Annotated in this window: 47 protein-coding genes and 2 pseudogenes (1 of these 49 running past the window's edge); 22 read left to right on the top strand and 27 right to left on the bottom strand. The window is 72.3% G+C overall.

The window, feature by feature from the left end; genetic code table 11:
* Positions 1-89, bottom strand: the beginning of a protein-coding gene (locus SSP29_RS26770) for an acetoacetate--CoA ligase (RefSeq protein WP_089103343.1). It extends 1888 nt beyond the left edge of the window; 89 of the gene's 1977 nt are visible here — the first part of the coding sequence; its start codon is at positions 87-89; its stop codon lies off the left edge, out of view.
* A 214-nt stretch (positions 90-303) separates the two neighbouring features.
* On the opposite strand from SSP29_RS26770, the gene SSP29_RS26765 reads away from it, so the two are divergent.
* On the top strand, positions 304-2664 hold the full coding sequence (locus tag SSP29_RS26765; RefSeq protein ID WP_089103342.1) for a glycoside hydrolase family 31 protein: 2361 nt from the start codon (positions 304-306) through the stop codon (positions 2662-2664).
* Between the two features lie 10 nt (positions 2665-2674).
* Here the strand turns inward: SSP29_RS26765 and SSP29_RS26760 are convergent, their stop codons facing one another.
* Positions 2675-3208: an NUDIX domain-containing protein gene (locus SSP29_RS26760; RefSeq protein WP_089103341.1), complete on the bottom strand. Its 534-nt coding sequence runs from the start codon at positions 3206-3208 to the stop codon at positions 2675-2677.
* 193 nt (positions 3209-3401) lie between these two features.
* Between SSP29_RS26760 and SSP29_RS26755 the strand changes: the two genes are divergently transcribed.
* From SSP29_RS26755 to glpK, 5 genes are all read left to right on the top strand, one after another.
* A complete protein-coding gene (locus tag SSP29_RS26755; RefSeq protein WP_089103340.1) occupies positions 3402-3848 on the top strand; it encodes a Zn-ribbon domain-containing OB-fold protein in 447 nt (148 codons plus the stop codon).
* Entirely contained in the window at positions 3845-5035 is a 1191-nt protein-coding gene (locus tag SSP29_RS26750) for a lipid-transfer protein (protein ID WP_089103339.1), read from the top strand. Before SSP29_RS26755 ends, SSP29_RS26750 begins: the two co-directional genes overlap by 4 nt.
* Positions 5036-5147: 112 nt before the next feature.
* Positions 5148-6788, top strand: coding sequence for a GGDEF domain-containing protein (locus SSP29_RS26745; protein ID WP_089103338.1), 1641 nt, complete (start codon positions 5148-5150; stop codon positions 6786-6788).
* A gap of 306 nt (positions 6789-7094) precedes the next feature.
* A complete protein-coding gene (locus tag SSP29_RS26740) occupies positions 7095-7832 on the top strand; it encodes an MIP/aquaporin family protein (protein WP_089103337.1) in 738 nt (245 codons plus the stop codon).
* Positions 7833-7922: 90 nt separating this feature from the next.
* A complete protein-coding gene (gene glpK, locus SSP29_RS26735; RefSeq protein ID WP_089103336.1) occupies positions 7923-9440 on the top strand; it encodes a glycerol kinase GlpK in 1518 nt (505 codons plus the stop codon).
* Between the two features lie 60 nt (positions 9441-9500).
* Here glpK and SSP29_RS26730 read toward each other — a convergent pair whose 3' ends face one another.
* From SSP29_RS26730 to SSP29_RS26710, 5 genes are read right to left on the bottom strand one after another with little or no spacing between them, the layout of a single operon-like run.
* Positions 9501-10106 (bottom strand): GTP-binding protein, encoded by a 606-nt coding sequence (locus SSP29_RS26730; protein WP_089103335.1) that lies wholly within the window; start codon positions 10104-10106, stop codon positions 9501-9503.
* The gene (locus tag SSP29_RS26725; protein WP_150134960.1) at positions 10087-13737 is read right to left on the bottom strand and encodes a hydantoinase B/oxoprolinase family protein; all 3651 of its coding nucleotides are present in this window, start codon (positions 13735-13737) and stop codon (positions 10087-10089) included. Before SSP29_RS26725 ends, SSP29_RS26730 begins: the two co-directional genes overlap by 20 nt.
* 24 nt (positions 13738-13761) lie before the next feature.
* Complete coding sequence (locus SSP29_RS26720) at positions 13762-14157, bottom strand: DUF742 domain-containing protein (protein WP_089103334.1); 396 nt, start codon at positions 14155-14157, stop codon at positions 13762-13764.
* Positions 14158-14166: 9 nt separating this feature from the next.
* The gene (locus SSP29_RS26715; RefSeq protein WP_089103333.1) at positions 14167-14601 is read right to left on the bottom strand and encodes a roadblock/LC7 domain-containing protein; all 435 of its coding nucleotides are present in this window, start codon (positions 14599-14601) and stop codon (positions 14167-14169) included.
* Entirely contained in the window at positions 14598-17447 is a 2850-nt protein-coding gene (locus SSP29_RS26710) for a sensor histidine kinase (protein ID WP_089103383.1), read from the bottom strand. Before SSP29_RS26710 ends, SSP29_RS26715 begins: the two co-directional genes overlap by 4 nt.
* A 432-nt stretch (positions 17448-17879) precedes the next feature.
* Between SSP29_RS26710 and SSP29_RS26705 the strand changes: the two genes are divergently transcribed.
* Positions 17880-18350 (top strand): hypothetical protein, encoded by a 471-nt coding sequence (locus tag SSP29_RS26705; protein ID WP_089103332.1) that lies wholly within the window; start codon positions 17880-17882, stop codon positions 18348-18350.
* 5 nt (positions 18351-18355) lie between these two features.
* Here SSP29_RS26705 and SSP29_RS26700 read toward each other — a convergent pair whose 3' ends face one another.
* The 4 genes from SSP29_RS26700 to SSP29_RS26685 form a co-directional block, all read right to left on the bottom strand.
* On the bottom strand, positions 18356-22957 hold the full coding sequence (locus SSP29_RS26700) for a hypothetical protein (protein WP_089103331.1): 4602 nt from the start codon (positions 22955-22957) through the stop codon (positions 18356-18358).
* 63 nt (positions 22958-23020) lie between these two features.
* On the bottom strand, positions 23021-23890 hold the full coding sequence (locus SSP29_RS26695; protein WP_089103330.1) for a hypothetical protein: 870 nt from the start codon (positions 23888-23890) through the stop codon (positions 23021-23023).
* 130 nt (positions 23891-24020) lie between these two features.
* Positions 24021-25550 carry a hypothetical protein gene (locus SSP29_RS26690; protein ID WP_089103329.1) on the bottom strand — a complete coding sequence of 510 codons (1530 nt, stop codon included), beginning with the start codon at positions 25548-25550 and terminating at the stop codon, positions 24021-24023.
* A gap of 176 nt (positions 25551-25726) precedes the next feature.
* Positions 25727-26425: a GntR family transcriptional regulator gene (locus tag SSP29_RS26685; protein ID WP_089103328.1), complete on the bottom strand. Its 699-nt coding sequence runs from the start codon at positions 26423-26425 to the stop codon at positions 25727-25729.
* Positions 26426-26597: 172 nt separating this feature from the next.
* On the opposite strand from SSP29_RS26685, the gene SSP29_RS26680 reads away from it, so the two are divergent.
* The 5 genes from SSP29_RS26680 (at position 26598) to SSP29_RS26660 (ending at position 31143) form a co-directional block, all read left to right on the top strand.
* Positions 26598-27917, top strand: coding sequence for an MFS transporter (locus tag SSP29_RS26680; protein ID WP_089103327.1), 1320 nt, complete (start codon positions 26598-26600; stop codon positions 27915-27917).
* 26 nt (positions 27918-27943) lie between these two features.
* Positions 27944-28762, top strand: coding sequence for a putative hydro-lyase (locus SSP29_RS26675; RefSeq protein WP_089103382.1), 819 nt, complete (start codon positions 27944-27946; stop codon positions 28760-28762).
* 19 nt (positions 28763-28781) lie between these two features.
* A complete protein-coding gene (locus tag SSP29_RS26670; RefSeq protein WP_089103326.1) occupies positions 28782-29540 on the top strand; it encodes a LamB/YcsF family protein in 759 nt (252 codons plus the stop codon).
* A 98-nt stretch (positions 29541-29638) separates the two neighbouring features.
* On the top strand, positions 29639-30256 hold the full coding sequence (locus SSP29_RS26665) for a 5-oxoprolinase subunit B family protein (protein ID WP_089103325.1): 618 nt from the start codon (positions 29639-29641) through the stop codon (positions 30254-30256).
* Positions 30253-31143 carry a 5-oxoprolinase subunit C family protein gene (locus SSP29_RS26660; protein WP_089103324.1) on the top strand — a complete coding sequence of 297 codons (891 nt, stop codon included), beginning with the start codon at positions 30253-30255 and terminating at the stop codon, positions 31141-31143. The genes SSP29_RS26665 and SSP29_RS26660 overlap by 4 nt, the downstream gene beginning before the upstream one ends.
* A gap of 31 nt (positions 31144-31174) precedes the next feature.
* On the opposite strand, the gene SSP29_RS26655 is transcribed toward SSP29_RS26660, so the two are convergent.
* From SSP29_RS26655 to SSP29_RS26645, 3 genes are read right to left on the bottom strand one after another with little or no spacing between them, the layout of a single operon-like run.
* Positions 31175-32026, bottom strand: a complete 852-nt coding sequence (locus SSP29_RS26655; RefSeq protein ID WP_089103323.1) for an SGNH/GDSL hydrolase family protein — start codon at positions 32024-32026, stop codon at positions 31175-31177.
* Positions 32023-33228, bottom strand: coding sequence for a glycosyltransferase (locus SSP29_RS26650; protein WP_089103322.1), 1206 nt, complete (start codon positions 33226-33228; stop codon positions 32023-32025). Before SSP29_RS26650 ends, SSP29_RS26655 begins: the two co-directional genes overlap by 4 nt.
* Positions 33225-34355: a glycosyltransferase family 4 protein gene (locus SSP29_RS26645; protein ID WP_089103321.1), complete on the bottom strand. Its 1131-nt coding sequence runs from the start codon at positions 34353-34355 to the stop codon at positions 33225-33227. Before SSP29_RS26645 ends, SSP29_RS26650 begins: the two co-directional genes overlap by 4 nt.
* Here SSP29_RS26645 and SSP29_RS58630 point away from each other — a divergent pair.
* Complete coding sequence (locus tag SSP29_RS58630) at positions 34257-34475, top strand: hypothetical protein (protein ID WP_167449995.1); 219 nt, start codon at positions 34257-34259, stop codon at positions 34473-34475. The genes SSP29_RS26645 and SSP29_RS58630 overlap by 99 nt on opposite strands.
* 108 nt (positions 34476-34583) lie before the next feature.
* Here the strand turns inward: SSP29_RS58630 and SSP29_RS26640 are convergent, their stop codons facing one another.
* The gene (locus SSP29_RS26640; protein WP_089103320.1) at positions 34584-36002 is read right to left on the bottom strand and encodes a HEAT repeat domain-containing protein; all 1419 of its coding nucleotides are present in this window, start codon (positions 36000-36002) and stop codon (positions 34584-34586) included.
* Between the two features lie 301 nt (positions 36003-36303).
* Complete coding sequence (locus SSP29_RS26635) at positions 36304-36696, bottom strand: ankyrin repeat domain-containing protein (protein ID WP_089103319.1); 393 nt, start codon at positions 36694-36696, stop codon at positions 36304-36306.
* 340 nt (positions 36697-37036) lie between these two features.
* Here SSP29_RS26635 and SSP29_RS26630 point away from each other — a divergent pair, with 340 nt between their 5' ends.
* Positions 37037-37231, top strand: coding sequence for a hypothetical protein (locus tag SSP29_RS26630; RefSeq protein WP_089103318.1), 195 nt, complete (start codon positions 37037-37039; stop codon positions 37229-37231).
* A 37-nt stretch (positions 37232-37268) separates the two neighbouring features.
* Complete coding sequence (locus tag SSP29_RS26625) at positions 37269-38825, top strand: hypothetical protein (protein WP_089103317.1); 1557 nt, start codon at positions 37269-37271, stop codon at positions 38823-38825.
* 191 nt (positions 38826-39016) lie between these two features.
* On the opposite strand, the gene SSP29_RS26620 is transcribed toward SSP29_RS26625, so the two are convergent.
* A complete protein-coding gene (locus tag SSP29_RS26620) occupies positions 39017-40519 on the bottom strand; it encodes an SCO1417 family PLP biosynthesis transcription factor (RefSeq protein ID WP_089103316.1) in 1503 nt (500 codons plus the stop codon).
* A 101-nt stretch (positions 40520-40620) separates the two neighbouring features.
* Between SSP29_RS26620 and yczE the strand changes: the two genes are divergently transcribed.
* The 4 genes from yczE to SSP29_RS26600 all read left to right on the top strand — a co-directional run bounded on the left by yczE (position 40621) and on the right by SSP29_RS26600 (position 44099).
* The gene (yczE, locus tag SSP29_RS56405; protein WP_089103315.1) at positions 40621-41274 is read left to right on the top strand and encodes a membrane protein YczE; all 654 of its coding nucleotides are present in this window, start codon (positions 40621-40623) and stop codon (positions 41272-41274) included.
* The gene (locus tag SSP29_RS56400) at positions 41271-42038 is read left to right on the top strand and encodes a glycerophosphodiester phosphodiesterase family protein (protein WP_089103314.1); all 768 of its coding nucleotides are present in this window, start codon (positions 41271-41273) and stop codon (positions 42036-42038) included. The genes yczE and SSP29_RS56400 overlap by 4 nt, the downstream gene beginning before the upstream one ends.
* Before the next feature lie 41 nt (positions 42039-42079).
* Entirely contained in the window at positions 42080-43435 is a 1356-nt protein-coding gene (locus SSP29_RS26605) for an MFS transporter (RefSeq protein ID WP_089103313.1), read from the top strand.
* 289 nt (positions 43436-43724) lie between these two features.
* A complete protein-coding gene (locus tag SSP29_RS26600; RefSeq protein ID WP_010046329.1) occupies positions 43725-44099 on the top strand; it encodes an RNA polymerase-binding protein RbpA in 375 nt (124 codons plus the stop codon).
* A 99-nt stretch (positions 44100-44198) separates the two neighbouring features.
* Here the strand turns inward: SSP29_RS26600 and fxsA are convergent, their stop codons facing one another.
* From fxsA to SSP29_RS26580, 4 genes are all read right to left on the bottom strand, one after another.
* The gene (fxsA, locus tag SSP29_RS26595; protein WP_089103312.1) at positions 44199-44762 is read right to left on the bottom strand and encodes an FxsA family membrane protein; all 564 of its coding nucleotides are present in this window, start codon (positions 44760-44762) and stop codon (positions 44199-44201) included.
* A gap of 78 nt (positions 44763-44840) precedes the next feature.
* The gene (locus SSP29_RS26590; protein ID WP_089103311.1) at positions 44841-45635 is read right to left on the bottom strand and encodes a polyprenol monophosphomannose synthase; all 795 of its coding nucleotides are present in this window, start codon (positions 45633-45635) and stop codon (positions 44841-44843) included.
* Positions 45636-46265: 630 nt separating this feature from the next.
* A complete protein-coding gene (locus SSP29_RS26585; RefSeq protein ID WP_089103310.1) occupies positions 46266-47873 on the bottom strand; it encodes an amidohydrolase in 1608 nt (535 codons plus the stop codon).
* A gap of 126 nt (positions 47874-47999) precedes the next feature.
* Positions 48000-48440, bottom strand: coding sequence for an Lrp/AsnC family transcriptional regulator (locus SSP29_RS26580; protein WP_066997022.1), 441 nt, complete (start codon positions 48438-48440; stop codon positions 48000-48002).
* Positions 48441-48707: 267 nt separating this feature from the next.
* On the opposite strand from SSP29_RS26580, the gene SSP29_RS26575 reads away from it, so the two are divergent.
* Complete coding sequence (locus SSP29_RS26575; protein ID WP_089103309.1) at positions 48708-49166, top strand: hypothetical protein; 459 nt, start codon at positions 48708-48710, stop codon at positions 49164-49166.
* Position 49167: 1 nt separating this feature from the next.
* Here the strand turns inward: SSP29_RS26575 and SSP29_RS56395 are convergent.
* Positions 49168-49929: pseudogene (locus SSP29_RS56395) on the bottom strand (phosphotransferase family protein); the annotation flags it as partial.
* 243 nt (positions 49930-50172) lie between these two features.
* Positions 50173-51291, bottom strand: a pseudogene (locus tag SSP29_RS56390) (RNA-guided endonuclease InsQ/TnpB family protein); the annotation flags it as partial.
* 284 nt (positions 51292-51575) lie between these two features.
* Between SSP29_RS56390 and SSP29_RS26560 the strand changes: the two are divergent.
* Positions 51576-51827 carry a hypothetical protein gene (locus tag SSP29_RS26560; protein WP_089103308.1) on the top strand — a complete coding sequence of 84 codons (252 nt, stop codon included), beginning with the start codon at positions 51576-51578 and terminating at the stop codon, positions 51825-51827.
* Here SSP29_RS26560 and SSP29_RS26555 read toward each other — a convergent pair.
* Positions 51790-52962, bottom strand: a complete 1173-nt coding sequence (locus SSP29_RS26555; protein ID WP_089103307.1) for an acyl-CoA dehydrogenase family protein — start codon at positions 52960-52962, stop codon at positions 51790-51792. The two genes, SSP29_RS26560 and SSP29_RS26555, sit on opposite strands and share 38 nt — an antisense overlap.
* Before the next feature lie 330 nt (positions 52963-53292).
* Between SSP29_RS26555 and SSP29_RS26550 the strand changes: the two genes are divergently transcribed.
* Positions 53293-54525 (top strand): glycoside hydrolase family 18 protein, encoded by a 1233-nt coding sequence (locus tag SSP29_RS26550; RefSeq protein WP_089103306.1) that lies wholly within the window; start codon positions 53293-53295, stop codon positions 54523-54525.
* 56 nt (positions 54526-54581) lie between these two features.
* On the opposite strand, the gene SSP29_RS26545 is transcribed toward SSP29_RS26550, so the two are convergent.
* The 3 genes from SSP29_RS26545 to SSP29_RS26540 form a co-directional block, all read right to left on the bottom strand.
* Positions 54582-55241, bottom strand: a complete 660-nt coding sequence (locus SSP29_RS26545) for a TetR/AcrR family transcriptional regulator (RefSeq protein WP_089103305.1) — start codon at positions 55239-55241, stop codon at positions 54582-54584.
* Positions 55242-55306: 65 nt separating this feature from the next.
* Positions 55307-55447: an SCO1431 family membrane protein gene (locus tag SSP29_RS51720; protein WP_368669256.1), complete on the bottom strand. Its 141-nt coding sequence runs from the start codon at positions 55445-55447 to the stop codon at positions 55307-55309.
* 96 nt (positions 55448-55543) lie between these two features.
* A complete protein-coding gene (locus SSP29_RS26540) occupies positions 55544-56983 on the bottom strand; it encodes a C39 family peptidase (RefSeq protein ID WP_089103304.1) in 1440 nt (479 codons plus the stop codon).
* Positions 56984-57121: the final 138 nt, after the last annotated feature.

Below are 57121 nucleotides of genomic sequence, written 5' to 3'. Positions count from 1 at the left end.
GCAGCCCAGGACTGGAACCTGGTGATGCGTGCCTGGGCGATCCGCTGCGGATCGGGCTGCCAGAGCGGCTGGGGGTTCGCGGTCGACATGGGGCGGCTCCCGGGCTTCTGCGCTTTGTGTGCGTGGGACGCGCACGGGCTGGGGTGTGCGCGTGACGCGGCTGACAGGGACGATGCCATGTGATCGACTTCTACACCAGGGTGCGCTCCACATAGTCCGTGTCGTGAAGATGTGGTCCCGACACGGGTGAACGGCAGTTGAACGGCACGCGCGTGTGGAGCGCTGAGTGGCAGGGTGAGCAGCATGGACGGTCGTGACCTGGTGCGTTCGGTAAGAGTGGTCGGTTCGAGGAAGGCGGCTCAGGGGTTGCGTACCGTACGCGCGGCGTGGCGCAGGAAGCGGATCGATGCCGCCGGGCTGCCCCCGCGGGGCGCGGAGCGGGCCCGGGTGCCGGGGCCGGTGCAGGACGCGGAGCCGGGGCCGGGCGGCGGTGTGATCCGGTTCAGCCGGTCCGAGCTGCGCATCACGGTCGCCGTGAACGGGGCCGTCTTCTGGGGCTGGGACGGGGCCGGCCCCGAACCGTCGTACGCGCTCGCGGGGCGCTGTCCCGAACCGGACCCGCGGGCGGTCCTCGAACCGGACACCAACGGCGGCTGGCGGGTCGTGGCGGAGCGGGTGACGGTCAGCGTCTCGCGGCACGGCGCGGTGGAGGTGTGCACGCCCGGCGGCGTGATGCTGCGGCGGGATCTGCCGCCGCGGTGGTGGGAGCCGGTGGGCGGGGGCGCGGCGCGCTGGGTGCAGCGGTCGGAGGTGGCCGCGGACGCGCGGTTCTTCGGTCTGGGCGGACGTGCCTCGGGGCCGCGGCTGCGGGACGGCACGTACCGGCTGTGGAACACCGATCCCGGCCATGCCTTCGGGTCCGGTGACGATCCGCTGTACATCACCATGCCGGTCCAGTTGGTGGTGGCGGACGCGGCGGCGCATCTGGTGTTCCACGACAGTTCCTGGGACGGGACGGTGACGCTCCTGGAAGGCGAGGAGGGCGCCGGTTCCGGGCACGACCGGGCCGGGCGCTGCGAGCTGCGGATGGAGGGCGGTCCGCTGCGCTGCTGGGTGATGGCGGGCACCCCCGCGCGCGTGCTGCACACATGGGCCTCGCTCACCGGCGCGCCCGCGCTGCCGCCGGCGTGGGCGCTGGGCCATCACCACGCGCGCTGGGGTTTCGGCAGCGAGCAGGAGGTGCGGCGGATCGTCGCCGGCTACCAGGAGCACGGGCTGCCGCTCGACGCCGTCCACCTGGACATCGACCACTACGACGATCACCAGGTGTTCACGGTCGACCACGAGCGCTTCCCGAAGCTGCCGACGCTGGCGGAGGAGTTGCGGCGGGACGGGATCCGGCTGGTGTCGATCGTCGACCCGGCGGTGAAGGCCGAGCAGGGCAACACGGTGTACGACAGCGGGACGGCGGTCGACGCCTTCGTCCGTGATCCGTCGGGGCGGACGGTGGAGGGCGTGGTGTGGCCCGGGGAGACGGTCTTCCCCGACTTCACGGACGCGCGTGTGCGCGCGTGGTGGGGCGGGTTGTACGAGGAGCGGCTCGCGCTGGGCTTCGCCGGGTTCTGGCACGACATGAACGAGCCGACGTCCTTCAGCGCCTTCGGCGAGTCGACGCTGCCGCGATCGGCGCGGCACGCCCTGGAGGGCCGTGGCGGCGACCACCGGGAGGCGCACAACGTCTACGCGCTCTGCATGGCGCGGGCGGCCTACGAGGGCCTGCGCGGACTCGCGCCCGGGGAGCGGCCGTTCCTGTTCTCCCGCTCGGGCTGGGCGGGGATGCAGCGCTACGGGGGCACGTGGTCCGGTGACGTCGCCACCGGCTGGCCGGGGCTGCGCGCGTCCCTGTCGCTGGTGCTGGGGCTCGGGCTGTGCGGGGTGCCGTACTCGGGTCCTGACGTGGGCGGTTTCGACGGGAGTCCGTCGCCGGAGCTGTTTCTGCGCTGGTTCCAGCTGGGCGCGTACCTGCCGCTGTTCCGTACGCACGCGAGCATGCGGGCGGGGCGCCGGGAGCCGTGGGAGTTCGGGTCCGAGGTGCTGGAGCACGCGCGCGTGGCGCTGCTCGAACGGCGGCGTCTGCTGCCGTACTTCATGACGCTGGCGCAGCTGGCCCGGCGGACCGGAGCGCCGTATGTGCGGCCGGTGTGGTGGGGTGCGCCGGAGGACCGGGCGCTGCGCGACTGCGAGGACGCCTTCCTGCTGGGCGACGCTCTGCTGGTGGCTCCGGTGCTGGATCCGGGCACCGACCGGCGTGCGGTGCAGCTGCCCCGTGGGCGCTGGTACGACACGGCGACCGAGCAGGCGTACGAGGGGCCGGGACAGGTGCTCGTCGATGCCCCGCCGGCGCGGATCCCGGTGCTGGCGCGCGCGGGTGCCGTCCTGCCCGTGCGGGACGAGGACGGCGGGACGGGGCTGGAGGTGTGGGCGCCCGCCCGGGGGCGGACGGGCGGCGGGCTGGTCGTGCCGGACGCGGGCGACGGCTGGGGCGAGCCGGAGATCGAGCGTTACGTCGCCCGCTGGGAGGGCCGGCGGGTGGTGGTCCGGCGCGAGGACGAGAACGGCGTGCGCGAGCCGTCCCGTCCCGTCCGGGTCAGGGGGCTGGGATGAGCCGGAGGGCTCAGTAACGGCCCTCGAACCACGCGCGTACGGCCACGCTGTGCAGCGGGAAGGCGAGTTCCTCGGGGCGGCGCAGCAGGTGCCAGCCCTCCGTCTCGTCGGTCGCGTTCGACGGCGGGAGGCCTTCGACCGGGCGTTCCGGGAGGAGTCCGAACAGCAGCAGGTGTCCGTCGGGCGAGCTCATGGCGTCCACGAGCCGTACGTCGCGGGCGGCCGCGTCGATGCCCGTCTCCTCCTTGAGCTCCCGGACGACGGCGTGCCGCCAGTCCTCGCGGTCGTCGACGTAGCCACCGGGGAGCGCGGTGCCCCCGCGCGCGGGGACCACGGTGCGGGTGATGACGACCAGGGCGGTGCCCTTCGTGTCGTAGACGGGCTGAAGGGCGATCGCCACCGGCAGCGGGTTGCGGTAGACGACGTGGCCGCAGGCCGGGCAGGTGCGGGGCCAGCCGGAGATTCCCTCTCCGTAGGCCGCTCCGCAGCTCGAACAGTGCGAGCCCGGAGCGGAGTTGGCAATTGGGTGCTGATTTTCGGACACGCGCGGACTTTATCCGATCAGGAGAACGACGTCTTACGGTCGATGGAACGCCCCCTTCCGGAAGTGAACCGACATCTGGCGATCCGGAACCCGGTGCGGGCGGGGCGGCGGGTTCGCCGACACGGCCTGCCCAATTCCGGCGGCCCGTGGCACACTTCTGACGTTCCGTCAGATCTGGTGTCCTGGAGGGGCTTTGTCGCGTACACGCACACCGGCGGTCGACGGCTGGTTCACGGGCGAGGGGGACGGGTTCCGGCTGCTGGGGACCCGTTGTGCGGCCTGCGCCTCGGTCTTCTTCCCGCGCGAGGACGTCCACTGCCGCAACCCCGAATGCGCGGGCGGCGCCCTGGAGGAGATCCCGCTCTCCCGGCGCGGACGGATCTGGTCGTACACCGACAGCAGATACCGTCCCCCGTCACCCTATGTGAGCGACCCGGAACTTCCGTGGGAGCCGTACGCGTTGGTCGCTGTGGAGCTGGAGTCCGAGCGGATCGTGGTGCTGGGACAGGCGGTTCCCGGGATCACCGTCGCCGATCTGGCGGTGGGCATGGAGGTCGAGGCCGTCCCCGGAGTGCTGGGCGAGGACACGGAGACGACCTGGACGACCTGGCACTGGCGGCCGACGGGGGTGACGGCATGACGGCGGACGTGGCGGTGCTCGGCGCGGGCATGCACCCCTGGGGCAAGTGGGGGCGGAGCTTCGTCGAGTACGGGACGGCGGCGGCCCGCGCGGCGCTCGCGGACGCCGGACTCGAGTGGCGGGACATCGGCTCGATCGTGGGCGCGGACACGGTGCGTGGCGGGTATCCGGGCTATGTGGCGGGCGCGACCTTCGCCAAGGCGCTGGGCTGGCAGGGGGCGCGGGTCGCGAGCGTGTACGCGGCGTGCGCGTCAGGGGCCCAGGCGGTCGCCGCGGCACGGGCCCAGATCCTCGCCGGCCTCGCGGACGTGGTGCTCGTGGTGGGCGCGGACGCGGCACCCAAGGGCTTCTTCCGGCCCGCCGGAGGAGACCGGCCGGAGGATCCCGACTGGCTGCGCTTCCGGCTGCTGGGGGCGACGAATCCGACGTACTTCGGCCTGTACGCGCGCCGCCGGATGGCGGTGTTCGGGGACACCCCCGAGGACTTCGCCCTGGTCAAGGTGAAGAACGCGGCTCTGGGGGCGCTCAATCCGTACGCCCGCTACCGCAAGCGGGTCACCGCCGAGGAGGTCGCCGCCTCCCAGGTGGTCGCCGATCCGCTGCGGCTGCTGGACATCTGCGCCACCTCCGACGGCGGGGCCGCGCTGGTGCTGTCCAGCCTGGAGTTCGCGCGCCGGCACGGGACGGCGCGTCCGGTGCGGATCCGCGCGGTGTCCACGGTGACCCCGCGCTACCCCAGCACGGTGCTGGACCTGCCGGACATCGCCACGGACTCCGCGGCGGCGGTGGAGCCGGCGCCGGAGACCTTCCGGGCGTCGATCGCACGGGCCGCCTACGAGGAGGCGGGCATCAGCCCCGAGGAGCTGTCCCTCGCCGAGGTGTACGACCTCTCCACCGCGCTGGAGCTGCAGTGGTACGAGGATCTGGGGCTGTGCGCCGAGGGCGAGGCGGCGAAGCTGCTGCGCGAGGGCGCGACGGCCCCGGGCGGCCGTATACCGGTCAACGCCAGCGGTGGGCTCGCGTCCTTCGGGGAGGCGGTGCCGGCCCAGGCGATAGCCCAGGTCTGCGAGCTGACCTGGCAGTTGCGGAACGCGGCGGGCGACCGGCAGGTGACGCACGCGCGCGTGGGGATCACGGCCAATCAGGGGCTGTTCGGGCACGGCTCGTCCGTGATAGCCGTGCGCTGACGGGACGGGTGCGACAGCAGAGGGCCCCTACCCTGTGTGAGCACCCCGAAAGGGTGCGTGAACGTCTCATGAACTGCCCCTGGGCGTACGCCGGTGGCGTCATCATGCTCCCGTGCGCACCTGGACGGATGCTCTCCGTTTCGCCTTCCAGCCGGTGGTCAATCTGACGACCGGCGGGATCGCCGCACTGGAGATCCTCGCCCGCCCCGAGACCGGCGACATCCTCGCCGAAGCCCGCCGGAATCCCGAACTCGACGGCAGACTGGCCGTGTTGGCCCTCCGCGCGGCGGCCCGCAAGGAGACCCTGCTGCCGCTGCACATCAACGTCTTCGCGGCCACCCTCGCCGACCTGGGCGGCATCGGCCCGCTGCCCGAGGCCATCCGCGAGGCCGGACGGATGCCCTGGGAGGTCACCCTGGACATCGTCCCGCCGTACACGCACGTGCCGCAGCGGGCCCTGCTGGAGGCCGTGGCGGCACTGCGCGGCCAGGGGTTCCGGATCTGCGCGGACGGCATCGGCGACGGGGACGTGCCGCTGCGGCTGCTCACCGACCTCTCCCCCGACCTGGTCAAGCTCGACGCCTCGCTGCTCGCCCGGCCGGCCGCGGTGCGGGCGATGCGGACCCTGTGCGAGGAACTCGGCGCCCTGGTGGCCGTCGAGGGCGTGGAGACCGAACTCCAGTACTCGGCCGCCCTGTCGGCCGGGGCGCAGCTGGCCCAGGGCGAGCTGTTCGCGCCGCCGGCCCGGATCCCGGTCGCGGAGGTATACGTTCCGCCGCCCGCCCCCGCCGCCGTGCCGACCCCGCGCTCCGGGCCGTCCGTGCGGGAGTTCGTCCGGCCCGCCGCACTCCTGCCGGTCACCGCGTCCGCGTTGCAGGTACGGACGCTGCTGACCGGCTCACCGGACGTCTCCGGCGTACTCCTGGTGGACCAGACGGGCGCCCCCGTCCGGTCGGTGCACCGCTCCCGCTTCCTGCTGTCGATGTCCGGCCGCTACGGGCACGCCCTGTACGCGGACCGCCCTGCCTTCAAGCTGGGCGACGCACCCCGCACGGTCGGCGTCGACGCGACCGCCTGGGAGGTGCTGGACGTGGTGGCCGTCGGCGGCCCGGACCGCACCTCGGACGATGTGGCGGTCGTCGACCGGTTCGGGCGCTGTGTGGGCGTCGTGCGCCTCGCCGACCTCGTACGGGCGCTCGCCGAGACCCGGGTCGAGGAGGCGGCCGCGCTCAACCCGCTGACCCGGCTGCCCGGTTCGGACGCGATCACGGGCGAGGTGGACCGGTGGCTCGCGGACGGCCGGGTCTTCGCGCTGAGCTGGCTGGACATCGACCACTTCAAGCAGGTGAACGACGGTGCCGGGTTCGCCGCGGGCGACGAGCTGATCCGGTCGGTGGGGCGGGCGCTGCAGGAGGCCGCCGTCGGGCACGCGCGCGTGGGGCACATCGGCGGTGACGACTTCCTGGTGCTCGCCGACGAAACGGGACTCGACGCGGTCGCCACCCTGCTCGACGCACCCTGGTCCGCGGGCGGTCGTCCCGTCACGCTGTCCCTGGCCACCGTCGTGTGCGGTCCGGGCGGGGTGGCCGACCACCGGCAGGCGGCCGCGTGTCTGGCGCCGCTCAAGAAGGCCGCCAAGGCGCTGCACGGGGCGAGTTGGGTGCTCGGGCGGGCGGGGCTGCCCGGGTACGAGATCCGGCGCGGCTCGGGCGCGTATCCGGCCCAGGCCGGGTACGCGGCGGTGGAGCCGTGACAGCTGCTTTCCGGCGGGTTGCCTGTCATCGTTGCCGTCGGCGACCTTGACGCTCCCCTGGTGCCGGTGAAAACTTCCGGTGTCGGTCGACATCGCCGTACATTCTCGGCGTAATCAGGCACTGCGCCATGGGCCGCTCCTGTCTCAAGGCCCGTCCCCCATGGGCGATTCGGCTGCTACGGCACGCTCGTCACTGACGCCGGGCGGGGCGCGGGACCTTCCCTGCCTTCGGCTGACGTCGCCAAGGGAACCGTTCCTGCTCAATGCGCCGGGGTCGATCCCCCGGCCAGCGCCCTGGGAGCCGCCATGAGCAACGGAGACATATTCGTCGGCGAAGTCATCGGCACGGCCATCCTGATCCTGTTCGGTGCGGGTGTCTGCGCCGCGGTCACCCTCAGACACTCCAAGGCCCGGGGCGCGGGGTGGGTGGTGATCGCGTTCGGCTGGGGATTCGGCGTCCTCGCCGGCGCCTACACCGCCGCTCCCCTGTCCGGCGGGCAGCTGAACCCCGCCGTCACCATCGGCATCGCCGTCGACACCGGGAAGTGGGGCAAGGTCTGGGTCTATCTGCTCGGCCAGCTCGTCGGCGCGATGCTGGGCGCCGTCCTGACCTACCTGGTCTACCTGGCCCAGTTCCAGGCCAACGTGCCCGACGAGGAGTCGGGAGAGGAGCCGACGCCGACGCTCGGCATCTTCTCCACCATCCCGGAGATCCGGAACCCGGTCGCCAACCTCGTCACCGAGATCATCGCGACGATCGCGCTCGTCCTGCCGATCCTCGCGTTCGGCCTGACCAAGGGGCTCGGCGAGTCCGGCACCACCGTGCTGGTCGTCTCCCTGCTCGTCGTCGGCATCGGGCTGTCGCTCGGCGGCCCCACCGGCTACGCGATCAACCCGACGCGCGACCTCGGCCCCCGGATCGTGCACACCTTCCTGCCGATCCCCAACAAGGGCACCTCGGACTGGGGTTACGCCTGGATCCCGGTCGCCGGCCCCCTGATCGGCGGGGCGCTCGCGGGCCTGATCTACAACGCGGCCTTCTGACTCGGCGCGGCCTTCCGGCCCGACGCGCCCCCGGCCCGACGCGGCCCTCCCACCCACGCAGCCTTCCGACCCAGCGACCAAGGGGTAGCCATGACGGACACCGCCGAGAAGTACGTCGCCGCAATCGACCAGGGCACCACGTCGAGCCGATGCATCATCTTCGACCACGGCGGCGCGATCGTCGCCGTCGACCAGCGAGAGCACCGCCAGATCTTCCCCAAGCCGGGCTGGGTGGAACACGACGCCACCGAGATCTGGTCCAAGGTGCAGGCCGTGGTGGCCGGGGCGCTCGCCAACGCGGGGCTGCGCCCCGGCCAGCTGAGCGCGCTGGGCATCACCAACCAGCGCGAGACGACGGTCCTGTGGGACCGCGCCACCGGCAAGCCCGTGCACAACGCGATCGTCTGGCAGGACACGCGCACCGCGGCCCTGTGCCACGAACTCGGCGGCAGCGACGGCCAGGACCGCTTCCGCGAGCAGACCGGTCTGCCCCTGGCCAGCTACTTCTCCGGGCCCAAGGCGGCCTGGCTGCTGGACAACGTACCCGGGCTGCGGGACCGGGCCGAGCACGGTGAGATCGCCTTCGGCACCATCGACTCCTGGCTGATCTGGAACCTCACCGGCGGCACCGACGGCGGCCGGCACGTCACCGACGTCACCAACGCCGGGCGCACCATGCTGATGAACCTGGAGACCCTCCAGTGGGACCCCGCCATCCTCTCCGCGATGAACATCCCCGAGGCGGTGCTGCCCGAGATCAGGTCGTCCGCCGAGGTGTACGGCACCGCCGTCGGCCAGCTAGCCGGGGTGCCGGTGGCGTCCGCGCTGGGCGACCAGCAGGCGGCGGTCTTCGGCCAGGCCTGCTACGAGGTCGGCACCGCGAAGAACACCTACGGGACGGGTAGTTTCCTGCTGCTCAACACCGGCGACCGGCCGGTGCCGTCCAAGAACGGGCTGCTGACGACGATGGGCTACAAGATCGGCGGCGAGGCGCCGGTCTACTGCCTGGAGGGTTCGATCGCCATCACGGGCGCGCTCGTCCAGTGGTTCCGCGACCAGCTCGGCATCATCCGCACCGCCGACGAGATCGAGAGCCTGGCGGCGAGCGTCGACGACAACGGCGGCGCCTACATCGTGCCCGCCTTCTCGGGCCTGTTCGCGCCCTACTGGCGCTCGGACGCGCGCGGGGTCGTCACCGGGCTGACCCGGTACGTCACGAAGGCACACCTGGCCCGCGCGGTGCTTGAGGCGACGAGCTGGCAGACGCGGGAGGTCGTGGACGCCATGTACCAGGACTCCGGGGTGCAGATCACCACCCTGAAGGTGGACGGCGGCATGACCGGGAACAACCTCCTGATGCAGCACCAGGCCGATGTCCTCGGGGTACCGGTGATCCGGCCCCGGGTCTCCGAGACGACGTGCCTGGGCGCCGCCTACGCGGCCGGCCTGGCCACCGGCGTGTGGAACGACCTGGACGAGCTCAAGTCGCACTGGCAGAAGGACGTGGAGTGGACGCCCGCCATGGCGGCGCCGGTGCGCGACCGGGAGTACGCGAACTGGCGCAAGGCGGTGGAGAAGAGCTTCGGCTGGCTGGAGGACGGCGAGTAACCACCCCGGGACCACGGCCCGTACCCCGGTCGGCGGGGGTACGGGCCGTGCCGCCGCCGTTCAGGTGGTGACGGACTGCCGGTGGCCCGCCGCGTACGCCATCGCGTGCCGGACGACGCCGATGAGCACCTCCTTGACCGACTCGCGGTCCCGGGCGTCGCAGAGCACGACCGGTACGTCCGGGTCGAGGTCGAGGGCCTTGCGGACCGACTCCACCGGGTAACGGGCCGCGTCCTCGAAGCAGTTGACGCCGACGAGGAAGGGTATGGAACGCCGCTCGAAGTAGTCGACGGCGGCGAAGCAGTCCTCCAGACGGCGCGTGTCGGCGAGCACGACGGCTCCCAGCGCGCCCTCGGCCAGCTCGTCCCACATGAACCAGAACCGTTCCTGCCCGGGCGTGCCGAACAGGTACAGCACCAGGTCCTCGCGAAGGGTGATGCGGCCGAAGTCCATGGCGACGGTGGTGGTGTGCTTGCCCTCGACGCCGGAGGTGTCGTCGACCGGTCGCCCGGCCTCGGTGAGCAGTTCCTCGGTGCGCAAGGGCCTGATCTCGCTGACCGCGCCGACCAGGGTCGTCTTGCCCACGCCGAAGCCGCCGGCCACGAGGATCTTGAGCGTGACGGGCTCGACCGGGGGCTTGCCGCGCTCAGATCGCCCGAAGATCATCGTTTTCTTCTCCTGCTTGATGGACTTGATGGGCTTGACGGACTTGATGGGACCGGGTGCCGGGCGCGGGGCGTCCGTATCCGCCGCCGCCCGGGGTTTCGATGACGAGTACGTCGTCGGGGCCGACGTCCGCGGCATCGCTGCCGCCGAGTCCGGTGACCGTGCCGTCGGCCCGCTCCACCCGGTTGGCGCCGAGTGCGCCGGGTTCGCCCCCGGCCATGCCGTACGGCGGCACGCGGCGGTGCTGGGAGAGGGTGGAGACGGTCATGGGTTCGAGGAAGCGGACGCGGCGGACCGCGCCGTCCCCGCCGTGCCAGCAGCCCGCGCCGCCGCTGCCCGTGCGTACGGCGAACTCGTCGAGGCGGACGGGCAGCCGCCACTCCAGGACTTCCGGGTCGGTGAGCCGGGAGTTGGTCATGTGGGTCTGTACGACGCTCGCGCCGTGGAAACCGTCGCCGGCACCGGATCCGGAGGCGACGGTCTCGTAGTACTGGTGGCGTTCGTTGCCGAAGGTCACGTTGTTCATGGTCCCGGAGCCCTCGGCCTGCACGCCGAGCGCCGCGTAGAGGGCACCGGTGATGGCCTGGGAGGTCTCGACGTTGCCCGCGACGACGGCGGCCGGCGGCTCGGGGGCGAGCATGGAACCTGGCGGTACAACGATGTCGAGGGGGCGCAGGCAGCCGTCGTTGAGCGGGATGTCGTCGGCGACGAGGGTGCGGAAGACGTACAGCACGGCCGCGTTGACGACGGCGAACGGGGCGTTGAAGTTGGTGGCGAGCTGGGCGGAGGTGCCGGTGAAGTCGATGGTGGCGCGCCGGTTGCCGCGGTCCACGCGCACGCGTACCCGGATGACGGCGCCGGAGTCGGTCTCGTAGGCGTACGCGCCGTCGTCGAGGGCGTCGACGACCCGGCGGACCGCTTCCTCGGCGTTGTCCTGGACGTGCCGCATATAGGCCTGGACGACGTCGAGGCCGAACTCCTCGATCATCCGGCCGACTTCGTCGACGCCCTTGCGGTTGGCGGCGATCTGGGCGCGCAGGTCGGCGAGGTTGGTGCGGATGTTGCGGGAGGGGTAGCGGGCCCCGGCGAGCAGCCGGTGCGTCTCGGCCTCGCGGAACCGGCCGTTCTCGGCGAGCAGCCAGTTGTCGAAGAGGACGCCCTCTTCGTCGATGGTGCGGCTGTTCGCGGGCATCGAGCCGGGGGCGATGCCGCCGATCTCGGCGTGGTGCCCGCGGGAGGCGACGTAGAAGAGGATCCGGTCACCCTCCGTGGCGAAGACCGGCGTGATCACGGTGACGTCCGGCAGGTGGGTGCCGCCGTGGTAGGGGTCGTTGACGGCGTAGGTGTCGCCGGGCCGCATCGAGGTGCCGCGGCGGTGGATGACCTCTTTGACGCTGGTGCCCATGGAGCCCAGGTGGACGGGGATGTGCGGGGCGTTGGCCACCAGGTTCCCGTCGGGGTCGAACAGGGCGCAGGAGAAGTCGAGGCGTTCCTTGATGTTGACGGACTGGGCCGTCGACTCCAGTCGGGCGCCCATCTGTTCGGCGATCGACATGAAGAGGTTGTTGAAGACCTCAAGCAGGACCGGGTCGGCTTCTGTGTCGAGATCGGAACTCTGCGTGACCGTCGCGCGTTCCATGACCAGATGCCCGTCGTCGGTCGCCGCGGCCCGCCAGCCGTCGTCGACGACGGTCGTGGCACTGGCCTCGGTGATGATCGCCGGGCCGGTGACGGATTCGCCGGGGGGCAGGTCCTCGCGGCGGTGGAGGGGTACGTCGCGCCAGGTGCCGCCGGTGTGGAGGCGGACGGTCTCCGGTGCGGCGGGGCTGCCCTCGTACGGGGCGAGGGCGGAGAGATCGGGGGGTTCGGTGATGCCGGTGGCTTCCACGGAGAGGGCTTCGACGACGACCGGGCGGTCGAGCGTGAAGGAGTACGTGGCGCGATGACGTTCTTCGAAGGCGTGTTTCATCGCGTCGGGCTCGGTGAGTTCGACGGTGAGGGTGGTGTCGGTGCCGTCGTAGCGGAGCTGGGCGCGGCGGGTGACCTCGACGCGGTCCTCCGGGACGTCCTCGGCGAGGAGCTCGGCGCGGGCCGCGGCCTCCAGGTCGTCCGCGGTCTTCCGGATGCCGGGCATGGCGGCGGGTTCCAAGGGGGCCTCGACGGACTGTTCGCGCATGGCGGTGGTGTCGGCGAGCCCGATGCCGAGTGCGGACAGGACCCCCGCCATGGGCGGCACCAGGACGGTGCGGATGCCGAGCGAGTCGGCGACCATGCACGCGTGCTGCCCGCCGGCCCCGCCGAAGGTGGTGAGGGCGTAGCGGGTGACGTCGTGGCCCTGCTGGACGGAGATCCGCTTCACGGCGTTGGCGATGTTGGCCACGGCGATGCTCAGGTAGCCCTCGGCGACCTGTTCGGGGGTGCGGTCGTCGCCGGTCCGCTCGCTGATCTCCCGGGCGAGCCCGGTGAAGCGGTCCCGGACGAGGCCGGCGTCCAGCGGCTGGTCCCCGTCCGGCCCGAACACCTGGGGGAAGTGGGCCGGCTGGATGCGGCCGAGCATGACGTTGGCGTCGGTGACGGCCAGCGGGCCGCCGCCCCGGTAGCAGGCCGGGCCGGGGTCGGCGCCGGCCGAATCGGGCCCGACGCGGTAGCGGGAGCCGTCGAAGTGCAGCACCGAGCCGCCGCCCGCGGCGACGGTGTGGATGTCCAGCATGGGGGCGCGCAGCCGGACGCCCGCGATCTGCGTGGTGAAGACCCGCTCGTACCCGCCCGCGAAGTGGGAGACGTCGGTGGAGGTGCCGCCCATGTCGAAGCCGATGACCCGGTCGAAGCCGGCGAGCTGCGACATCCGGGCCATGCCGACGATGCCACCGGCCGGCCCGGAGAGGATGGCGTCCTTGCCGCGGAACTGCCCGGCCTCGGCGAGCCCGCCGTTGGACTGCATGAACATCAGCCGTACGCCCTCAAGTTCGTCGGCGACACGGCGGACGTAGCGGCGCAGCACGGGCGACAGGTAGGCGTCGACGACGGCGGTGTCGCCGCGCGGGACGAGCTTCATCAGCGGGCTGACCTCGCTGGACAGCGAGATCTGCGGGAAGCCGGTGCGGGCGGCCAGCTCGCCGATCGCCTGCTCGTGGGCGGGGTAGAGATGGCTGTGCATGCAGACGACGGCGACGGCGCGGATCCCGTCGTCGTACGCCTCCTGGAGCGGGCCCGCCAGGGCTTCCAGGTCGGGTGCGCGCAGGACGGTGCCGTCGGCGGCGACGCGCTCGTCGGCCTCGACGACCCGCTCGTACAGCAGCTCCGGCAGTTCGATGCGGCGGGCGAAGATGCGGGGGCGGTTCTGGTAGGCGATGCGCAGGGCGTCGCGGAAGCCGCGCGTGATGACGAGGAGGGTGCGCTCGCCCTTGCGTTCGAGAAGCGCGTTGGTGGCGACCGTGGTGCCCATCCGTACGGCGTCGACCGGGTCGCCGGAGCCGCCGAGGAGCTCGCGTACTGCGGCCACGGCCGCGTCGGCGTACCGCGCCGGGTTGTCGGAGAGCAGTTTGTGGGTGAGCAGGCGGCCGTCCGGGCGCCGCGCGACGACGTCGGTGAACGTACCGCCCCGGTCGACCCAGAACTGCCAGCCTGTCACGTCACTACTCCGCTTCCGCGCCGGTCACAGCGCCCGGAGGCCGTTGATCACGTCGCGCAGAATACTCTCGTCCACCAGCTCGGCCGGGGGTACCGGCCGGTTGACGTGGACGAGTTCCCCGTCGACGAGGTCGCCGATGAGGACCCGGACCACTCCGACGGGCAGGTCGAGTTCCGAGGCCAGCTCGGCGACCGACTGCGGGACGTCGCGGCAGAGCTCGACGATGTCCACGTGCTCCGGGGACAGCGTCCGGTCGTCCTCCGTGTCGTCCACGTGCGGTTCCGTGACGACCACCGCGATCAGATCGAGCCGGTGCTGGGCCGCACTGGTGGTGCGCCCCCGTGTCATGGCGTACGGACGGACGACCGGTCCGGCCTCGTCGTCGAACCAGTGACTTCTTCCCTGACCGTCTCCGCTCATGTCATCCCACTACCCGCCCGAGGGCAGATCGGTGCGCGGAACGGACCCCAGATGTACGCCGACCCGCTTGACCAGCAGCGTCATCTCGTACGCGACCTGGCCGACGTCGGAGTCGGCGTCGGAGAAGACGGCGAGGCAGCTGCCGTCGCCGGCGGCCGTGACGAACAGGAAGGCGTCGTCGAGCTCGACGACGGTCTGCCGGACGCTGCCCGCCTCGAAGTGGCGGCCCACGCCCTTGGCGAGGCTGTGGAAGCCGGAGGCCACGGCGGCCAGGTGCTCGCTGTCCTCTCTGGTGAGGTCCTTGGAGACACCGGTGGGCAGGCCGTCGCCGGAGAGCACGACGGCCTTGCGGATGCTGGCGACCCGGTCCACGAGGTCGTCCAGCAGCCAGTTCAGCTCGCCCTTGTTCGTCGCCGTGTGGCCGGTCGCCTTCGGATCGGTCATCGACCGTCCCCCTTAGTCGTTCCTTGTGCTGTGCTGTTCCGGGAACCGTCGTCCTCACCGTTCTCCACACGGCCGCGCTGCCAGCCGCGCTGGAGCGAGGCCATGCGGCTGCGTACCTCGTCGGCGTCACGCTCGACGGGGTTCGGCTCGCGCACGGCGGGTGCTGCGGGTTCCTGTCGCAGCTGTGGGGCCAGGTTGGCCTGCCGTACCCGCCTGGGCAGCGGCCGGGTGCCGGACGCGGCTTCCGGGGATGCGCTGCCGAGGGGCGGGACGGAGTCGTCGGTGCCGCTGCCTGCGGTGATCGCGGAGCGGCGGGTGCGCCGGGGCAGGGCGGGGGGTCCGGAGGGTTCGTCCGGACCGCCGGCCTGGGGCGCCGTGGGTTCCTCGACGCGGTCGGCCGAGCCGATGACGCGGTGCGAGGACGGGTCGGTGCGGCGGCGGGAGGGCAGCGGGGCGAGTCCGCCCGGTTCGGGGCGGCCCTGGTCCGCCCGGTCCCGCTCGCCCCGGTCCTCCCGGCCGTCCGGTTCGACGCGGCGGGAGCGCTGCTCGGTGACGGGCTTGCCGTGCGAGCTGACCAGCTTGGGCGTCCGCCGTCTGGGCAGCGGTACCGGGCCGCCGGGGTGCTCGTCGCCGAAGCCGTCCGCCGTCTCGCGGGCCGGCTGATGAAGTTCGGTCACGGCGGGCGTGGTGTCGTCGGCGCGGGCGAGGGAGCGGCGGGGGCGGAACAGCCCGCCCCGCTCGCTGTCGTCGTCGGTGAGCGCGCCCGGGAAGTCGTCCAGGGCGTCCAGGGCGACGGGTGCCTCCAGCTCGACCGGGCCGTCCAGCAGCGCGGCCGGCAGCCCGGGCCGCTCTGCCGCCACCTGGCCCGGCGAGGTGACGCGGCCCTGCTCGGCTTCGGCCTCCCTGGCCGGGCGGGTGCGGTCGAGGCGGAAGCCGACCCCGTTGGTGTCGGGGACGTCGTCGGTCAGCAGTACGTCGGGGAGGAAGACGACGGCCGTGGTACCGCCGTAGGGGGACGGCTGGAGCGAGACGCGGACGTTCTGGCGCTGGGCGAGACGGCTGACCACGAACAGGCCGAGCCGGTCGGTGTCGGAGAGCTCGAACTCGGGCGTCTCGGCGAGCCGCAGGTTGGCGTCCAGGAGTGCCTCGGCCGCCATGCCGAGACCCCGGTCGTGGATCTCCAGGGTGAAGCCGTTCGCGACGCGTTCGCCGAGGACCTGCACGGCGGTGTGCGGCGGCGAGAACACCGTGGCGTTCTCCAGGAGTTCGGCCACGAGGTGGGTGAGGTCGGCGACGGCGGGGCCGGTGACGGCGACGCGGGGCAGCCGGCGGACCTCGATGCGCTCGTAGTCCTCGACCTCGGCCACGGCGGCACGCACCACGTCCATGAGCTGGATGGGCCGGCGCCACTGCCGCGAGGGGGCGGCGCCGGAGAGGATGACCAGGCCCTCGGCGTGCCGGCGCATCCGGGTGGTGAGGTGGTCGAGGCGGAAGAGGTCGGCGAGCTCGTCGGTGTCCTCGGTCCTGCGTTCCATGGTGTCGAGCAGGGTGAGCTGCTTGTGCAGCAGGACCTGGCTGCGGCGGGCGAGGTTGACGAAGACCTCGGAGACTCCGGAGCGCAGCTCGGCCTGCTTGACGGCGGCCTCCACGGCGGCGCGCTGCAGGGTGTTGAGGGCCTGGCCGACTTCGCCGATCTCGTTCTTGTCGAACTCCAGGCGCGGGACCTCTGTCTCCACGTCGACCTGTTCGCCCGTGGACAGCCTGCGCATCACGCTCGGCAGCCGGACCCCGGACGCCTCGTGCGCCTCCTGGCGCAGCAGCCGCAGGTCGCGGATGAGACTGCGGCCGACCCGGACCGACACGACCAGCGAGAACAGCACGGCGGCCAGACCGAGGACACCGACGACGGACGCCTGGACGAACTCGTTGACGGCGACGGGCCGGATGCGGTCCTTGAAGCGGTCGCCGACCTGGTCGTCGAGGATGCGCAGTTCGTCGAGCACATTGCCCGCGGTGGTGTCCCAGCTCTTCGCGCTGACGTCGTTCGGCATGCCGGATCCGGCGGCGACGACGGACCTCTCGGCGGCCAGCAGCGGAGCGGTGGTGGCGCTCTTCCAGAAGCGGTCGAAGCGGTCGCGTTCGCCGGCCGGCACCAGCGGGAGGCTGATGTCGTAGAGGAGGGTGCGCTGGGCTATGAGGTCGGAGATCTCGCGGGTCTCCTCGCGGGAGACCTTTCCGACGACCAGGGCGGAGCCGAGCAGGGCGTCCTCGCGGGAGACGAGCTCCCGGGCGCGGGTGATGTTGACGAGGGCGCGGGCCTGCTTGTCGATCCCGACGTCGTCGGTCCCGTCGAGGGAGCCGAGCAGCGTGTAGCAGGGGTCGACGACGGCGTTGTAGAGGGCGAGGGCCTGGGCACGGTCCACGGTGCCCTGCTCGACGCTGCGCCGCAGGGGGTCGATGCCGTCGAGGCCGTCGAGTTCGGCGGTGAGGCGTTCGCTGTCGTCGGCGTTCAGGCCGTCGCGTACGTGCTGTTCCCGGGCGTTCTTGCGGAGTTGGGCCACGGTCTCGTCGGTGGCGGCACGCGTGCGGTTCAGGGCGGTGAGCGCGTCGGACGCCCGCGGGTCGGCGAGATAGACCAGGGTCTGCCGGCGTTCCTGCTGGAGAGCGCGGACCGCGTCCTCGGTGGGGTAGCCGATGTCCTCGACGATCGACGACACCTGGAACATGTGGGTGACTTCGCGTCCCGTGAGCACGGCCGCGAAGCCCCAGACGGCCGTCAGGGACACCAGCGGCACGAGAAGCAGCGCCACGATCTTCCGGCGGATCGACTTCCCGCGAAAGCGCATGGCCTCCCCCAGCTCGACCCCCGCCGGCCGGGGGTACACATGTACGTCAACAAACGGCGCGAGCCTACTACCGTCACAGGGATAACTCGAAGAACTGTCCGGACGGTGAACTTCCGCCTCGGTGCCGTGACATGGCGGACAGACAGGATGAGTTGTCCGGGCATTGCGGGAGATTGCCACCGCGATCGCGCCGACTTCACGCGAGTGGGGCGGGAACGGCACGAAGGATCAGTTGGCCGGAATTTTTCCCCGGTTGGGAATCATCGGGCGAGTTCGTTCGTCCTTGTAGACGGGTGATGGGTGCGGATTCGGCCACAGGAGCCGCGTCTCCCATCCGGGCGGCGTAAAACAGCGCAAGCCGGGCAGCCAAGGGGAGCCGGGGTCGTCGGACACCGGTGCGAGGGCTTGCCGGCGGTGGGGAGTGACACGTTGATGGGGACGGCTCAGCGGCGCATGGCGCCCGAGGACGGTACGGCGGCGCGCCCGACGTTGCGGCAACAGCAGCCGCAGTACCGGCCGTTGTGGGTCGAGGAGCCTGCCAAGCGGTACCGGATGCCGGATCCGGTGCGGACGTCGGCGGTGCGGGCGGTGATCATCATCGCCGTCACGCTGACGCTGGCCATGGTGGCGTTCTTCTGCACGATGGCGGAGTCCTGGCTGGCGTTCCCGATGGTAATCAGCAGCGTGGCGAGCACGGTGGTGGCCACCTGGAGCGCGGTCGACGTCCTGGTGACACGTCAGGTGTGGAACCAGCGCAACGGCGTGGTCTCGGAGCCGAGCAGCACGGCACGCACGCTGCGCCGCGAGCGGCGCGCGGCCCGGCGGCAGGAGCGGGCCGCCGCTCGTGAACAGGAGCGGATACGGCGGCGGGGCGGCCAGGCCGGTCAGCTGACACACCCCTGAGGCCGTCAGGCCGACGGCTTCTTGAACATCCGGGTGGCGGTGATCTCGCTGCGCACGGCCTCTCCCGCCTGCGGCTGCTGCGGCAGCCCGGGCCGGAGATGTTCCTCCACGCTGATGTACTTCAGGCCGGCCCTGAGGTCCGCGTCGTTCCGCAGCCGGATGACCAGCGGGAACTCGGCCAGCGCCGTCGTGTCGAACAGGCCGGTCGTGTACAGCAGTTGCACGCCCAGCGCATCCGACACGGCCCGCTGGAGCTCCAGCAGGTAGGTCGCGTTGGCGCGCCCGATGGGGTTGTCGAGGAACAGCGTCCCCGCGTGCCGGTGCTTGTCCCGCCCCCGGTCGTTGGACCGTAGGGCGGCCATCGTGCAGTACAGCGCGATGGCCGCGGTCAGCAGCTGGCCACCGGAGAACACGTCCCCCATCTGCCCCACCGGCACCCGCTCGGCGCGCAGTACCGCGTCCGGCTTGAGGATCTCGACGGCGACGCCCTTCGGCTGGAGCGCGGCCGCGACTCCCCTCAGCAGCAGGGACATTCCGTCCCGCCGCAGATCGGAGTTCTTCTTCACGGCGGCCCGGGTCGCCTCGTCGACGACCTCGCCGAGCCGCTCGGTGAGCGTGGCCTGGTCGGGTTCCTCGAAGCGGATGCGGAGGAACTCCTGCCCGGACCACTCGCCGAGCCCCTCGGGCAGCCGGGAGAGCCGCTGGGCCGAGCGCAGGGTCGCCAGCGCGGACTCGACGAGCCCCCGCAGCCGGTCCACGATCGAGTCCCGGTTCCGTTCCAGCTGGGCCAGTTCGTCGGTCAGCACCCGTAGCCGGGGCGCGAAGGCGTCCGCCCACTTCTGGGCGTGCTCGGGCAGCGCGGAGGCGGGCAGTTCCCGGATCTGCTGGCGCGCGGGGGTCCGTACCGCCTCGTACCGGGTGGCGTTGGCGTGCCGTACAAGGACGTCGCTCGCCTCGCGGACGGCGGCCTCGGCGGCGGACAGGTCACCGGCGCAGCCGCGCAGCGACCTGCGGGCCTCGGCGGCGGAGTGCCGGGCCTCCTCCAGGCTGCCGGGGTAGGGCTCGGGCTCCTCCTGCTCCTCCTCGGCGGTGTGCTCGCGCAGCAGGTCGCGGAGCATGGCGGCGATCTCCTCGATGCCGCCCGCCGCGTCCTCGGCCGCGCGGTGCGTGTCCAGCAGGTCGGCGTGCGCCTCCCGGGCCTGGGCCAACGCCTCGGCGCGTGCGGCCAGTTCGGCCGTCGCCGTGCGCAGCAGCGCCTGTGCGTGCTCGGCGTCGCGCGGCTGGAGCTCCTCGGGCAGTTCGGTGTGCGCCTCGCCGTCCTCGGGGGCGTGCCGCTCGGCCTCGCCGCGGAGCCGCCCGAGCTGCTCGCTCGCGGTCGACATGCGGGTCTCCAGGAGCTGCACCAGTTCCTCCGCGCGGGCGGCGGCGGCCTGCCGGGAGGGGCCGTCGGAGCCGTCGGGCGACTGGAGCAGCTGCTCGGCGCGGGTGCGGACCTTGTTGCTGAGCCGCTCCAGTTCCGCGAGAGCGGCGCTCTCGTCGCTCTCCGAACGGGCCTGCTCGGCGCGCAGGTCGGCGCCGACGCCGACCTTCTCGTACACCTGCGAGGCGGCCCGGTAGGCCTCGCGCAGGGCGGGCAGCGAGGACGAGGACCTGGCGGCGTCCGCGTCGGAGTCGGGCAGGTCGTCAGGGGCGCCGGCGATCTCGGAGCGCTCGGCGCGCAGCGCTCGGGCGGTACGGCGGGCGTCGTCGGCGGCGCGCTGGGCACCGCGCCGGTCCTCGTCGGCAACGCGGGCGCGCTCCAGGCAGGACTGGGCGCGGGCCTCCGACTCGGCGGCCTCGTCGGCGAGTTCGCGCACCCTGACCTGCCAGCCGGCCCGCTCGCGCAGCCGGAACGCCAGACCGGCGAGGGCGTCGGCCGCGCGCCGGGCCCGCTGGGCGGCCTCCTGCCGTTCGTCGCGCACCTGCGCGGCCTCGGCGGCGGTCTCCTCGGTCTCCGCGCGCACGGTCCGCGCCTCGGCCAGCTCCGCCTCGGACTCCTCCGCGAACACCCGCGCGTCCCGGGCCTCCTGGGCCAGCTCCACGAGCCGCCCGGCCGGGCAGCCGGTGCGCCAGGAGGCGAGCCGCGCGGCCAGCTCGCGGTCCTTGCCGAGCCGCGCGGCGAGGGTGCGGATCTCCTCGTCCCGCTCGGTGGCCCGCGCGCGCAGGGCCTGCCGCTCCTCGTCGGCGGCGTGCTCGTCGTGCATGGCGGGGTTCGGCGGTACGAGGAACACGTCGCCCGGGGTGGCGTCGGCGGCCGGGGTCGGCGCGAGCAGGGCCGCGGCGGTGCCGACGGCCACGGCGGAGCGCGGCAGCAGAGCCGCCTCGCCGAGTGTCTCGCGGGCACGGGCGTGCGTGTCGGGGTCGGTGATGATGACGCCGTCGACGAGTTCGGGGCGGGCGGCGAGCACGCGCGCGTGGTCGGCGGGGTCGACGGCCTGCGCGAGGTAGCGCCAGCCGGGCAGTGCCGGGATGCCGTGCTCGCCGAGGAACTCGACGGTGGCGAGGACGTCGGGGCCGGGCGGCAGCAGTCCGCCGTCGCCGAGGGCGCCGAGGATCCGGGAGTCGTCGGCGGCCGCGGTGCGCAGCTCGAACAGGTGCCGCTCGGCGGAACCGACGGCGTCGTCCAGCAGCTCCCGCAACTCGTCGGCGAACCGGTCGAGTTCCTCGGGGGTGAGCCTGTCGTCGCCGTCCTCGTGGCGGGGCCGCGGGACGGCGGTGCGCGAGCCGGTGAGGCCCAGCAGCTCGGTGAGGCTCTCCTCCGCCGCCAGGCTCTCGGCCAGGCGTTTCTCGGAGTCGTACGTCCGCTCGGCCGCCGTCGCGGCGTCGGCCGCGCGGGCGGCGGTGAGTTCGGCGCGGGACTCGGCGGAGGCCGCCTCGCGCGCGTGCTCGCTCGCCCTGCGGGAGGCCTCGCGGGCGGTGTCCCAGGCGGCCACGGCCGTCTTCTCGGCGTCGCTCGCCGCGAGCGCGGCCCGGGCCGGGTCGGCGTCCGGGGCGCTGTCGTCGAGCCAGCCCGCGCGGACCGCCTCGGCGGTCTCCTGCTCGACCTCGCCGAGCCGCTGCCGCAGATGCCCGGCCTCGCTGCGGGCGCGCTGCGCCCCGGTGGCGGCCGAGGTCGAGTCCCGGTACGCGGAGTCGCTGACCTCCTGGAGCGCGGCGGACCGCTCCTCCTCCTCGTTGGCGAGATGCTCGGCGCGCTCTGCGGCCGTGTGCAGGGCCCGTACGAGCTCGACGGCGGCCTTGGCACGGGCGGCGAGGGCAGGGGCCGCGTCCCGCTCGGCCTCCTGGATGGCGGCGGCCACGCGGGCGACGCGGTCGGCAGCGGCGCGGTGGCGCAGCGCGGCCTCGGCGGCCTGCCAGGCGGAGTGCAGGGTGCGCGCGTCGGCCAGCTCGCGCTTCTGCGCCGCGGCGGACTTCTCGCCGGCGGCCAGCGCCAGGGAGGCGTGCCGGTAGGCGAGTTCGGCGGCGATCAGCGCGCTGCGCTCCCGGGCGCCCTCGGAGTGCGTGACGGCGTAGGCGGCGGCCGTGACCCGCTGGGCGAGGTCTGCGGCGCGCAGCCGCTCCTGCGCGCCCCGCGCGGACAACCGCCGCGCCAGCGTGCGGGTACGGCGCTCGGCGCCCGCGTGGATGTCACGCGCGCGTGACCGCGCCTCCGCGGCCTCCACGATCCGCCCGAGCAGGTCCACCGACCCGGCGGTGAAGTCCCGCTCGGCGATCAGCTCGGCTCGCCGCCCCAGCTTGTTGCCGAAGCCGCCGACCAGGTCGGCGAGCCCGTCCGTGTCCCGGGTGTCGGTCACGGCCCGCAGCAGCAGGTCGGTGAAGTCGGAGTCCTTCTTCACCGCGAAGAGGCCGGCGGCCTCGCCCTCGTCGGCGTTCATCTCGCGCTGGTAGCGGAAGAGTTCGGGGTCCAGGCCGAGTTCGCCGAGGTGCTCGATCCAGCGGTCGTGGATCTCCTCCCAGTGCACCTCCAGATGCGGATAGAACTTGCCCGCCTCGGTGATGGCGTCCCGGAAGCCCTTCATGGTGCGCCGCCGCCCCTGCGCGCCGGAGGCTCCCTCTGCGGACGGCCGTACGGCGGTGGACTCGGCGACCGGCAGATTGTCCAGCGACAGCCCGGGACCGGGACGGAACGAGTACCAGGCCTCGGCGAACTTCCGCGGGTCGTTGGAGACCTGCCGCCCCCGCCACTCGCTCACCTTGCCGACGACCACGCACTCGCCGGTGAGCGTGTGCTGCCACTCCAGGGCGACGTGTCCGCAGTCGTCGGCGAGCAGGAACTTGCGCAGCACGCCGGAGCTGGCGCCGCCCAGGGTGTTGCGGTGCCCCGGCAGCATCACCGAGAAGATCAGCTTGAGCAGAACCGACTTGCCGCCGCCGTTCTCCAGGAAGAGCACGCCGGCGGGCGCGGGCCGGCGCGGCGGGCCGACCGGCTCCTCCTCGAAGAACTCCGCCTGGGTCGGCGCGGGGTCGGGCACGGGCTCGCCGACACCACGCAGGTCCAGCACGGTGTCGGCGTAGCGCGCACCGGCCGGCCCGATGGAGTAGAGGCGGACCCGGGACAGCTCGTACATGGCGGACTCTCGTAAGACGTGGGAAAAGGGTGGTGACGGCTCGGACAGGGCTTCGGGAACGGCTCAGGAGTGGAAGGGCAGACCGGCGTCGGCGACCAGGTCCAGGTCCTCGGTGGCGTCGGCGGGCAGCAGGCTGGCCGTGCCGTCGGTGACCGGGACGACGCCGAGTTCCAGCAGCTCGGCCATGGCGGCGCTGCCGGCCATGTCCCGCACCTGGAGCTGGTAGCGGGCCGTCGTGCGGTAGGTGCCGCCCTGGTCGTCGCCGGTGCGCTGGAGGAACCCGGAGTCGGTGAGGAAGACGACCGCCTTGCCGATGATTCCGGTGGTGGAACCGGCCAGCCGACGGGCGTCCTTGGTGGCGCCGGTCGCGCTGCGTCTGGCCCAGATCCGCCAGGCGGCCTCCAGGCCGGGCGCGTCGGTGGCCGGGTCGGTGTTCTCCCCCAGCTCGTCGGCCCGCTCCTCCAGGCGGCGGCAGGCCTGCCGGACGAAGGCGTCGACGCCGTTGACCGTGATCCGCCCGATGTAGCCGTCGTCGGCCAGGTCCTCGGGGCGCGGGAACGCCAGCGCGGCGACGGCGAGATGGGCGAGCCCGTGCAGGAACCGGTCGCTGCCGTCCGCGGACGTACGGCGTGCGTAGTCGCCCATGCGAACAGCGAACACCGAGTCCTCGGCGGCGGTCACCGCCATCCCCGCACGCGGGGACACCTCCAGCACCACCAGCCCCAGCCCGGCGGCCACGGCATCGGCGAGCCGCGCGAACGGAGGGTCCTCCCGGTACCGCCGCAGCAGCTCGGTGTACTCCTGATCACGCGCGGGCTGCAGCTTGGGCTGCAACCCGAAGGCGACGAGCCGAGCCGCGTCAGCGGCATCGGCGGGCGTGACGGCAGCACTCGCCGACGCGACAGCCGCTTCAGCCTCGACGTACTCGCTCACAACAACTCCTCGATCTTGAAAACAGGGTTGCGCTGGTGCGCCCCTTTAGGGGCGCGGGGCTGTGTTGAATCTGCGGCTACCGCCGCGTGGGCGCGACCAGCCCCCACCGGCCGGCACCCGGCACACAACATCACGCGGCCTCGGTCCGATCCGCAGCCATCCCCACCGCATCCAGCAGAGCAGTCCCCACGATCAGATCGGCACCACCGAATCCGGGGTCGTCCAGCTCCGCGCCGTCGTCCACCGCGAACAGCAGCTTCCCCTCACCCTGCCGGTAGGCCGTGCCCACGGCCGGGCTGGCGGCGTGCACGGCCAGCAGCGCGACCAGGTAGGCCAGATCCTCGCCACCCGCACGTCGCGCCTCCGCCAGCAGCCCCGAGAGCCGACGCGGCGCGTCGGCCGGCAGGTCCAGCAAGCGCATGGCGTCCGCCAGCTGCTCCTCGCTGAACCGGCTGTCGTCCGGCGTGGCGATGAGGTCCGGCTCCGGCATCTCCGCGCCCAGGTGCTCCCGCTCGACCGGCGGCGTCAGCAGTATGTCGACGAGGTCGCCCACCCGCACCGACACCGGCGTCCGCAGCCCGGTCCCGTGCGCGAAGAACGCCCCCGTGACCCGGCTCGCCTGCTCCAGCGGCAACGGCAGCAGCGGCGCGAGGAGGTGCCCGTACAGGTCGGTCCCCGACGTCGTCATGGGTGTCGCGAACGCCTGCCGGTCCTGTTCCGCGCGGAACAGCGGCCCGGCTTCCAGCAGTCGCGACTGCAACTGGGTGTGCCGTCGGATGCAGTCCTTGACGATGTCGACGAGCTCGGCGGCGCGCCGCTTGTTCTCGGGCTCCTCGGTCTCGTCGCGGGCCTTGCGGATGTTGGTGAGGATCGCGTTCTCGTGCCGGTACCGGTCGGCGACGTGGTCGAGGGCCTCGGCGATCATGTCGGGGACGGCGTTGAGCCAGTCCACCGCGCGGACGTTGCGCCGGGTGGCCTCCAGGGCCCGGCGCAGGCTCTCCGAGTACTGCACGGTCCGGTAGCGGGCCTGCTCCGCGGCGAGCTGGGCGTCGGCGAGCCGCCCGCGGTTGATCAGCACCTCCAGCTTGACCTCGGCGGCGATCTGGGCGCTGGTGACGTCCGTGTCGAGGGCGCCGACGAGGACGTTGACCGCCTCGTCGGTGGTACGGAGGTAGACCGTGCCGCCCGGGCCCGGCACCTCTTCGATGAGCTTGAAGTCGTAGTCCCGGCGGACGTACGACCCGTCCGGCGCGAAGGTGCCGTACACCGCGCGGAAGCCGCGGTCGACGCTGCCGACGTTGATCAGGTTCTCCAGGACCCAGCGGGCCACGCGCTCGTGCTCGGCGACGGGGCGGTGCGGGGTCTGGGCGGAGATGCGCGGGATCAGCCGGGCGACGATCTGCTCGTGGTCGGCGCCAGTGTCGAAGTCCATGTTCAGGGTGACCAGGTCGATGGCGGAGAGGGCCACCTCGGCCATGCCGTACACCGAGTACTCGCCGGCCAGGTTCGCCTTGCGTGCGTCGAGGTCGTGCAGCGGCGCGGTGCACGCGAGCGCACGCAGCCGCCGCGCCAGCCCCTCGTCGGCGGCCGGGCCCGGTGCGGGGCGCGGCCCCGCGCTGAGCTGGGGCGGCACGCTGTCCGTCGATGCAGGCGAAGTCACGGTGCACAGACTAGGTCCTGGGTCTGACATCGGCCCAAACGACGCGGGTGGCTCCGCCGGTGGGGCCCGGTGAGTGGAGACCGGTTCTTCGGGTGCGGGTCAGTGGGGGCTTGTCGCGCAGTTCCCCGCGCCCCTTACGGGGCGCTTCAGGGCGGGGCGCTTCAGGGCGGGGCGCTTCACTGCGAGGGGTTGTCCACCCGGCGGCGGTAGACCTCCACCACCCGTTCCAGGGAGTCCGTGAGGTACGTCTCCAGCAGGCGCTCGGCGCCGCGCCGGTCGCCGCGCTCCAGCGACTGCAGGATCTCCCGGTTGCGGGCCAGGTACGGCTCGTGCAGGGCGTGGGGGTCGTCGACCACGTGGAACGCGAGGCGGAGTTCCGCGAAGACGCTGCGCATCAGTTCGTCGGTGCGCTCGCTGCCGGCCAGGGCGACCAGTTCCCGGTGGAAGTGGATATTGGCCGTACCCACTGCTTTCCAGTCATCCGCGGTGGCCGCCGACTGCCCCTCGGTGACCGCCGTCGACAGGCCCTCCAGGGCGTACGGCGGCTCGCCGAGACCGCGCACGACGGCGCACTCGACGAGGGCGCGGGTGCGGTAGATGTCCTCGACGTCCTCGACGGTCAGGACCCGGACGAAGACGCCCCGGTTGAGTTCGTGGACCAGCAGGCGTTCGTGGGTGAGCAGCCGGAACGCCTCGCGCAGGGTGTTGCGGGAGACGCCGAGCGCGCCCCCGATGCCGTCCTCGGACAGGCGGGTGCCTGGCGGGAAGTAACCGTCCGCGATACGGCTCCTGAGGATGTCGGAGATCCGTTCGGCGGTGCTGGTCCGCCCGAGGAGGGCGCGGTCGTCGGCCAGTCCCGTCAGCTGCTCTGCCATGCCCGGAATTCAACCGCAGACACAGGAACGAAACAACGTGGGTATTGAAGGATCGTTGAACGATCCTCTACGGTGCTCATCACGCTCACCCAGGCAAGACCCTCGGCAAGACCTCGGCACGGCCCCGCACCGCTCAGTCCCGCACCCTCCGTCCCTCTTCTGCGAGGTGCCCATGAGCACGACTCCTCCACCGCAGGCCCTGACCTCCGACGCGCACCCGGGCAGGGGTGAACGCACCGCCGAGGACGGCGCGTTCGGCTGGCTGCGCGCCCTCGGTCCGCGCGGCCGGCGCGCGTTCGTCGGTGCTTTCGGCGGATATGCCCTGGATTCGTACGACTACTTCACCCTGCCGCTGAGCATGGTCGCGCTCGCGGCGTACTTCGGTCTGGACAGCGGCCAGACCGGCCTGTTCACCACCGTCACCCTGGTGGTCTCCGCGGTGGGCGGCGCCGCCGCGGGCGTGTTCGCGGACCGGGTCGGCCGGGTCCGTGCCCTGATGATCACGGTGGTCACCTACGCGGTCTTCACGGTGGCCTGCGGCTTCGCGCCCAACTACGAGACCCTGCTGGCGTTCCGCGCCCTCCAGGGCCTCGGCTTCGGCGGCGAGTGGGCGGTCGGCGCGATCCTGGTCGCCGAGTACGCGAGCGCCCGGCACCGCGGCCGCACGCTGGGCGCGATCCAGAGTTCCTGGGCCGTCGGCTGGGCCCTCGCCGCGATCGTGTACACACTGGTCTTCTCGTTCGTCGGCGACGACATGGCCTGGCGGGTGATGTTCTGGACCGGCGCGCTGCCCGCGCTCCTCGTGGTGTGGGTGCGGCGCCGGGTGCACGACGCCCCACAGGCGGTCGCGGCACGCGAACAGAGCCCGCAGCGCGGCTCGTTCGCCGCGATCTTCCGGCCGGGCACGGCCGGTGCACCCGGGCTGCTGCGCACCACGGTCTTCGCGGGCCTGCTGTCCACGGGTGTCCAGGGCGGCTACTACACGCTGGCCACCTGGATCCCCACGTATCTCAAGACGGAGCGCGGTCTGTCGGTCGTCGGCACCGGCGGCTATCTGACCTTCCTGATCTCGGGAGCGTTCCTCGGCTATCTCACCGGCGGCTACCTCACCGACCGGCTGGGCCGGCGCCGCAACATCTGGCTGTTCGCGGTGCTGTCGGCGGTCTGCGTGCTGGCGTACGCGAACATCCCCGGCGGCGCCAACACGCTGCTCCTGGTGCTCGGTTTCCCGCTCGGGTTCTGCATGTCGGCGATCTTCAGCGGCTTCGGTTCGTACCTGAGCGAGCTGTACCCGACGGCGGTGCGCGGCACCGGGCAGGGCTTCACGTACAACACGGGCCGCGCGGTGGGCGCGGTCTTCCCGACCCTGGTGGGCTTCCTGGCCGACAGCTGGGGCGTGGGCGGCGCGCTGGTCTTCGGCGCGGCCGGCTACGCACTCGCGGCCCTGGCCCTGTTCGGACTGCCGGAGACGCGCGGGAAGGAACTGGCGTGAACCATTCGGAAGATCACGTTCTCACCCTGGCCACGGAAGACCGTCCCGTCACGCTCGTCGACGAGCACGCGCACGCGTGGAGCCCGAGAAGTGCCAGGGCCCGCTTCCGGAAGGGCCTCACGGGCCCCACGGCCGGGGTCGCCGCCGGTCATACGCAGGCCAACCTGATCTCGGTGCCCGCCGACTGGGCGTACGACATGCTGCTGTTCTGCCAGCGCAATCCGAAGCCCTGTCCGGTGCTCGACGTCACCGACGCCGGTGCGACCGGCACCGAACTCGCCGAGGGCGCGGACCTGCGTACCGACCTGCCGCGCTACCGGGTGTGGCGGGACGGGGAACTGGTGGACGAGCCGACGGACGTGCGCGCGTACTGGCGGGACGATCTGGTGTCGTTCCTGCTCGGGTGCAGCTTCACGTTCGAGTGGGCGCTGGCCGCGGCCGGGGTGCCGATACGCCATGTCGAGCAGGGCCGGAACGTGCCCATGTACGTGACCAGCCGGCCGTGCCGTCCGGCGGGACGGCTGCGGGGGCCGCTGGTGGTGTCCATGCGCCCGGTGCCGCCGCAGCATCTGTCGACCGCGATCCGGGAGAGCAGTCTGCTCCCGGCGGTGCACGGCGGCCCCGTACACTGCGGCGATCCCTCGGCGCTCGGCATCGACGACCTCGGCCGGCCCGACTTCGGCGACCCGGTGGACGCCGACCCGGACGACATCCCGGTGTTCTGGGCGTGCGGGGTGACCCCGCAGGCGGCGGTGACGGCCTCCCGGCCGCCGTTCGCCATCACGCACGCACCGGGCCAGATGTTCATCACCGACGCCCGCGACGAGCAGTACCGCGTGGCCTGACAGGAGAGACAGCGCATCCATGACCTCGATCGACCTGAACGCCGATCTCGGCGAGGGCTTCGGCCGCTGGCGGCTCACCGACGACGAGCAGCTGTTGTCCGTCGTGACCAGCGCCAATGTGGCCTGCGGCTTCCATGCGGGGGACGCGGTCACCATGCGGCGGGTGTGCGAGCTGGCGGCCGGGCGCGGGGTGACGATCGGCGCCCAGGTGTCCTACCGGGACCTGGCCGGGTTCGGGCGGCGCGCGATGGACGTGCCGCCCGCCGAGCTGGCGGCCGAGGTGGCCTACCAGATCGGCGCCCTTGAGGTCTTCGCCCGTGCGGCCGGCGCGCGGGTGGCGTACGTGAAGCCGCACGGCGCGCTCTACAACCGGGTCGTGCACGACGAGGAGCAGGCCGCCGCGGTGGTCGACGGCGTGCTCCTCGCGGACGCCTCACTGCCCGTCCTGGGGCTGCCGGGTTCCCGGGTGCTGGCGCTGGCGGAGCAGGCGGGGCTGCCGGCCGTGACGGAGGCGTTCGCGGACCGGGCCTACACCGACCAGGGGACGCTGGTCCCGCGCGGGCACGAGGGCGCGGTGGTGAGCGACCCGGAGGCGGTCGTGGAGCGCTCGGTGGAACTGGCGCGCTCCGGCGTGGTCACCTCGCACTCCGGCGCGCGCATCTCCGTGCACGCCCGCTCACTCTGTCTGCACGGCGACACCCCGGGCGCCGTGGAGCTGGCGCGCAGGGTGCGCACGCGGCTCGCGGCGGCGGGCGTGACCGTGGCGGCCTTCGCATGAGGACGAGCGTGAGGACAGGTGTGACGACGAGCGTGACGACGAGCGGGAGGACGGGTGTGAGCACGAGTGTGAGCACGAGCCCGCAGGCAGCCGCGCCCATGACGGTCCACCTGGTCGGCGACGACGCCCTCCTGGTCGAGGTCGGCTCCGGCGCGGAGGCCCAGGCCCTGCACGCCGAGTTGCTGCGCCGTCGCGCGGAGGGCTCACTGTCGGTCCGCGAGATCGTGCCGGCCGCCCGCACGGTCCTGCTCGACGGCCTCGACGACCCGGCCCGGCGGGCCACCGAACTGACCGCCGCCGTGGTCCCGCCCACTCCCCCACGCGCGCGTGCGGCGATCGAGCTGCCCGTGCGCTACGACGGCCCGGACCTCGCCGACGTCGCCGCCCACTGGCGGGTGCCCGAGCGGGAGGCGGCCCGCATCCACGCGGAGACCGAGTTCACGGTCGCCTTCTGCGGCTTCGCGCCCGGTTTCGGCTACCTCACCGGGCTCCCGGAGCGCTACGACGTGCCGCGCCGGGCCACCCCGCGTACCGCGGTGCCCGCGGGCGCGGTGGCGCTGGCCGGGCCGTACACCGGTGTGTACCCGCGGTCGTCACCGGGTGGCTGGCAGCTGATCGGGACGACGGACGCGGTGCTGTGGGACCACGCGCGCGTGCCGGCCGCGCTGCTGGCGCCGGGGACGCGCGTGCGGTTCGTGCCGGTGAGGGACGCATGACCGACCGAGCGCTCGTCGTCGTACGGGCCGGTGCGCTGACCACCGTGCAGGACCGGGGACGGCCCGGGTACGCGCATCTGGGGGTGCCCCGCTCCGGGGCGCTGGACGGGCCCGCCGCGGCGCTCGTGAACCGGCTGGTCGGCAACGCACCGGACGCGGCCGTTCTGGAGACGACACTCAACGGGTGCGCCGTGCGGCCGCGTTCGACCGTCGTGGCGGCGGTCGGCGGTGCGCCGTGCCCCGTCACGGTGGGCGGGCGTCCGGCGGCCTGGGGCGCGCCCGTCGTGGTTCCCGCCGGGGAACTGCTGGAGGTGGGAGCGGCCCGGTCCGGCGTACGGGGTTATGTGGCCGTCTCCGGCGGGATCGCCGTCGAGCCGGTGCTGGGCAGCCGGGCCACGGATCTGCTCTCCGGGCTCGGTCCCGCTCCGCTGGCGGACGGCGACGTGCTGCCGCTGGGCACGCCAGTGGGCCCGCACGCGCGCGTGGACGTCGTACCGCAGCCCTCCCCGCCGGCGGAACTCGTGCTGCGGGTGACCCTCGGCCCGCGGGCCGGCTGGTTCACGCCCGCGGCCGTGCGGGCGTTCACCTCGCGCGCGTACCGCGTGTCGTCGGCGAGCAACCGCATCGGGCTGCGCACGGAGGGGCCCGCCCTGGAGCGGGCCCGTCCCGGTGAACTCCCCAGCGAGGGCATGGTCCTCGGCGCCGTGCAGGTTCCGCCGGACGGTCGTCCGGTGGTGTTCCTGGCCGACCATCCGACCACCGGCGGCTATCCGGTGATCGCGGTGGTCCGCGCCGCCGACCTCCCGGCGGCGGCCCAGGCGGTCCCAGGTATCCCGGTCCGCTTCGTGGCCGTACGGCGTCGCATAACCGCCGTACGCCTCAGCTGAACCGCCGCAGCGGCCTCGTCACGTGGCCTCGTCACGCGGCGTCGGCGGGCCGCTCCGGCGGCTGGAGGGCTGCCAGCGCGGCGGAGACGGCGGCGGACGCGCTCAGGTCCAGGCGTGCGCTGGTGCCCCTGCGGCGGTGCCGCATCTCGTCGACGGCCAACCGCAGCAGCTGGGGCAGCAGGTCCCGGCAGCGCCTGATCACCCAGGCGGTGCCGGCCGTGGCGAGCCAGAGGAGGCTCGCCTTCTTCGTCGGCGGCGGGAACTCGGGCTCGGGGGACGGCGCCGTCCCCGTCGCCATGCCCAGCGGGGCGAGCAGGGCGTGGAAGCGGGCGGCGAGCTGCCGGTGCCCGCGCTCGCCCGGGTGCAGCCGGTCCGCGCTCCACATCTCGCGGTCGGTGAGCCAGGCGCCCTCCGCCGCGTGCAGATGGACGGCCCCGTACCGCTCGGACAGGGCGTGCACCACCGCGTTGACCGCACGCCCCCGGCGGGCCAGCGGGCGGGACAGGGCGCCCGGCAGTCCCCACATCGAACCGGGGTCGGGCAGGCACGCCGTGAGCAGGGTCGCGCCCTGCGCGGTCAGGTCCGCGTAGACCTTGTCGAGCCGTTCGGCCACCGCATGGATGTCGAAGGTGCAGCGCAGGGTGTCGTTGACGCCTATGACGACGGCGACGATGTCGGGGCGCAGTTCCAGTGCGGCCGGGGTCTGGCGTTCCAGCACGTCCCGGGTCTGCGCCCCGCTGACCGCGAGGTTGGTGAACTCCACCTCCTTCGCGGCGAGTCCGCCGGCCAGCAGCGCGGCCCAGCCGCGCCACCCGTCGCCGGCGGGGTCGCCCACGCCCTCGGTCAGCGAGTCCCCGAGCGCCACGAAACGAACCGCTCTCATGCCACGCCCTCCGGCACGACACGACGGACCGGTGCCGTCGTTCCGTTCTCGTCGCGACGGAACAGCACCGGCGCGTCGTGCGCGGCGAGGAACGCCTCCACGGCCGTTCCCCAGCCGAAGCACTCGGCACGCGCGCGTGCCGTTTCCCTGCGCTCGGCGCCGGGCCGCTCCAGGAGCATCTCCACGGCGTCGGCGAACGCCTCCCCGCGGTCGGCCGCGGTGGCCCCCGCGGACCCGATCACCTCGGGCAGCGCGGAGGAGGCGCTGGCGACCACGGGCGTCCCGCAGGCCATGGCCTCCAGGGCGGCGAGCCCGAAGGTCTCCGCCGGTCCGGGCGCCAGGGCGACGTCGGCGGACGCCTGCAGCGCCCCCAGGGTGTCCCGGTCGGAGACGTGCCCCAGGAAGGTCACCGGCAGCCGGCGCTCGCGCGCCCGCTGTTCCAGACGCGCCCGTAGCGGCCCGTCGCCGGCGACGACCAGGATCACCCGGCGCCCGCGCCGTACCAGCGCCTCCACGGCGTCGATGGCGGTGCCGGGCCGCTTCTCCACGGACAGCCGCGAGCACATGACGAGCAGTGCCTCGTCCTCGCGCGCGTATCTGGCCCGCAGGTCGAGGTCGCGCAGCGAGGGGTGGCGGCCCGTCAGGTCCACGCCCAGGGGGGCGCGTACGACGTTGCGCGCACCGATGCGGATGAACTCGCGCTCGGCGAACTCGGTGGTGCACACCACGCGCGCGTACGTGTGCGCCGTACGGATGTTGAGCGCGTCGGCGGTGCGCCGGGACATGTTCTCGGACATGCCCCAGGTGCGCAGGACTCCGTCGGCGGTCTCGTGGGAGACCATCACCGCGGGTATCCGGGCGCGCCGGGCCCAGCGGCCGGTCCAGCGCAGGGTGGTGCGGTCGGACACCTCCAGGCGGTCCGGGGCGAGGTGCTCCAGGAGGCTCTGCACCCGCTTCTTGTCGACGAGGACGCGGTAGCCGCCGGTGCCGGGCAGCAGCGGGCCGGGCAGCGTGATGACCCGGCCCTGCTCCTCGTCCCGGTCCGAGTAGCGCTCGCCCGGCACGATCAGGACCGATTCGTGCCCGGCCGCCACGAAGCCCTTGCCGAGCTCGCGCAGGGCGGTGCGCAGACCGCCCGAGGCGGGGGCGACGAAGTTGGCCAGCCGGACGATGCGCAGGGGGCCCGAGGAGGTGCCGCTCATGCCGCCACCACCGGCCGGCGCGCCGCGAGCACGTCCTCGTAGTGGCCGATCAGCTGGTCGCCGACCGCCGCCCAGGTGCGGCCCTCGACCGTGGCCCGCGCGGCGAGGCCGAACGCGGCCCGCATCCCGGCGTCGGCGACGAGGGAGGCCACGGCCTCTCGTACGGCACCGGCGTCGCGCGGCGGGACCAGGAACCCGGTGCGGCCGTGGTCGACCAGGTCGATCGGGCCGCCGGCGGCGGGCGCGACGACCGGGACGCCGCTGGCCATGGCCTCCTGGACGGTCTGGCAGAACGTCTCGAAGGGACCGGTGTGCGCGAAGACGTCGAACGAGGCGAAGATCCGGGCCAGGTCGTCGCCGGTGCGGCGGCCGAGGAAGACCGCGCCGGGCAGCGCCTCGGTGAGGTGGGCCTGGGCGGGTCCGTCGCCCACGATCACGACCTTCACGCCCTCCAGGCCGCAGACCCCGGCGAGGAGTTCGACCTGCTTCTCGGGTGCCAGGCGGCCGACGTAGCCGACGATGATCTCGCCGTTCGGGGCGATCTCGCGGCGCAGGGCCTCGTCGCGGAACTCGGGACGGAAGCGGACGGTGTCCACGCCGCGCTGCCAGAGCTGGATCCGGGGCACCCCGTGCGCCTCCAGGTCACTGATCGAGGCGGTGGACGGGGCGAGGGTGCGGTCGGCGGCGCCGTGCACGGACCGGATCCGCCGCCAGGCGGCCGCCTCGCCGGCGCCCACGTAGGTACGGGCGTATCCGGCCAGGTCGGTCTGGTAGACGGCGACGGCCGGGATGCCGAGCCGCGCGGCGGCGGCCATGCCGCGGACGCCGAGGATGAAGGGGCTGGCCAGGTGCACCACGTCGGGGCGGTGCTCGATCAACGCGGCGGCGAGCTTGCGGCTGGGGAGAGCCACGCGGACCTGGGGATAGCCCGGGAGCGGAAGGGAGGGGACATGGACGACAGGGCAGGGCGCGGCGGCCGCGGCGAGCCTGTTTCCGGGGGCGGGAGCCGGTGCGACGACGAGGGGAGCGTGACCGCGATCGACGAGGTGTCGGGCGGTCTGGAGCGCGCAGTGGGCCACGCCGTTCACATCGGGGGGAAAGGATTCGGTCACGATGACGACACGCATACCCGTGTTGTCGCCGCGCTGGACGTGGCCGCGTCAAAGTGGATCTTTCCGATTGTTAAACGTCCCATGAGCGTTGGCCTGCACACCCGAGCAGGCCAGCCGGCGTCCATACCCGGCTGACTCGCCGGTCACCGGATGTTCACCCGGCGGGCGGTCTTCCGCGGATGGAACGTGTGCGGGATCCCCCGTGGTTCCCGTGGTGAAGCAGTTGCGCGGTGCAGTGATATGTCACATTGCGGCCGTGTCCGGTCCGATACGGCTGCGTACGGCCGTCTGGACCTCCGCCTCCTCGGCGGGATCGGCGGCGAGCCGGCGGAGCTGTTCGACGACCCGGGCGTCACCGGTCTCGGCGTGCCGGGCGGCGAGTTCGCGGGTGGTCTCCTCGCAGTCCCACAGGCATTCGACGGCGAAGCCGGTGGCGAAGGAGGGATCGGTGGCGGCCAGGGCGCGGGCGGCGCGGCCACGGAGGTGGGACGAGGCGGTCTCGCGGTAGACGTGCCGCAGGACGGGCGCGGCGCAGACGATGCCGAGGCGTCCGGTGCCGTCGACGAGGGTCCACAGCGTCGGAGCGTCCGGGCCTTCGCCGCGTACGGCCTCCCGCAACGCGGCGAGGACCAGCTCGCTGTCCTTGGTGCCGCCCCGGCAGGCCAGCATCCGGCCGGCCGCGGCCCCGAGGGCGTCGGGCCGGCGGGCCCAGCCCCGGGCGCGCTCGACGGCGGCGATACTGCGCATGCGTTCGAAGGCGTCGACGGCGGCCTCCACGACGGTCGCCGTGCCGTCGGCCACCGCGACCTCGATCAGGTTCAGCGCGTCGGGGTCGTTGCTGTCGGCGAGGTAGCGCAGGGCGGTACAGCGTGCTCCGTCGATGCCGTCCTTGGCGGCCTGGAGGATCTCCGGCCGGTCCTCGGGCCCGGCGACGGCGACCAGGCAGCGGGCGGCCGGCACATGGAGGGCGGCGCCGCGCTCCATGCCCTGCTGGGCCCATTCGAAGACGGCCCGCACGCTCCACCCCGGTCGGGGCCCGGTAGGTCGCATCTGGCGCTGCCAGCGGTCGAAACAGCCGGTTTCCTGCGCGGCACGCACGCGCGTGCCGATCCATTCGCGGGGATCCTCGGCCCATAGCCGCCAGGGCCGTGGCTCGAAGGCGTCCCGTACGGCGGCGGCCAGCTCGGCCTCGCCCTCGGCGTCCGTGGTGAAGCGCGCGAGCACCGGGGCGGCGACTGCGCGCAGGCCCGCGTCGTCGTCACGCAGCGCCAGCTCGTCCAGGGCCCAGGCCCAGTTCGAGCCGGTCGCGGCGTACCTGCGCAGCAGTTCGAGCGCGTCCTGCCTGCCGTAGGAGGCGAGGTGCCCGAGCACGGCCAGCGCGAGGCCGGTGCGGGACTCCTCGGTGTCCAGGACGTCCTCGGTGTCGAAGAGGTGCGCTTCGATGGCGTCCAGCTCGCCGTGCAGGTCGACGTAGAGCCGGGCGTAGTACAGGGAGCGGTTCTCCACCTGCCAGTCGTGGCGGGGGTCGCGGAGCACACAGTGGTTCAGCGCCGCGAGCGCTTCGGCGCGCGGGGCGGTGAGCGCGTGCAGCGTGCCGTCGCCGCGGCCCCGCTGAAGCAGGCCGAGCAGCGTACCGCTGGGCGCTATGACCGGATCGAACATGGGAAACAGCCTCACATCAAGCGTCGACGCAACCGGAGAACACGCACTACCTGGCCGCGTGACACAACGTCGGAGCGCCCGCCGTCTCTTGCTTGCTGTAGACCATTTCTCTCTGCCTCTCGTCAGTGGCCCATGCGGGCCGCATCACGGCCCGCGCGGTGCGGCAACACCTGCCCAGCCATCGCGTCCGTGAATCACGACGTCATGATGACTCGGCACTTCGACCTGCCGCGACCGAAATTTCGGCGGCCCTGTACCGCCTCCCCCGTTTTGTGTGTTTTAGCTGGTCAGAACAGATGGGTCAGGAGGTACCGAACAGTTCCAGAACCTCCGTCTTGCCGAACATCCGCGCGGTGTCGACGGCCGACGGAGTGCCCGCCGCCGGGTCGGCGCCGGCTTCCACCAGCGCCTTGATCACTTCCGTCTCACCCTTGAAGACCGCTCCGGCGAGGGGGGTCTGACCTCGGTCGTTGACCCGGTCCGCCTCGGCGCCCCGGGCGAGCAGCTCGCGCACCTCGTCGGCGTGCCCGTGATAGGCGGCGAGCATCACGAGGGAGTCCCCGCGGTCGTTGGTGAGGTTGGCCGGAACGCCCGCGTCGAGGTACGCCACGAGCGCCTCGGTCCGCCCCTGCCGGGCCAGATCGAAGATCTTGGTCGCCAGCTCCACGACCTCGGGGTCGGGGGCTTCGCTCATCGGCCGGACCGCCTCTCCTGTGCGCTGCGGGGACTTGCGTGGACTGAGGGAGCGTACGGCAACGGACGGGCCGTGGGGCCGTACGAGTGAATCGCCAGCGTACTGGCCCAGGGTGAACATGACCGGATCTGCCCGAGGTAAAGATCACCCCAGCCCCGCCGAACGATCACATTCCCGCACCGGAAGGCGGCCGGTCCGGTCGCCGCAGGCCAGGAATAATCCACCAATTGGGTGAAATTCCCAAAATTTCACCCAATTGCACCTTTAATCGTATGGATACCTGCTGTGATCCTGGAAGAACTCATGGTGACTGTCCCCCTTCGACACCAGGAGATCTCAAATGATCCTCTCCATCTCAGGCGTCATCGTGCTCGGCATCGTCGTCTTCCTCTTCTTCCGCAAGGACGGACTGAAGCCGTCGCACGCCACGGCCTCGGCGCTCTTCGGCTTCTATCTCGCCAGCACGGCCATCGCACCGAGCATCAAGGCAGGCGGCGAGAGCCTCGCGAGCCTGCTCGGCGGCATCAAGTTCTGACGCTCCTCAAGCCCGTACGCACCATCAGGAGACAGCAGTGGTCCGGCGCCCCCTCCCCCGCATTCTGAGCAACGGCACCGCGCAGCTCGCCCGAAGCCGGGAGCTGGCCCGGACGGCTGCCGACAACGCCACCGACGTCCTCCATCCGCTCATCACCGTGACCCGCGGGCTGAGTCGGCTGGCCTCGGCCGGGCGGCACAGGTGGGCGCAGACACCGAAGGACAAGCGTGGGCCACTGCTGTTCCTGGTGGCCTCGGTCGTCCTGGTCGTGGCGCTGGTGCCGTACGGACCGCTGCTCGCCGTCATCACCCTGATGGCGGCGAGCGCCTGGCACGGCCGTGACCACGCCCCGCCCCCGCCGGAGGGCCCCGACGAGTCGCAGACCCAGCGGCTCCAGTCCCTGTACGAGGCCCTGGTGCCGTACTTCTCGGCCGCCGAGGACCCGGCGCCGCTGTACGCACACGGCGGGGAGTGGGAGAAGGCCTTCCTCGCCCACGAGTTCGACGACGCGGGCCGCCTCGGCCAGCTCCTGATCCGCTACCCCGCGTACTTCCCGGACGGCGAGCCCGAGGCCCGCACGCGGATCGAGCACCTGCTCACCGCGAAGTCCGGGCGGGGCCGCGAGTACCACTTCGCGTGGGACGAGGAGGGCAACCGGCTCACGGTCACCGTCCTCGCCCCGCTGCCCACCGACATCGCCGCCCAGCGGTTCGTCACCGCGCCGGGCGAGACGGTCCTCGGGTTCACCGACCCCAGCGAGGTCCAGCGCACGCTCCCGCTCGCGTACGGCGACGAGCAGCGTGACGTACCGCCGGTGGTCTGGCGCACCGGCGCCCGCTCCACCGAGCCGCACCTGCTGGTCATGGGCCGCCCCGGCAGCGGCACCTCGACCCTGCTGCGCTCCGTCGCCCTGCAGGCCCTCCAGTACGGCGACGTCCTCATCGTCGAGGGCGGCGGCACCGGCGAGTACCTGTGCCTCAACGGCCGGGACGGGGTCCTCGCCGTGGAGTGCGGGCTCGCCGGGGCGCTGGCCAGCCTGGAATGGGCCGCGAACGAGACGGAACGGCGGCTCATCGCGCTCAACCGCGCGCGCCAGGCGGGCCATCCGCCGCCGGACGACTGCCGGCGGCCCCTGTGGATCCTCCTCGACCGCCCGAGCGCCTTCGTCCATCTGGCCTCGGCGGACGGCCACAAGGACCCGCAGGCCCTCCTCCAGGTCCCCCTCCGGCACGGCCGCGCGGCGAACGTCACCGTGGTGGTCGCCGAACAGCTCGACAGCGCGGACGTGTTGAGCGAGGCGGTACAACAGCACACGCGCGCGCGTGTCGTACTGGGACCGGCGCTGCCGGACGAGCTGGCGGCGGCGCTGGGGGCGCCGCCGCACACGACGCCGTTGGCTCAGGTGCCGCCGGGGCGGGGGTATGCGCGGCTGGGGCACGGGCCGGTGCTGCGGCTCCAGGTGCCGGCGACGCCGGATCCGTACGACGACGCGACGAGCGAGGTGGACCGGGAGGCGGTGCTGGCTTTGTTGCCGCCGAGGAGTGAGGCGGTGGAGCAGGCGGGGGTGCCTATGGAGGCTGAGGTGGGGGGGTAGGGACGCTTACCGGCGCTTGCAGGGTGCCGCCCGCGCCCACCCGTGCCGCCCCAGCGGCACGACTGCCCGCGGCTGAGAAGGGTCGCGAGCGCCCGCGGCTGGGAAGAGGCGGCGGCTGTAGCGCCCCTTCAGGGGCGCGGGGAACTGCGCGACCAGCCCCCACTCACCCGCAGCCGGACCGCTACCGGCCGCTACGCCACAAAAGTCCGCGGTGCCTCGCCGTTCCCCCCACTCGCCCCCGCCTCCACCAACCGCGCCGCCGCAGCCAGCCGCGTCGCCGCCTCCTCCGCCACCGCTCCTCCGACGGTGAACGGAAGGCGCACATAGCCCTCGAAGGCCCCGTCGACCCCGAACCGCGGACCGGACGGGACGCGTACCCCCACCCGCTCCCCCGCCTCCGCCAGCCGCGAGCCGGACAGACCCCCGGCACGGACCCACAGGGTCAGCCCGCCCTTGGGCACCTCGAACTCCCACTCCGGCAGCTCCCGCCGTACCGCCGTCACCAGCGCCTCCCGGTTCTCCCGGGCCTGGGTCCGGCGCAGCTCGACGGCCTGGGCCCAGCCCCCCGTGCTGAACAGCCAGTTCACCGCCAGCTGCTCCAGCACCGGCGTGCCCAGGTCGGCGTAGGCCCGCGCGGCGACCAGGCTGCGGATCACGTCGGGAGCCGCCCGGACCCAGCCGATGCGCATGCCCGCCCAGAACGCCTTGCTGGCCGAGCCGACGGTGATGACGGTGGAGCCCGCCGGGTCGAAGCCGCACACCGGGCGGGGCATCTCCACGTCGTCGTCCAGCCACAGCTCGGTCATCGTCTCGTCGGCGACCAGCACCGTGCCCGCCGAGCGGGCCGCGTCCACCAGCCGGCGCCGCTGGTCGTCGTCGGCGAGCGCCCCGGTGGGGTTGTGGAAGTCGGCGACCACGTACGCGATGCGGGGCGCCGCATCCCGCAGGACCTGGCGCCAGCGGTCCACGTCCCAGCCGCCCAGCCCCTCGGCCATCGCCACCGGCACCAGGCGGGCGCCCGCCTCCCGCATCAGCTGGAGGATGTTGGCGTACGACGGCGACTCGACGGCGATGCGTTCGCCGCGGCCGCCGAAGAGGTGGCAGATCGCGTCGATCGCGCCCATCGCCCCGGTCGTGACCATGATCTGCTCGGGCATGGTGGGGATCCCGCGCGCCGTGTAGCGCTCGGCGATCATCGAGCGGAGGACAGGGAGTCCGGCCGGGTAGTCGCCGTGGGTGTGGGCGTACGGCGGGAGTTCCTCCAGGGCACCCTGGACCGCGCGGGTCAGCCACGGCTCGGGGGCCGGCAGTGCGGCGCAGCCCAGGTCGATCACCGAGCCGAGCGCCTCGGGGGGCAGGGGTTCCAGGCCACGGGCCGGCAGCGGGTTGCCCGCCGGGACCGCGGTCCAGCTTCCGGCGCCCCGGCGGGACTCCAGGAAGCCCTCCGCGCGCAGCGCCTCGTAGGCCGCCGCCACCGTCGTACGGCTGACGGACAGGGCGAGGGCCAGTTCGCGTTCGGCGGGCAGCCGGGCGGCGACCGGGACCCGGCCCTCCAGGACCAGCAGCCGGATACCGTCGGCGAGGGCGCGGTAGGCGGGCGGACGCCGGGTGCCGGGGCCGGCCGGGCGGTCCTGCTGCGAGTTGAGCAGCCGGGCGAGCTGTGCGGCCCCCACTGCCGAGGTCCACTGCGCCATGCGAATCAGTCCACCTTCCCCGAATTGGCCATGGATGGCTTTCCCTTCCGAGCCACAGAGTGACACGGGTCAGTCCACCTTTACCACCAGGGGGGTATCCCTTGTCCACGCAAGGCCGTCTCGGGCGACGGTTGGTCCAGCTCTATGCGGGGCTCACGCTGTACGGCGTGAGTTCCGCGCTTCTGGTCGAGGCGGGCCTCGGCCTTGAGCCCTGGGGCGTGCTGCACCAGGGGCTCGCCGGGCACACCGGGCTCAGCATCGGCACGGTGTCGATCATCGTGGGGGCGGCCGTGCTGCTCCTGTGGATCCCGCTGCGCCAGCGGCCGGGCCTCGGCACGGTCTCCAACGTCTTCGTCATCGGCCTCGCCATGAACGCCGCACTCGCCGTCGTCCCCGAGGTGCACGGGTTCGCGGTGCGGATTCCGCTGATGCTGGCCGGCATCGTGCTCAACGGGGCGGCGACCGGGCTGTACATCGCGGCGAGCTTCGGGCCCGGTCCCCGGGACGGCCTGATGACGGGGCTGCACCGGCGTACCGGCCGTTCGATCCGGCTCATCCGCACGGCGATCGAGGTCGCGGTGGTCGTCACCGGGTTCGCGCTCGGCGGGACCCTCGGCACCGGCACCCTGCTCTACGCCGTGTCCATCGGCCCGCTCGCACAGCTGTTCCTGAAGGTGTTCGCCGTCCCGGCGGCATCCGGCCGCAGCACGGTCGTTGCCAAGGGGTCATCGGAGCAGGCCATACTGCGTTCGTGAGCACGCTGATACGCCACCCGTACCTGGATCACCCCGGCCCCATCGCCTTCGCCCATCGAGGCGGAGCCGCGGACGGCCTGGAGAACACCGTGGCGCAGTTCCGGCGGGCGGTCGAGCTCGGCTACCGGTACATCGAGACGGATGTGCACGCCACGGCGGACGGCAGGCTCGTCGCCTTCCACGACGACACCCTGGACCGGGTCACCGACGGGGCCGGCCGGATCGCCGACCTGCCCTGGGAGGACGTACGGCACGCGCGCGTGGCCGGCCGCGAGCCGCTCCCCCTCTTCGAGGAGCTGCTGGAGGAGTTCCCGGACGTCCGCTGGAACGTGGACGCGAAGGCGGAACCGGCCCTGCGGCCGCTCCTCGACCTGATCGAGAAGACGGACTCCTACGACCGGGTGTGCGTCGGGTCGTTCTCGGAGGCGCGGGTGCTGCGGGCGCAGCGGCTGGCGGGGCCGCGCCTCGCCACCTCGTTCGGCACGCGCGGTGTGGTCGGGCTGCGGCTGCGCTCCTGGGGACTGCCCGCCGCGGTACGCCGGTCGGCGGTCGCGGCACAGGTGCCCGAGTCCCAGTCGGGCGTCCCGGTGGTCGACCGGCGGTTCGTGCGCGCCGCCCACGCGCTCGGGCTGCACGTCCACGTGTGGACCATCAACGAACCCGAGCGGATGCACCGGCTCCTGGACCTGGGAGTCGATGGCATCATGACCGATCACATCGACACGTTGCGTGAGGTCATGCAGAAGCGCGGCGTCTGGTTCTGAGGCGCGCGGGCGGTACTGCTGCGGGAGAGGCAAGGGCGCGGGTGGGCACCGAAACCGTGCGGACGGAGGTCTTCGACGAGGCCACCGAACTGCGGCACGAACAGCGCGGCTGGTACTTCTACGACTGGGCGTGCTCGGTCTACTCGACGAGCGTTCTCACCGTGTTCCTCGGCCCGTACCTCACGTCGGTCGCCGACCACGCGGCGGACGCCGACGGCTATGTGCACCCCCTCGGCATACCGGTCCGGGCCGGCTCCTTCTTCGCCTACTCGGTCTCCCTGTCGGTGATCCTCGCGGTCGTGCTCATGCCCCTGGTGGGCAGCGCGGCCGACCGTACCGGTCGCAAGAAGCAGCTGCTCGGCGCGGCCGCGTACACCGGGGCCGCGGCGACGACGGGCATGTTCTTCCTGGACGGCGACCGCTATCTGCTCGGCGGGCTGCTGCTGATCGTCGCGAACGCCGCCCAGTCCGTCGCCCTGATGCTCTACAACTCCTACCTCCCCCAGATCGCCCCTCCCGAGGAACGCGACACCATCTCCTCCCGGGGCTGGGCCTTCGGCTACGCGTCCGGCTCACTGGTACTGATCGTCAACCTGGTCCTCTACTCCGCACACGACTCCTTCGGCCTCTCCGAGACGGAGGCGGTCCGCATCTGCCTGGCCGGGGCGGGCCTGTGGTGGGGCGCCTTCACCCTCGTACCGCTGCGCCGGCTGCGCGACCGGGGCGGCCGGGCCGGCCAGGAGGCCGGTGCCACGGCGCCGGGGCTGCGGCAACTCGCGGCGACCGCCAGGGACATGCGCCGCCATCCGCTGACGCTCTCCTTCCTGCTGGCGTACCTCATCTACAACGACGGCATCCAGACCGTGATCTCCCAGGCGTCCGTCTACGGCTCCGAGGAACTCGGGCTGGGCCAGTCGACGCTCATCGTCGCGGTCCTGCTGGTGCAGGTGCTGGCCGTGGCGGGGGCCCTGACGATGGGACGGCTGGCCAGGACGTACGGGGCGAAACGCACGATCCTCGGATCACTGGTGGCCTGGACGGTGACGCTGGCGGCCGGGTACTTCCTGCCGGCCGGGGCACCGGTGTGGTTCTTCGTCCTCGCGGGCGGCATCGGCCTCGTTCTCGGCGGCAGCCAGGCCCTGTCCCGCTCGCTGTTCTCGCATCTCGTACCGCCCGGAAAAGAAGCCGAGTACTTCGCGGCGTACGAGATGAGCGATCGGGGGATGAGCTGGCTGGGACCGTTGTTGTTCGGGATCACCTACCAGCTGACCGGGAGCTACCGCTCGGCGATCATCTCGCTGGTGGCCTTCTTCGTCATCGGGTTCGCGCTGCTCGCGCGGGTGCCGGTGCGACGGGCGATCAGCGAGGCCGGCAATCCGGTCCCGCAGAAGGTCTAGAAGGTCCGGCGGAAAGATCCAGCAGAAGATTTAGCGTTCAACGCGGAAGGGCGGTAGTGTACGCGTTTGGCCTGCCAGGCGTACCGTTACTGCGCGTCAAAGATGCCGAAACGCTGGGTGACATCTGCTAGCAGATGTGACAAACCGGGCGCCGGTGGGTACAACAAGGGGCGGCTACGACGGCGACGCATGACCCGGAACGGGAATCTTTACCGCCGACCGGACGTTGACCGGATGACGACGACAGCGACACCTGTCCTGTGGGCGACAAGCCCGGGAGGCACGATTCATGAGTGAGCGAGCTCTTCGCGGTACGCGCCTCGTGGTGACCAGCTACGAGACGGACCGCGGTATCGACCTGGCCCCGCGCCAGGCCGTGGAGTACGCATGCGAGAAGGGGCACCGCTTCGAGATGCCCTTCTCGGTCGAGGCGGAGATCCCGCCGGAGTGGGAGTGCAAGGTCTGCGGGGCCCAGGCACTTCTGGTAGACGGCGACGGCCCTGAAGAGAAGAAGGCCAAGCCCGCGCGTACTCACTGGGACATGCTGATGGAGCGGCGCACCCGTGAGGAACTCGAAGAGGTCCTTGAGGAGCGTCTGGCGGTTCTGCGTTCCGGGGCGATGAACATCGCGATTCATCCCAGGGACAGCCGCAAGTCCGCATAGTTCCGTGTAGTTCCGTGTAGACGGAAGCCGACACAACAACCGAGGGCGCCGTACGTTCTGTGAACGTACGGCGCCCTCGGTTGTCCCCTGCGGGGATCATCAGCGCGTCAGCGGCGGCCGCTCTCCCATCGACTCGTCCCCCGGCCCGGGGCCGTCGTTGCGGATCACCTCGCCCTGGACCACCTTTCCGTCCGGGCGGTGCATGCGGGCCTGCTGGAAGGCGTTGCCCAGGGTGCCGGGGGCGGCGGCGCGGAGCCGGCGGTCGAGGGTGCGTTCCGCGAGGCGGGAGACCGCCTTCTGGACCGGCGGCAGCAGGAGCAGCAGGCCGAGGGCGTCGGAGACCAGGCCGGGGATCATGAGGAGCAGGCCGCCCAGCATCATCAGGCCGTTGCCACCGCCGCGCTCCGGGGAGCCGCCGCGCTGGATCGCCTCGTTGAGGCTCTGGAAGGCACGCCGGCCGGCGCGCTTGATGACCACGGCGCCGGCCACGAAACCGGCCACCAACAGCAGGAACACGGTCATGCCGCCCGCCGCGCCCGCGACCACCGTCAGCAGCCAGATCTCCAGCACCAGCCACACCGCGACACCCAGCGGCAGGTATCTGCCGAGCCGGGAGCGCCGGGGCCGGTCGGTGTACGGAGGGGTCTGCGCGCCAGTCGTCATACACCCAGTGTGCCTGGGCCCGGCTCAGTGCGGCATAAGGGGATGATCAACCGGAACTGTGAGGTTCCCGGGAGTCCGCTAGGAGGGCCTGCCCTTGCCGGTCATCTTGCCCACCCGGTCGGTGACGCCCCACGAGGTGACCCGCCACAGCGCCTCGACGAGGATGTCCCGGCTCATCTTGGAGTCGCCGAACTCCCGCTCGACGAAGGTGATGGGCACCTCGACGACCTGGAAGCCGGCCTTGATCGCGCGGCGGGCCAGGTCGACCTGGAAGCAGTAGCCCTGCGAGGCGACCTCGTCCAGCCCCAGGCCCTCCAGGGTCTCGCGGCGGAAGGCGCGGTAGCCGCCGGTGATGTCCCGGAGCGGGAGATCGAGCGCGAGGCGGGAGTACAGGGAACCGCCCCGGGAGATGAACTCACGGGACTTCGGCCAGTTGACGACCCGGCCGCCGGGCACCCAGCGGGAGCCGAGCACCAGGTCGGCGCCCTTCAGCGCGGTCAGCAGCCGGGGCAGCTCCTCCGGCTGGTGGGAGCCGTCGGCGTCCATCTCGACGAGCACGCCGTAACCGTTGTCCATGCCCCAGTGGAAGCCCGCGAGGTAGGCGGCGCCGAGGCCTTCCTTGCCCTTGCGGTGCAGCACCTGGACGTGGTCGTCCTCGGCCCCCAGTTCGTCGGCGAGCTTGCCCGTGCCGTCGGGGCTGTTGTCGTCGGCCACCAGCACGTGCGCCTCGGGGACGGCCTGTCGCACCCGGCCGACGATGGACTTGATGTTCTCCGCCTCGTTGTACGTGGGAATGATCACCAAGGCCGTGCCGAGCGGGCCGAACCGCCTCCCCTGGGCCTGTGCCGCGAGGGTCCCGTCGCCGTCGTTCACTGCTGCCCCTTCATGTCGTACGCAGGGGACCACCATAGTGGCCGCGGCCTGCGCTGACGCGACAGCTCGTTCGTATGGTGGTGTCGATTCCGCAAGAACGGGGTAAGGATGCCCGTTTCGGGTGGCCGTCATCCGCGCTTTCGCCACCGTGTTCCCCCGCGGAGCCACTTTGTTCCCCTGCGGAGCCGCTCTCGTCCCCCTACGGATGGGGGCCCGACGCCCTTCGGGCCGACCTGGGACCCGCTGGCTGCGGGTCGACCGAAAGCCGTTGTCTACTGAGCGTCCGGGCCCCACCCGGGTCACACCTCCCGACCGGCCGGAACGTTCCCTCGTCGGCGCGGGCGCTGAGCCTGGCTCCCAGTGACGGTGCCCCGGTGCGGCACACCGTCCCTGACCCAGCGGCGCTGCGACGAGTGCGCGAACTGCTCCCCGGTCGGGCGTCCGGTGGTGGACTCGGCCGAACCTACCGGCCCGCTGCCGCTGGCTGTCAACAGCTGTTTGACCTGCGGAAACGACCTCAAAGCCCTGGTCAGCGCGGAGGATGCGCAGGTCGCGAGACGGGGCGGCGGCCGTCGATCACGGCCGCGCCACCCCGGGAGATCACTCGCCCGGCCGTACGAATGCGGCGGGTCACTCGCCCGGTCGTACGAACACGGTCCGGCCGCCCACCACGGTGCGCAGACAGACCGGCAGCTCGCGGCCGGGGGTCAGGTCGGGCAGGCCCGGGGTGCCGGAGCGCGGGTCGGTGGACCAGCGGGCGACCCGGTCGTCCGGCGCCTGCACCACCAGTTCCTCGGTGCGCCAGACCGCGTAGTCGGCGGGTGCGCCGGGCACCAGGACGCCCGCGTCGTCCCGGCCGATCGCGCGCCAGCCGCCGCGGGTGTGCGCGGTGAAGGCGGCGCGTACGGAGACCCGGTGCTCGGGCGTCCGGTGGAAGGCGGCGGCCCGGACGGTCCCCCAGGGATCGAGCGGGGTGACGGGGCTGTCGGAGCCGAAGGCGAGCGGGACCCCTGCCTTGAGGAGGGCGGCGAACGGGTTGAGGGTGCGGGCCCGCTCGGCACCGAGCCGCTGGGCGTACATGCCGTCCGCCCCGCCCCACAGCGCGTCGAAGGCGGGCTGCACGGAAGCGATCAGACCGAACTCGGCGAACGCGGCGACGTGCTCGGGGGTGAGCATCTCGGCGTGCTCGACGCGGTGCCGGGCGGCGCGGACGCGAGCCGGGCCGACCTTCTCGGCGGCGGCGCGCACGCCCTCCACGACGGCGGTCACGGCGGCGTCACCGATGGCGTGGAAGCCGGCCTGCAGACCCGCCTCGGTACAGGCGGTGACATGGGCGGCGACGGCGGCCGCGTCCAGATAGGCGGATCCGGTGGTGTGACCGGCGTCGGCGTACGGCTGGTGCAGGCAGGCGGTGTGCGAGCCGAGGGCCCCGTCCACGAACAGGTCGCCGGCGGCGCCCAGCGCGCCCAGCTCCCGCGCCTTGTCGACATCCTCCTCGGCCCAGTAGCCGACGACCCTGGGGCCGGGCGCGTCGGCCGCGAGCCGCAGCAGCCCGGTGAAGTCGTCCTCGGAGGAGATCTTCGGCCCGCCGCACTCGTGCACGGTGCCGATACCGAGGGAGGCCGCGTGCGCAAGGGCGGTGCGCTGGGCCTCGGCCCGCTGGCCGGGCGTCACGGCCGCGAACGCGGCGGCGCGTACGGCGTGGTGCGCGTCACCGGTGAGCGGGGCGTCCTCGCGGGGCACCGCAGCCGGGACCAGGTCCAGCAGGGCCGTGGTGACGACCGCCGAGTGGACGTCGATACGGGAGAGGTAGAGCGGACGTCCGCCGGTGGCCGCGTCCAGCTCGGCACGGGTCGGCGGGCGGCCGTCGGCCCAGCGGGAGGCGTCCCAGCCGTGCCCGAGCAGGACCCGGTCGTCCGGACGGCCGGCGGCGAAGTCCCTGACCAGCGCCAGCGCCGCGGGCAGCGAGCCCGCGCCGGACAGGTCGAGGCCGGTCAGGGCGAGCCCGGTGGACGTGGTGTGGACATGGGCGTCCGTGAAGGCGGGGGTGACCAGGGCGCCGTCCAGGTCGACGACCTCGTCGACCCCGTCCGCGAAGGCGTCGGCGGCCCCTTCGGACCCGACCCAGGCGACCTGCCCCCGCTCCACGACCATCGCGGTCGCGAACGGATCGGCGGGACTGTGAACCTCGCCGCGGCGCAGGAGTACGGTCTGGGACTGGTCGGTGCGATCACTCATAGCCGACAGTTTCTCGCCCTTCGTGACCCGGGTTGCACTCGGGGCACGCTGTAAGGCACCCGGAGCTGTCGGCCGTGCCCACCCGTTCCGCCCTGCGGAACGACTGCCCACGGCGGTAGCGGCAGCTCAGATCTTCGGCGGCCGAGCCTCGTACGGCGTGGACAGCACCACCGTCGTCCGCGTCGACACCCCCGCCAGGCTCCGCAGCCGCGCCAGCAGCTCCTCCAGTTCGTGCGGGGTCGCCACGCGCACCTTGAGGATGTAGTTCTCGTCGCCCGCCACGCTGTGGCACGCCTCGATCTCCGGGACGCCGGCCAGGCGGTCCGCGATGTCGTCGGGGGCGCTGGGATCGAACGGTTTCACCGAGATGAACGCCGTCATGGGCAGCCCCACGGCCTCCGGGTCGACGACCGCGGCATAGCCGCGGATGACGCCACGCTGCTCCAGCCGGCGCACCCGCTGGTGCACGGCCGACGTGGACAGACCCGTGGCCTTGCCCAGGTCCGTGTAGCTCATCCGCCCGTCCTTGACGAGCAGCTGCACGATTTGACGGTCCAGCTCCTCCATGGCGCAAAAACTACAGTGCGTCTGATCTCCACGGATAGCTCAGCGGCCCAGGTCATGGCCGGTTCGTGATGTCAGAGACAGCAGGTTGTGAGCCGTCTGAGGGACAAAACGACCGCAGCGGGCACCTGCGTTCGGCATGTGACGAACGCCACAGCCCTCGAACGGGCTCCGTGATGGTCTCGTGATTACCGCCGAGATCGGACGGGAAGTGCTTGCTGTGGTCGAGGCCGCAGCGCCGTAACGGCCCAGCCCGAGGGGGAGTTACCCATGCAGAGTCTTAAGCGCCCTGGTCGTACCACGCCCAAGCGCCCGCAGTTGGTGGTCGAGCCCGAGCCGGAGGGCGTCGAACCCGACCTCTACGAGGCCGAGGAACTGGACGCGTACGACACCTTCGAGATGTTCCGGGTGATCTGCCCGGACTGCACGCAGTCCATCGCGCTGCTGGCGGACGAGGAGTTCCTGCCGGAGCACGCGCTGTGCGCCTCGCCGTGGAACCCGTTCGGTCTCACGGTCTGCGCCGGTACGGGCCGCGCGGCGGACGACGTGCCGTCGGCGGACGAGTCGGTCGAGCCGCAGGAGCAGGAAACCGCCCTCCTGCTCACCCTCCCGCAGGGTCTGGACTGGCGGACGCAGCCCTTCTCGCACGTCGGCGGCCCGGGCTCACGCCCGATGCACGTACCGGCGATGCGCCACGGCGGCATGGTCGTCAGCCGTCAGGCCGCCTGAGTCACCGCACCGCATCCCAGTACCCGCCCTGCACCATGGCCCGCAGGCTGCCGTGGTGCAGGATCAGCGTGTCCGGATCCGCGGGGACGGCGGCCTCTCCGAAGTACACCTGCCGGTAGGCGACGCGCAGCATGACGATCGCGTGCCGCAGAGCCGCGTACAGGGTGTAGAAGTCCATGTCCTGCGGGGTGTGGCCGGTGAGCCGCGCATAGCGGGCCTCGACGCGGTCGCGGCGCAGGAACCCGGGCAGCCCCCGCTGTCCGGCGGCGGCCGTGAGGTCCTGGAAGAAGCGGTGCAGGTAGACGGTCCAGCCGAGGTCCACCTCGCGCGGGGCCGGTGCCGCCATCTCCCAGTCGAGGACGGCGACGGGGTCGAAGCCGTCGTAGACGACGTTCCCGATGCGGGCGTCACCCCAGCCGAGGACCGGCGTGCCCGGCTCGCGCGGCCACAGGTCCGCCAGCCGGTCGAAGGCGGCCTCGATCAGGGGTGAGCGGGCGAGTCCGGCCACCACCCAGTCGTAGTAGTGCCGTTGGGACTCGACATGCCGCTGCAGGGCGTCGCCGTCTCCGGGAAGGGCGAGGAACTCCGTCTCGGACAGGGGTACTTGGTCGTGCAGCCGGGCCAGCAGGCCGACGGAGGCGGCTTCCAGGTGCTCACGTTCGGCGTCGGTCGCCGCGTGCAGCCAGTCCCCCTCGTAAGTAGGGGGCATGACCTCGGGTAGGGCGCGGCCCTCGACCCTCGCCATGACCGAGAAGGGCACGCCATGCTGGAACGGCGCGGCGGCCGGCGGTGTCCTCCAGCGTGGCGGCCGCGAGAAGGCAGACCTCGAAGCGAACCGGGCACCAGACCCATTGACATCCTCCCGCTCTGGAACGAGCGGGATTCCAACCCAGGTAGGTTGAGGTTCACGGGCGCTCGAACGGTTGATGGCCGCTGTCGCCCCTCCGGCACCGGCTGTGCGCCGGGGGCGAGGGATCCCGCCCTGTCCTGCCGCGACGTTGATGCTTGCGTTCTCATCGGCGTTGCAGGTGAACCCGCAGGACACGCAGACGAAGTCGGCTTGGCTCTTGCGCGACTTCTTCTCGATCCATCCGCAGGCACTGCACCGCAGACTCGTGTAAGGCGAGGGAACGTCCTCGACCCGGCCTGGCGCCTTGTGCTCCGTCCGCCGGCGCAGCAGGCCCCAGCCCTGAGCGAGGATGCCCCGGTTCAGCCCGGCCTTCTGCCGGACCTTCTTGCCGGGCTGTGCCGCGGTTCCCTTCGCGGTGCGGGTCATGTTCTTGATGTTCAGCTTCTCGAACCGGATCACGCCGTAGCTGCGGGCGAGCATGGTGCTGGTCTTCTCGCACCAGTCCTTGCGCCGGTTGACCTCACGGACCTTGAGCCTGGCGACCTTTGCATACGCGGCGGTCTTGAGAGCGCTGCCCTTGGGGGCCCGAGTCGCGCGGCGCTCATGCTTGCGGATCTGTGCCCGCTCCTTGACCGTGAGCTGCGGGCAGTTCAGCTTGCGCCCGTCCGACAGCGCCGCCGTGATGGTCACGCCCCGGTCGATACCGATGACCTCACCCGTGCCGGGCGCGGGAGTCGGCTCGGGGACGACCGCGAACGCGATGTGCCACTGACCGTTGCGGTAGGTCACCCGGAACGTCTTCGCAGCGGGAAGCCGCGCGCCCTTGCCCCTAGCGCTGAGGCGGAAGCGGACCCAGCCGCAGCCGGGGACCTTGACTTGCGCCCACCGCCGATTGAGCTTCCGCACGACCACAGAGCGGCCCATGACCTGCTTACCGCTCTTCTGGTTCAGCTTCGGGCTGCCGTCCGACTCGTACTCGGGCACACGGTCGGTGCCGATGACCCGGAAGCCCTCGTGCACGTGCTTCCTGCGCCAGGTCGGCTCACCGAAGCCGGAGGCGAAACGGGCACTCTTGGCCTGGGCGAAGTCCTTCAAAGCCTGCTGCTGCACGTCCGCGTTCCCCGCGGCCAGCCACGCATTGTCCCTGCGGGCCTCGGTGAGCTGACGGCACTGCTCCGCAAAACCGGGCGCAGACCTGCGACCCGGCTTCCAGTGCGCATGCTGCTCCACTGCCAGATTCCAGATATACCGGGCGTGCGTGCAGTGCGACAGCATCCGCTCCGCCTGCACGGGCGTCGGGTACATCCGGAAACGTGACATGCCGCGAACCTAGCTACCACGTTCCCCACCCGCGCACGCAATCGATCGACGCCACCCGTGCGAGTGACTGAACGACCCTGAGGCGACAGACACGGCATGGCCTTCCGGAGGCTGGAGACGGTCCGGCTGACGGTACGTCAGAAAACAGGGAGAGGCCAGATCCGGGAACGGACGTCCACGAACTCACGCACGATTCGGGAGAGCGGTGACCAGGGCGGCCGCCCCCGCGTTGGCCGGGCATGACGACCACCTACACCGCCCTCGGCCGTCAGCGCCGGATCTTCGTGCCCCCGCCCGCGGCATCGCTGCCGCCGCCCGTGCCGCAGGATCCGCCCATCTACCGAGATCTGATGCGGACCTGGGCCGACCGGGGCCGCGCCCTGCCGGGCCGCCACGACCCGGAGTGGGTCAGGCTGGCGGCCCCGACGGTCACCCGCGGGCAGTTCAGCGACCTCAGCGACTTTCCGGCCCCGCCACATGACGGGCGATGACCATCCGCTGGATCTGGTTGGTGCCCTCCACGATCTGCAGGACCTTGGCCTCGCGCATGTAGCGCTCGACCGGGAAGTCCGCGGTGTAGCCGTAGCCGCCGAGTATCTGGACGGCGTCGGTGGTCACCTTCATCGCGGTGTCGGTGCAGTGCAGCTTGGCCATGGCGGCCTGCTTGGCGAACGGGCGGCCCGCGTCGCGCAGCCGGGCCGCCGCGAGATAGAGGGCCCGGCCGGCCTCGATCTGGGTGGCCATGTCGGCGATCATGAAGCGCAGGCCCTGGAAGTCGGAGATGGGGTGGCCGAACTGCCGTCGCCCGGTGGCGTAGCCGACCGCCTCGTCCAGGGCCGCCTGGGCCACACCGATCGCGCAGGCCGCGATGCCGAGCCGGCCGGAGTCCAGCGCCGAGAGGGCGATGGCGAAGCCCTGGCCCTCCTCGCCGAGGCGGCGCTCGTCGGAGACCCGGACATCGTCGAAGTGGACCTGGGCGGTGGGCGAGCCCTTCATGCCCATCTTCTTCTCGGGCACCGCGCCGCTGAGGCCCGCGGCGTCGCCGGGGACCAGGAAGGCGGTGATCCCGTGCGAGCCCTCGGCGCCGGTGCGGGCCATGACCGTGTAGAAGTCGGCGATGCCGCCGTGCGTGATCCAGGCCTTGGTGCCGTTGATCACCCAGGAGTCGCCGTCCCGGACGGCCCTGGTGCGCAGGGAGGCCGCGTCCGAACCGGAGGCCGGCTCGGAGAGGCAGTAGGCGCCGAGCAGGCCGCCGCCGAGCATCGCGGGCAGGTGCTCGACCTGCTGCTGCTTGGTGCCGTAGGCGGCGAGCGCGTAGCTCGCGAGGGTGTGCACGCTCACGCCGAGGCCGACGGTGAGACGGGCCGCGGCCAGCTCCTCCAGGACCTGGAGGTAGACCTCGTAGGGCTGGTCGCCGCCGCCGTACTCGGAGTCGTAGGGCAGGCCGAGCAGGCCTGACCCGGAGAGCAGGGTGAAGGCCTCGCGCGGGAAGCGCCCGGCGTCCTCCTCCTCGGCCGCCTTCGGCGCGATCTCACGCCGGGCGATCTCCCGGACCAGCGCGAGCAGGTCCCTCGCCTCGTCCGTCGGCAGTTGACGCTCCACCGGCTGCGGGTCGCGGTCGGACATGGCGTCGGTCTCCTCCCTGTCGGGCAGCAGCGGTCACGGCCCGCGGGATAGGGGCGGTTCCGCCTGTCGTTCGGGTGCGGCCGAGGTCGGCGTTCCGGGTCTCGGAAGCTGCTGACCTGCGGCTGCGCAGTGAGTATGCCCGATCGGGGACCTCCCGTCACCAGTTAACGACCGCTTACTTCAGGATTTCCAGGCCAACATTCGAAACCCGCGAAATTGGTCCGAACCATTGACCTGACTGGTCTAGTCCTCCTAAGGTTCATGACCAACGCTTTACCGCGTTCATGCCAATCGGCGCGCGTTCCCCTCTCCCCCAGGAGGAGACACCCGATGCACACCACTCACCGCTCCCGGTTCCGGGCGCTGCTCTCCGCGGCCTGTTGCGCCGTCCTCGGCGCCGGGCTGCTGGCCGGCGCGGGCACCGCGTCCGCGGCCGCCCCGTCCGCTCCCCAGGTGAAAGCCGGCTCCAAGGTCGTCGGCTACTTCACGGAATGGGGCACCTACCAGCGCAACTACCTGGTCAAGAACGTCGAGACCTCCGGCTCGGCCGCGAAGCTCACGCACATCAACTACGCCTTCGGCAACGTCACCGGCGGCAAGTGCGCGATGGGCGACTCGTACGCGGCGACCGACCGGACCTACACCGCAGCCGAGTCCGTGGACGGCGTCGCGGACACCTGGGACCAGCCGCTGCGCGGCAACTTCAACCAGCTGCTGAAGCTGAAGAAGAAGCACCCGAACCTCAAGATCCTCTGGTCCTTCGGCGGCTGGACCTGGTCCAGCGGCTTCGGCGAGGCGGCCAAGAACCCCACCGCCTTCGCGCAGTCCTGCTACGACCTGGTGAAGAACTCCAAGTGGGCGGGCGTCTTCGACGGCATCGACATCGACTGGGAGTACCCGAACGCCTGCGGCAACACGTGCGACACCAGCGGCCGGGACGCCTTCCGGAACGTGATGGCGGCGCTGCGTTCGAAGTTCGGCAGCGGCTCGCTGGTCACGGCCGCGATCACCGCCGACGCCACCAGCGGCGGCAAGATCGACGCGGCGGACTACGCGGGCGCCGCGCAGTACGTCGACTGGTACAACCCGATGACGTACGACTACTTCGGCGCCTGGGCGACGACCGGCCCGACGGCCCCGCACTCGCCGCTGAACTCCTACTCCGGCATCCCGACGGCGAACTTCTACACCTCGGCGACCATCGCCAAGCTCAGGGGCCTCGGCATCCCGGCGGCCAAGCTGCTGCTCGGCATCGGCTTCTACGGCCGCGGCTGGACCGGCGTCACCCAGGCGGCCCCCGGCGGTACGGCGACCGGCCCGGCGGCGGGGACGTACGAGCAGGGCATCGACGACTACAAGGTGCTCAAGACCAAGTGCCCGGCGACCGGCACGGTGGGCGGCACGGCGTACGCCAAGTGCGGCAGCGACTGGTGGAGTTACGACACTCCGTCGACCATCGCGACCAAGATGACCTACAAGAACCAGCAGGGCCTGGGCGGCACCTTCTTCTGGGAGCTGAGCGGCGACACCACCAACGGTGAGCTGATCAAGTCCATCAACTAGCCCCCTTCACGGGGGACTTGGGGCGGGGGGACCACGAGCCCTCCGCCCCTTCCGCGTCAGGTGTCCCGGCGGGCCGGGGCCGGGGCGCGGTAGGACGGGTCCAGTTCCTCGATGGCGCGCAGGGTGCCGCCGAGCGTCTTGACCAGCAGCTCGCACAGGGTTTCGCGGGAGAGTACGGGCCGGTCGATCCAGTCGAGGGTGGCGCCCTCCACGCTGCACAGCCAGGCGAGCAGGCCGGTCCTGGCGAGCGGGGCGATGTCGGTACGGCCGTAGGCGCCCTCCGCGATGGTCGCGACGATCGCCTCGCGCACCCCGTCCCGGATGGCGTGCACCTCGGTGTCGAAGCCGACACCGCCGCTGACGATCGTGCGGTACGCGGCCTGGTGGTGCTCCGCATAGCGCAGATAGCTGTCGATGGTGCGGTGGACGCGGTCCGTCTGGGGCAGTTCCAGGCCGCTCGCGGCGTAGGTGACCAGGTCGGCGACGGAGTCCTGGATGATCGCCAGGTAGTAGCCGCGCTTGGACTGGAAGTAGTAGTAGATCAGCCCTTTGGCGACATGCGCCTGCTTGGCGATGTCGTCCATGGAGAGCGCATCGTAGGAGGTGTCGGCGAACAACTTCCGCCCGATGGCGATGAGTTCAGCACGACGAGCCACGGAACGCTCGGTGCCGCGCGCCCGGGGACGGGCGGCGGCACGCTGTTGACTGATATTCAATTTCGACCCTGGTCTCAACGGGCTGCGGGACATCCGCAGTATGTCAGGTCGGGTCGTGGGTCAGGTCACAGCAGACCGAGTTGAGTTACCAACATGGCGATGACCACGACAAGGGTCCAGCCCATGACGTGTTCCAGAACCTTCGGGCCGTCGTCCTTGGGGCCGCCGGTACGGGCACGGGCGGTGGTGGCGGAGTGCGTGGTCATGACGTCCACCATGCCATTGATTGCGGCTTTTGCGGCGGAGAGCTTGGTCACAGGACAGCGGCCCCCGGGGTGCCCGGGGGCCGCCGTCGTGCCCGGTCAGCGCACGCCGACCGCCGCGAGAGCCTTGAGCTGGGCCGCGGTCGGACAGGCCGGGAAGTACAGATAGCAGACGCCCCCGGTGCCGGAGACGACCTTGCCACTGGCGTTGTACCGCTTGGTCCGCAGCCAGATGTTCTCGAACTCCCGCCGCAGATAGACCCGTCGGACCGCGTCGTCGGTGGCCGAGAACGGGTCGTTGGCGATCACGTCGCCGTCCGCGGTGAAGCCGATCACGGTCATCAGGTGCCCGGAGGTGCCGTATCCGGCACCGGTCAGCTCCGACGCGAGGAACGACTGTGACGTTATGGCCGGGATGCCGGCCGCGATCAGGGTCTCCAGGTCGGTGAGCGAGGCCAGTCGCGTTATCACGCCCTGGAGGTCCAGGTACGTCGACGCGTAGGCGGCGTTGAAGGGCCAGTTGCCGCACCCGCCGTACTGGTAGTCGTAGGTGTAGCGGGCCGCGTAGCAGACCTGGGGGTCGGTGTACGACGGGTCGACCCAGGCCAGCTGCGTGGGGGTGGGGCGGCCGCCCCAGTACTCGACGATCATCTGCGAGGAGGTGGGGCTGCACCAGGCCTCGCCGCCGTTGTCGTACTCGGGGTACTGGCCCTTGTGGATCTCCTGGGAGTAGCGCGGGACCTTGAGTTCCTGGGCCAGGCCCGGGGTGGAGGCGGGGACGGTGAAGCGGTCCGGGATGTCGGAGGCCATGGCGCCGAGCCGCCAGACGGTCGGGGTGAGCTTGGTGCCGGGCTTGCGGTAGAGGGTCAGGCGCAGCTGGTACGAGGCGAGGCGCAGGCCCGTGGTGGCGTCGTCGATGGCGAAGGTGTCGGTCCAGATGGTGCTCTTGCCGTCCGTCTGGCCGTCCACCGAGGTCCGCTTGATGTCCTGGTCGCCGGCCGCCCAGCGGCCCATCACGTACCAGGGGGTGTCGGTGCCGTCGGAGTAGGTGCCGTGCAGCTCGACCTTGATCCAGGTGCCGGCCGGGGTGTCCGCGTTCCAGGAGGCGATGGTCTCGGTGGCGGGGACGGCCGGCCGGTGCACCGGGCCGGTCCAGGTGGCGTACTCCCAGGTGCCGGTGGTGCCGGTGTGCGGGTCGGTGTAGGAGGTGGTGCCGGCCGGGGTGCCGATCACCACGCCGGGCCGGTCGCCGGCGACGGCGCCGACGCCCTTGACGGTGCCGGTCTTCCAGTCGCTGTAGGTCGTCCAGGAGCGGTAGTCGATCGGGCGGGTGCCGTCCCGGCCGTGGCCGGTCCGGCCGCTCCCGGTCCGGCCGCTCCCGGTCCGGCGGGTCTCGGTCCGGGCGGTCTCGTCGGCGTCGGTCTCCGGCGCGGCGACCGCGGGCACCGCGGGGACCACGCCCTGGGCCACGGCAGCCGCCGCGACGGAGGCGGCGGCTGCCAGAACGGTTCTGCGGGACGGCTGTTCGGCTCTGCTCATGGGTGGAGGACCCCCAGGTGTGCGCGTCACGGCTGATCCGGAGCAAGAGGCTGTGGGGCAACTATGGAGCAGGCGCCATGCCCCTGCCAGCACTTCCGCTCATGCCACGCCCACCAATATTGGTCTCGTCCACCGAAA

Origin of the sequence: Streptomyces hyaluromycini, assembly GCF_002217755.1 — a bacterium.
Taxonomy (GTDB): domain Bacteria; phylum Actinomycetota; class Actinomycetes; order Streptomycetales; family Streptomycetaceae; genus Streptomyces; species Streptomyces hyaluromycini.
Note: the sequence above shows the minus strand (reverse complement) of the source record. Positions and strands in the feature narration are given on the sequence as shown.

Coding starts and splice junctions, on each gene's coding strand:
- SSP29_RS26640 (WP_089103320.1), bottom strand. CDS start 36,002: ATGTTCGATCCGGTCATAGCGCCCAGCGGTACGCTGCTCGGCCTGCTT.
- SSP29_RS26540 (WP_089103304.1), bottom strand. CDS start 56,983: ATGAGCAGAGCCGAACAGCCGTCCCGCAGAACCGTTCTGGCAGCCGCC.
- SSP29_RS26580 (WP_066997022.1), bottom strand. CDS start 48,440: ATGGAGGAGCTGGACCGTCAAATCGTGCAGCTGCTCGTCAAGGACGGG.
- SSP29_RS26670 (WP_089103326.1), top strand. CDS start 28,782: ATGACCTCGATCGACCTGAACGCCGATCTCGGCGAGGGCTTCGGCCGC.
- SSP29_RS26630 (WP_089103318.1), top strand. CDS start 37,037: ATGATCCTCTCCATCTCAGGCGTCATCGTGCTCGGCATCGTCGTCTTC.
- SSP29_RS26655 (WP_089103323.1), bottom strand. CDS start 32,026: ATGAGAGCGGTTCGTTTCGTGGCGCTCGGGGACTCGCTGACCGAGGGC.
- SSP29_RS26575 (WP_089103309.1), top strand. CDS start 48,708: ATGCAGAGTCTTAAGCGCCCTGGTCGTACCACGCCCAAGCGCCCGCAG.
- SSP29_RS26560 (WP_089103308.1), top strand. CDS start 51,576: ATGACGACCACCTACACCGCCCTCGGCCGTCAGCGCCGGATCTTCGTG.
- SSP29_RS26660 (WP_089103324.1), top strand. CDS start 30,253: ATGACCGACCGAGCGCTCGTCGTCGTACGGGCCGGTGCGCTGACCACC.
- SSP29_RS26730 (WP_089103335.1), bottom strand. CDS start 10,106: ATGATCTTCGGGCGATCTGAGCGCGGCAAGCCCCCGGTCGAGCCCGTC.
- SSP29_RS26720 (WP_089103334.1), bottom strand. CDS start 14,157: ATGAGCGGAGACGGTCAGGGAAGAAGTCACTGGTTCGACGACGAGGCC.
- SSP29_RS26685 (WP_089103328.1), bottom strand. CDS start 26,425: ATGGCAGAGCAGCTGACGGGACTGGCCGACGACCGCGCCCTCCTCGGG.
- SSP29_RS26705 (WP_089103332.1), top strand. CDS start 17,880: ATGGGGACGGCTCAGCGGCGCATGGCGCCCGAGGACGGTACGGCGGCG.
- SSP29_RS26600 (WP_010046329.1), top strand. CDS start 43,725: ATGAGTGAGCGAGCTCTTCGCGGTACGCGCCTCGTGGTGACCAGCTAC.
- SSP29_RS26750 (WP_089103339.1), top strand. CDS start 3,845: ATGACGGCGGACGTGGCGGTGCTCGGCGCGGGCATGCACCCCTGGGGC.
- SSP29_RS26620 (WP_089103316.1), bottom strand. CDS start 40,519: ATGGCGCAGTGGACCTCGGCAGTGGGGGCCGCACAGCTCGCCCGGCTG.
- SSP29_RS26645 (WP_089103321.1), bottom strand. CDS start 34,355: ATGCGTGTCGTCATCGTGACCGAATCCTTTCCCCCCGATGTGAACGGC.
- fxsA (WP_089103312.1), bottom strand. CDS start 44,762: ATGACGACTGGCGCGCAGACCCCTCCGTACACCGACCGGCCCCGGCGC.
- SSP29_RS51720 (WP_368669256.1), bottom strand. CDS start 55,447: ATGACCACGCACTCCGCCACCACCGCCCGTGCCCGTACCGGCGGCCCC.
- SSP29_RS26740 (WP_089103337.1), top strand. CDS start 7,095: ATGAGCAACGGAGACATATTCGTCGGCGAAGTCATCGGCACGGCCATC.
- SSP29_RS26710 (WP_089103383.1), bottom strand. CDS start 17,447: ATGCGCTTTCGCGGGAAGTCGATCCGCCGGAAGATCGTGGCGCTGCTT.
- glpK (WP_089103336.1), top strand. CDS start 7,923: ATGACGGACACCGCCGAGAAGTACGTCGCCGCAATCGACCAGGGCACC.
- SSP29_RS26585 (WP_089103310.1), bottom strand. CDS start 47,873: ATGAGTGATCGCACCGACCAGTCCCAGACCGTACTCCTGCGCCGCGGC.
- SSP29_RS26665 (WP_089103325.1), top strand. CDS start 29,639: ATGACGGTCCACCTGGTCGGCGACGACGCCCTCCTGGTCGAGGTCGGC.
- SSP29_RS26715 (WP_089103333.1), bottom strand. CDS start 14,601: ATGACCGATCCGAAGGCGACCGGCCACACGGCGACGAACAAGGGCGAG.
- SSP29_RS26635 (WP_089103319.1), bottom strand. CDS start 36,696: ATGAGCGAAGCCCCCGACCCCGAGGTCGTGGAGCTGGCGACCAAGATC.
- SSP29_RS26650 (WP_089103322.1), bottom strand. CDS start 33,228: ATGAGCGGCACCTCCTCGGGCCCCCTGCGCATCGTCCGGCTGGCCAAC.
- SSP29_RS26555 (WP_089103307.1), bottom strand. CDS start 52,962: ATGTCCGACCGCGACCCGCAGCCGGTGGAGCGTCAACTGCCGACGGAC.
- SSP29_RS26550 (WP_089103306.1), top strand. CDS start 53,293: ATGCACACCACTCACCGCTCCCGGTTCCGGGCGCTGCTCTCCGCGGCC.
- SSP29_RS26680 (WP_089103327.1), top strand. CDS start 26,598: ATGAGCACGACTCCTCCACCGCAGGCCCTGACCTCCGACGCGCACCCG.
- SSP29_RS26765 (WP_089103342.1), top strand. CDS start 304: ATGGACGGTCGTGACCTGGTGCGTTCGGTAAGAGTGGTCGGTTCGAGG.
- SSP29_RS26700 (WP_089103331.1), bottom strand. CDS start 22,957: ATGTACGAGCTGTCCCGGGTCCGCCTCTACTCCATCGGGCCGGCCGGT.